The sequence below is a fragment of the Pseudomonadales bacterium genome (genome assembly GCA_024234435.1).
GTDB lineage: Bacteria > Pseudomonadota > Gammaproteobacteria > Pseudomonadales > Porticoccaceae > JACKOF01.
The window spans coordinates 1,037,788-1,095,458 of sequence record JACKOF010000001.1 but is presented as its reverse complement, the minus strand read 5'-3'; the positions used below and the strand labels follow the sequence as shown (position 1 = coordinate 1,095,458).

General features: G+C 47.5%; 59 protein-coding genes and 1 tRNA gene. 13 read left to right on the top strand and 47 right to left on the bottom strand.

Going from position 1 to position 57,671, the window contains the following annotated elements; genetic code table 11:
• Positions 1–274: 274 nt before the first annotated feature.
• Positions 275–631: a gamma-glutamylcyclotransferase gene (locus H7A02_05065; GenBank protein MCP5171621.1), complete on the top strand. Its 357-nt coding sequence runs from the start codon at positions 275–277 to the stop codon at positions 629–631.
• Positions 632–638: 7 nt separating this feature from the next.
• Here the strand turns inward: H7A02_05065 and ggt are convergent, their stop codons facing one another.
• Entirely contained in the window at positions 639–2,357 is a 1,719-nt protein-coding gene (gene ggt, locus H7A02_05060; protein MCP5171620.1) for a gamma-glutamyltransferase, read from the bottom strand.
• A 104-nt stretch (positions 2,358–2,461) separates the two neighbouring features.
• On the opposite strand from ggt, the gene H7A02_05055 reads away from it, so the two are divergent.
• Complete coding sequence (locus tag H7A02_05055) at positions 2,462–3,436, top strand: GNAT family N-acetyltransferase (GenBank protein MCP5171619.1); 975 nt, start codon at positions 2,462–2,464, stop codon at positions 3,434–3,436.
• Positions 3,437–3,501: 65 nt separating this feature from the next.
• On the opposite strand, the gene H7A02_05050 is transcribed toward H7A02_05055, so the two are convergent.
• From H7A02_05050 to H7A02_05040, 3 genes are all read right to left on the bottom strand, one after another.
• A complete protein-coding gene (locus H7A02_05050; protein MCP5171618.1) occupies positions 3,502–3,972 on the bottom strand; it encodes an N-acetyltransferase in 471 nt (156 codons plus the stop codon).
• A 142-nt stretch (positions 3,973–4,114) separates the two neighbouring features.
• The gene (locus H7A02_05045) at positions 4,115–4,537 is read right to left on the bottom strand and encodes a GFA family protein (protein MCP5171617.1); all 423 of its coding nucleotides are present in this window, start codon (positions 4,535–4,537) and stop codon (positions 4,115–4,117) included.
• Positions 4,538–4,556: 19 nt separating this feature from the next.
• Positions 4,557–4,994: an HIT family protein gene (locus tag H7A02_05040; protein MCP5171616.1), complete on the bottom strand. Its 438-nt coding sequence runs from the start codon at positions 4,992–4,994 to the stop codon at positions 4,557–4,559.
• A gap of 211 nt (positions 4,995–5,205) precedes the next feature.
• Between H7A02_05040 and H7A02_05035 the strand changes: the two genes are divergently transcribed.
• Entirely contained in the window at positions 5,206–6,147 is a 942-nt protein-coding gene (locus H7A02_05035) for a sodium-dependent bicarbonate transport family permease (GenBank protein MCP5171615.1), read from the top strand.
• Positions 6,148–6,152: 5 nt separating this feature from the next.
• Complete coding sequence (locus H7A02_05030; protein MCP5171614.1) at positions 6,153–6,470, top strand: transcriptional regulator; 318 nt, start codon at positions 6,153–6,155, stop codon at positions 6,468–6,470.
• A gap of 159 nt (positions 6,471–6,629) precedes the next feature.
• Here H7A02_05030 and H7A02_05025 read toward each other — a convergent pair whose 3' ends face one another.
• On the bottom strand, positions 6,630–6,935 hold the full coding sequence (locus tag H7A02_05025; GenBank protein ID MCP5171613.1) for a hypothetical protein: 306 nt from the start codon (positions 6,933–6,935) through the stop codon (positions 6,630–6,632).
• A 45-nt stretch (positions 6,936–6,980) separates the two neighbouring features.
• Positions 6,981–7,469: a hypothetical protein gene (locus tag H7A02_05020; protein ID MCP5171612.1), complete on the bottom strand. Its 489-nt coding sequence runs from the start codon at positions 7,467–7,469 to the stop codon at positions 6,981–6,983.
• Positions 7,470–7,567: 98 nt separating this feature from the next.
• Between H7A02_05020 and H7A02_05015 the strand changes: the two genes are divergently transcribed.
• Entirely contained in the window at positions 7,568–8,722 is a 1,155-nt protein-coding gene (locus tag H7A02_05015; protein MCP5171611.1) for an IS110 family transposase, read from the top strand.
• A gap of 390 nt (positions 8,723–9,112) precedes the next feature.
• Here H7A02_05015 and H7A02_05010 read toward each other — a convergent pair whose 3' ends face one another.
• The 5 genes from H7A02_05010 to H7A02_04990 form a co-directional block, all read right to left on the bottom strand.
• On the bottom strand, positions 9,113–9,799 hold the full coding sequence (locus H7A02_05010; GenBank protein ID MCP5171610.1) for a hypothetical protein: 687 nt from the start codon (positions 9,797–9,799) through the stop codon (positions 9,113–9,115).
• Positions 9,800–9,889: 90 nt separating this feature from the next.
• Positions 9,890–10,288, bottom strand: coding sequence for a hypothetical protein (locus H7A02_05005; GenBank protein ID MCP5171609.1), 399 nt, complete (start codon positions 10,286–10,288; stop codon positions 9,890–9,892).
• A 79-nt stretch (positions 10,289–10,367) separates the two neighbouring features.
• Positions 10,368–10,673 carry a hypothetical protein gene (locus tag H7A02_05000; protein MCP5171608.1) on the bottom strand — a complete coding sequence of 102 codons (306 nt, stop codon included), beginning with the start codon at positions 10,671–10,673 and terminating at the stop codon, positions 10,368–10,370.
• An 858-nt stretch (positions 10,674–11,531) separates the two neighbouring features.
• Entirely contained in the window at positions 11,532–13,703 is a 2,172-nt protein-coding gene (locus H7A02_04995; protein MCP5171607.1) for a malate synthase G, read from the bottom strand.
• 159 nt (positions 13,704–13,862) lie between these two features.
• Positions 13,863–14,801: a LysR family transcriptional regulator gene (locus H7A02_04990; protein ID MCP5171606.1), complete on the bottom strand. Its 939-nt coding sequence runs from the start codon at positions 14,799–14,801 to the stop codon at positions 13,863–13,865.
• Positions 14,802–14,944: 143 nt separating this feature from the next.
• On the opposite strand from H7A02_04990, the gene H7A02_04985 reads away from it, so the two are divergent.
• On the top strand, positions 14,945–16,543 hold the full coding sequence (locus H7A02_04985; GenBank protein ID MCP5171605.1) for an isocitrate lyase: 1,599 nt from the start codon (positions 14,945–14,947) through the stop codon (positions 16,541–16,543).
• A gap of 168 nt (positions 16,544–16,711) precedes the next feature.
• Here H7A02_04985 and H7A02_04980 read toward each other — a convergent pair whose 3' ends face one another.
• The 3 genes from H7A02_04980 to H7A02_04970 form a co-directional block, all read right to left on the bottom strand.
• Positions 16,712–16,918 (bottom strand): cold-shock protein, encoded by a 207-nt coding sequence (locus H7A02_04980; GenBank protein ID MCP5171604.1) that lies wholly within the window; start codon positions 16,916–16,918, stop codon positions 16,712–16,714.
• Between the two features lie 162 nt (positions 16,919–17,080).
• Positions 17,081–17,575, bottom strand: a complete 495-nt coding sequence (gene rraA, locus H7A02_04975) for a ribonuclease E activity regulator RraA (protein MCP5171603.1) — start codon at positions 17,573–17,575, stop codon at positions 17,081–17,083.
• A 25-nt stretch (positions 17,576–17,600) separates the two neighbouring features.
• Complete coding sequence (locus H7A02_04970) at positions 17,601–17,948, bottom strand: Rieske 2Fe-2S domain-containing protein (GenBank protein ID MCP5171602.1); 348 nt, start codon at positions 17,946–17,948, stop codon at positions 17,601–17,603.
• A 78-nt stretch (positions 17,949–18,026) separates the two neighbouring features.
• Between H7A02_04970 and pabB the strand changes: the two genes are divergently transcribed.
• Complete coding sequence (gene pabB / locus H7A02_04965) at positions 18,027–19,394, top strand: aminodeoxychorismate synthase component I (GenBank protein ID MCP5171601.1); 1,368 nt, start codon at positions 18,027–18,029, stop codon at positions 19,392–19,394.
• A gap of 71 nt (positions 19,395–19,465) precedes the next feature.
• On the opposite strand, the gene thrH is transcribed toward pabB, so the two are convergent.
• The 3 genes from thrH to H7A02_04950 form a co-directional block, all read right to left on the bottom strand.
• A complete protein-coding gene (gene thrH / locus H7A02_04960; protein ID MCP5171600.1) occupies positions 19,466–20,083 on the bottom strand; it encodes a bifunctional phosphoserine phosphatase/homoserine phosphotransferase ThrH in 618 nt (205 codons plus the stop codon).
• A gap of 146 nt (positions 20,084–20,229) precedes the next feature.
• A complete protein-coding gene (cysB, locus tag H7A02_04955) occupies positions 20,230–21,204 on the bottom strand; it encodes an HTH-type transcriptional regulator CysB (protein MCP5171599.1) in 975 nt (324 codons plus the stop codon).
• 169 nt (positions 21,205–21,373) lie between these two features.
• Positions 21,374–22,288 (bottom strand): 5'-nucleotidase, encoded by a 915-nt coding sequence (locus H7A02_04950; protein ID MCP5171598.1) that lies wholly within the window; start codon positions 22,286–22,288, stop codon positions 21,374–21,376.
• A 108-nt stretch (positions 22,289–22,396) separates the two neighbouring features.
• Between H7A02_04950 and H7A02_04945 the strand changes: the two genes are divergently transcribed.
• Positions 22,397–23,251, top strand: coding sequence for a fructosamine kinase family protein (locus tag H7A02_04945; protein MCP5171597.1), 855 nt, complete (start codon positions 22,397–22,399; stop codon positions 23,249–23,251).
• A gap of 3 nt (positions 23,252–23,254) precedes the next feature.
• A complete protein-coding gene (locus tag H7A02_04940) occupies positions 23,255–24,448 on the top strand; it encodes a PQQ-dependent sugar dehydrogenase (GenBank protein MCP5171596.1) in 1,194 nt (397 codons plus the stop codon).
• A gap of 52 nt (positions 24,449–24,500) precedes the next feature.
• Here the strand turns inward: H7A02_04940 and H7A02_04935 are convergent, their stop codons facing one another.
• From H7A02_04935 to H7A02_04890, 10 genes are all read right to left on the bottom strand, one after another.
• Entirely contained in the window at positions 24,501–25,577 is a 1,077-nt protein-coding gene (locus H7A02_04935; GenBank protein ID MCP5171595.1) for a hypothetical protein, read from the bottom strand.
• On the bottom strand, positions 25,577–26,335 hold the full coding sequence (locus tag H7A02_04930; GenBank protein ID MCP5171594.1) for a class I SAM-dependent methyltransferase: 759 nt from the start codon (positions 26,333–26,335) through the stop codon (positions 25,577–25,579). The genes H7A02_04935 and H7A02_04930 overlap by 1 nt, the downstream gene beginning before the upstream one ends.
• Positions 26,336–26,380: 45 nt before the next feature.
• On the bottom strand, positions 26,381–27,721 hold the full coding sequence (locus H7A02_04925) for a sodium:alanine symporter family protein (protein MCP5171593.1): 1,341 nt from the start codon (positions 27,719–27,721) through the stop codon (positions 26,381–26,383).
• A 110-nt stretch (positions 27,722–27,831) separates the two neighbouring features.
• On the bottom strand, positions 27,832–28,179 hold the full coding sequence (gene yajC, locus H7A02_04920; protein MCP5171592.1) for a preprotein translocase subunit YajC: 348 nt from the start codon (positions 28,177–28,179) through the stop codon (positions 27,832–27,834).
• Positions 28,180–28,298: 119 nt separating this feature from the next.
• Positions 28,299–28,775 carry a thioredoxin-dependent thiol peroxidase gene (gene bcp / locus H7A02_04915; GenBank protein MCP5171591.1) on the bottom strand — a complete coding sequence of 159 codons (477 nt, stop codon included), beginning with the start codon at positions 28,773–28,775 and terminating at the stop codon, positions 28,299–28,301.
• Between the two features lie 807 nt (positions 28,776–29,582).
• Entirely contained in the window at positions 29,583–30,734 is a 1,152-nt protein-coding gene (locus H7A02_04910) for an aminoglycoside phosphotransferase family protein (protein MCP5171590.1), read from the bottom strand.
• 179 nt (positions 30,735–30,913) lie between these two features.
• Positions 30,914–31,894, bottom strand: a complete 981-nt coding sequence (locus H7A02_04905; protein MCP5171589.1) for a malate dehydrogenase — start codon at positions 31,892–31,894, stop codon at positions 30,914–30,916.
• Between the two features lie 139 nt (positions 31,895–32,033).
• The gene (locus H7A02_04900; protein ID MCP5171588.1) at positions 32,034–32,663 is read right to left on the bottom strand and encodes a dUTP diphosphatase; all 630 of its coding nucleotides are present in this window, start codon (positions 32,661–32,663) and stop codon (positions 32,034–32,036) included.
• 39 nt (positions 32,664–32,702) lie between these two features.
• Positions 32,703–33,359 carry an MBL fold metallo-hydrolase gene (locus H7A02_04895; GenBank protein ID MCP5171587.1) on the bottom strand — a complete coding sequence of 219 codons (657 nt, stop codon included), beginning with the start codon at positions 33,357–33,359 and terminating at the stop codon, positions 32,703–32,705.
• Between the two features lie 377 nt (positions 33,360–33,736).
• The gene (locus tag H7A02_04890) at positions 33,737–35,185 is read right to left on the bottom strand and encodes a catalase (protein MCP5171586.1); all 1,449 of its coding nucleotides are present in this window, start codon (positions 35,183–35,185) and stop codon (positions 33,737–33,739) included.
• Between the two features lie 117 nt (positions 35,186–35,302).
• On the opposite strand from H7A02_04890, the gene H7A02_04885 reads away from it, so the two are divergent.
• The gene (locus tag H7A02_04885; protein ID MCP5171585.1) at positions 35,303–36,058 is read left to right on the top strand and encodes a glucose 1-dehydrogenase; all 756 of its coding nucleotides are present in this window, start codon (positions 35,303–35,305) and stop codon (positions 36,056–36,058) included.
• A gap of 6 nt (positions 36,059–36,064) precedes the next feature.
• Here H7A02_04885 and H7A02_04880 read toward each other — a convergent pair whose 3' ends face one another.
• From H7A02_04880 to H7A02_04825, 12 genes are all read right to left on the bottom strand, one after another.
• Positions 36,065–36,838 (bottom strand): TatD family hydrolase, encoded by a 774-nt coding sequence (locus H7A02_04880; protein ID MCP5171584.1) that lies wholly within the window; start codon positions 36,836–36,838, stop codon positions 36,065–36,067.
• Positions 36,839–36,880: 42 nt separating this feature from the next.
• On the bottom strand, positions 36,881–37,234 hold the full coding sequence (locus tag H7A02_04875; GenBank protein MCP5171583.1) for a PilZ domain-containing protein: 354 nt from the start codon (positions 37,232–37,234) through the stop codon (positions 36,881–36,883).
• Positions 37,235–37,332: 98 nt separating this feature from the next.
• Positions 37,333–38,283 (bottom strand): DNA polymerase III subunit delta', encoded by a 951-nt coding sequence (locus tag H7A02_04870; GenBank protein MCP5171582.1) that lies wholly within the window; start codon positions 38,281–38,283, stop codon positions 37,333–37,335.
• Entirely contained in the window at positions 38,280–38,957 is a 678-nt protein-coding gene (locus H7A02_04865) for a dTMP kinase (GenBank protein ID MCP5171581.1), read from the bottom strand. The genes H7A02_04870 and H7A02_04865 overlap by 4 nt, the downstream gene beginning before the upstream one ends.
• Positions 38,958–38,971: 14 nt before the next feature.
• Positions 38,972–40,030 (bottom strand): endolytic transglycosylase MltG, encoded by a 1,059-nt coding sequence (gene mltG, locus H7A02_04860; protein ID MCP5171580.1) that lies wholly within the window; start codon positions 40,028–40,030, stop codon positions 38,972–38,974.
• Positions 40,015–40,857: an aminodeoxychorismate lyase gene (pabC, locus tag H7A02_04855; protein ID MCP5171579.1), complete on the bottom strand. Its 843-nt coding sequence runs from the start codon at positions 40,855–40,857 to the stop codon at positions 40,015–40,017. The genes mltG and pabC overlap by 16 nt, the downstream gene beginning before the upstream one ends.
• Before the next feature lie 132 nt (positions 40,858–40,989).
• Positions 40,990–41,226, bottom strand: coding sequence for an acyl carrier protein (gene acpP, locus H7A02_04850; protein MCP5171578.1), 237 nt, complete (start codon positions 41,224–41,226; stop codon positions 40,990–40,992).
• Positions 41,227–41,402: 176 nt separating this feature from the next.
• The gene (gene fabG / locus H7A02_04845) at positions 41,403–42,146 is read right to left on the bottom strand and encodes a 3-oxoacyl-ACP reductase FabG (protein MCP5171577.1); all 744 of its coding nucleotides are present in this window, start codon (positions 42,144–42,146) and stop codon (positions 41,403–41,405) included.
• A 32-nt stretch (positions 42,147–42,178) separates the two neighbouring features.
• Positions 42,179–43,120: an ACP S-malonyltransferase gene (fabD, locus tag H7A02_04840; protein ID MCP5171576.1), complete on the bottom strand. Its 942-nt coding sequence runs from the start codon at positions 43,118–43,120 to the stop codon at positions 42,179–42,181.
• Between the two features lie 102 nt (positions 43,121–43,222).
• Positions 43,223–44,233, bottom strand: a complete 1,011-nt coding sequence (gene plsX, locus H7A02_04835) for a phosphate acyltransferase PlsX (protein MCP5171575.1) — start codon at positions 44,231–44,233, stop codon at positions 43,223–43,225.
• Positions 44,234–44,246: 13 nt separating this feature from the next.
• Positions 44,247–44,426 carry a 50S ribosomal protein L32 gene (gene rpmF, locus H7A02_04830; protein MCP5171574.1) on the bottom strand — a complete coding sequence of 60 codons (180 nt, stop codon included), beginning with the start codon at positions 44,424–44,426 and terminating at the stop codon, positions 44,247–44,249.
• Between the two features lie 55 nt (positions 44,427–44,481).
• Positions 44,482–45,012, bottom strand: coding sequence for a DUF177 domain-containing protein (locus H7A02_04825; protein ID MCP5171573.1), 531 nt, complete (start codon positions 45,010–45,012; stop codon positions 44,482–44,484).
• A gap of 98 nt (positions 45,013–45,110) precedes the next feature.
• Here H7A02_04825 and maf point away from each other — a divergent pair, with 98 nt between their 5' ends.
• Positions 45,111–45,686 carry a septum formation inhibitor Maf gene (gene maf, locus H7A02_04820; GenBank protein ID MCP5171572.1) on the top strand — a complete coding sequence of 192 codons (576 nt, stop codon included), beginning with the start codon at positions 45,111–45,113 and terminating at the stop codon, positions 45,684–45,686.
• Between the two features lie 22 nt (positions 45,687–45,708).
• Here the strand turns inward: maf and H7A02_04815 are convergent, their stop codons facing one another.
• Positions 45,709–46,374: an HAD-IIIA family hydrolase gene (locus H7A02_04815; GenBank protein MCP5171571.1), complete on the bottom strand. Its 666-nt coding sequence runs from the start codon at positions 46,372–46,374 to the stop codon at positions 45,709–45,711.
• A gap of 6 nt (positions 46,375–46,380) precedes the next feature.
• Entirely contained in the window at positions 46,381–47,328 is a 948-nt protein-coding gene (gene rluC, locus H7A02_04810) for a 23S rRNA pseudouridine(955/2504/2580) synthase RluC (GenBank protein MCP5171570.1), read from the bottom strand.
• A 705-nt stretch (positions 47,329–48,033) separates the two neighbouring features.
• Here rluC and rne point away from each other — a divergent pair.
• Positions 48,034–51,033, top strand: coding sequence for a ribonuclease E (gene rne / locus H7A02_04805; GenBank protein ID MCP5171569.1), 3,000 nt, complete (start codon positions 48,034–48,036; stop codon positions 51,031–51,033).
• Between the two features lie 54 nt (positions 51,034–51,087).
• A tRNA-Ser gene (locus tag H7A02_04800) sits at positions 51,088–51,175 on the top strand.
• A 192-nt stretch (positions 51,176–51,367) separates the two neighbouring features.
• Here the strand turns inward: H7A02_04800 and H7A02_04795 are convergent.
• From H7A02_04795 to H7A02_04770, 6 genes are all read right to left on the bottom strand, one after another.
• A complete protein-coding gene (locus tag H7A02_04795) occupies positions 51,368–52,378 on the bottom strand; it encodes a 2Fe-2S iron-sulfur cluster binding domain-containing protein (protein ID MCP5171568.1) in 1,011 nt (336 codons plus the stop codon).
• Positions 52,379–52,391: 13 nt separating this feature from the next.
• Positions 52,392–52,745: a group 1 truncated hemoglobin gene (locus tag H7A02_04790; GenBank protein MCP5171567.1), complete on the bottom strand. Its 354-nt coding sequence runs from the start codon at positions 52,743–52,745 to the stop codon at positions 52,392–52,394.
• A gap of 69 nt (positions 52,746–52,814) precedes the next feature.
• Positions 52,815–53,171, bottom strand: coding sequence for a cytochrome c5 family protein (locus H7A02_04785; GenBank protein ID MCP5171566.1), 357 nt, complete (start codon positions 53,169–53,171; stop codon positions 52,815–52,817).
• Between the two features lie 25 nt (positions 53,172–53,196).
• A complete protein-coding gene (locus H7A02_04780; protein ID MCP5171565.1) occupies positions 53,197–53,766 on the bottom strand; it encodes a DUF3365 domain-containing protein in 570 nt (189 codons plus the stop codon).
• A 54-nt stretch (positions 53,767–53,820) separates the two neighbouring features.
• Positions 53,821–55,149, bottom strand: coding sequence for a cytochrome c3 family protein (locus tag H7A02_04775; GenBank protein MCP5171564.1), 1,329 nt, complete (start codon positions 55,147–55,149; stop codon positions 53,821–53,823).
• Between the two features lie 110 nt (positions 55,150–55,259).
• Positions 55,260–57,272 (bottom strand): FAD-dependent oxidoreductase, encoded by a 2,013-nt coding sequence (locus H7A02_04770; protein MCP5171563.1) that lies wholly within the window; start codon positions 57,270–57,272, stop codon positions 55,260–55,262.
• Positions 57,273–57,671 lie beyond the last annotated feature (399 nt).

The following is a 57,671-nucleotide window of genomic DNA, read 5'->3' as shown; positions in this document are numbered from 1 at the left end:
CCGGAATTGTTATTGGTGCTATTATCAGCACCCTTTTTCGATGTATAGCGTGCAAACTAAACATACCGAAAACATGTTAACAGCCCCCTACTGACACCTTTTGTCAGTAGTCTTCGTGAAGTAGAGGATTGAAGAGCTTTTCGTAAAGGGAAGAATTGCCAGTAACAATTTGAAGGGTTAGTTTCGTTGCGTTAGTTAACAGCAAGCATTGTTAATACCTGGCTGAGTTTATAGAATCACTCCTCTAAAGATTCAATTTTATTAGAGAGCCACCATGGAATTACTGTTTTCTTACGGCACCTTGCAACAAAAAGAAGTTCAGCTAGCAAACTTCGGTCGTGAGTTAAATGGCACCAAAGATGCCCTGCCCGGCTATATCGTGGGTGAGGTTGAGATTACTGATGAACGAGTACTTCGCGAGAGCGGTAAAAGATTTCACCCCATTCTACGGTTTACCGGTGATAGTGAAGATGAAGTCACTGGCACTGTTTTTGAAATAACCCCAGAAGAATTGGCGCGAGCAGATGATTACGAAGTCGATGCCTACCAGCGAATTTCTGCGCAGTTGACGTCGGGCATTACCTGCTGGATATATGCAGCCGCCGACGAAATAACGCTTCAAATTGATTAATGTGCGTTTATTTTTCGCTAATGGCAGCTCCACCCGGCCAACGATTATCGCTAGCACCTAATAACACATCTCCACTTTTCATAATGGATTGCGCGCGCCCTAACACTCGTTGTCGTTCTGTTATATGACCTTTTTGCTTTAGCAGCAGCTCTGTATCAGGGCTGATTCCCTCTTCTAACCAAACTCTGTCGGGCAACCATTGGTGATGAATACGTGGTGCGGCAGTGGCTTCAGCCAGATTCATATTAAAGTCCAGCACATTAAGCAACTGTTGCAGCACCACAGTGATAATGGTGCTGCCGCCGGGGCTGCCGGTAGCAATTACGGGTTTGCCATCTTTGAAAACCAGAGTGGGAGTCATTGACGATAACGGTCGTTTACCACCGGCTATTGCGTTCGCCTCGCCGCCCACTAAGCCGAAAGCGTTGGGTACGCCTGGCTTGGAGGAAAAGTCATCCATCTCATTGTTGAGTAAAAATCCTGCACCCTCGACCGAGATGCCACTGCCAAATGAAAAGTTAAGTGTGTAGGTGTTAGTCACTACATTGCCCTGCTTGTCCCATACCGAAAAGTGCGTGGTTTGCGGGCTTTCTTCGGCCAAGTTAAGACCCGGGCGGATATCGCTGGACACGCTGGCTTTGTTGACATTAATACTGTCAACTAGTGTCTGCGCGTAGGCTTTATCCGTCAAACGATCAAGCGGCACTGCGTAGAAATCCGGGTCACCGAGGTATTCACTGCGATCAGCATAAGCCCTGCGCATAACTTCAATCAGTCGGTGGAGGTACTCAGCGCTGTTATGCCCCAAGCTCTTCAAATCCCAGTTTTCCAGAATATTAAGCATTTGTATCAAATGAATACCGCCGGAGGACGGTGGGGGCATGGAAGCGACTTGGTAGCCTCGATAAGTGCCCATTACAGGCTCACGCTCTGCTACTCGATAGTTGGACAAGTCTTGCAGCGTTATCAGCCCTCCACCCTGCTCCATTTCCGCGACAATCTGTTTGGCAACATCGCCTTGATAAAAAGTCTCAGTGCCTTTCAGTGCAATACGCTTAAGTGTTCTAGCCAGATCTTTCTGGCGCCAGTGATCGCCTGGTGACAGAGCGGTGCCATCCTCGTTAAAGAAATAGCGGGAAGATGCCGGGTTTTTGCGCAGTTGCTTTTCGCCATACTGAAAAGAAAATGCCAATGGATAGCTGACTTGAATACCGTCCTCTGCCAATTTTATGGCTGGAGCCATTACCTGTTTTAATGAAAGCGAGCCATACTTTTCAAGCACATGGTTTAACCCCGCTACCGTGCCGGGAACACCCGCAGAACGGTGGCTAAAACGGGACAGCTGCTCATCCACTTCGCCTTGTTTATTCAGAAACAGATCGCGATGAGCCGCCACAGGGGCCATTTCACGGTAGTCTATGGCGACTGTGCGGTTTTCTTCTGCCAGATAAATCAGCATAAAACCGCCGCCGCCAAGGTTGCCCGCCTGAGGTAACGTCACTGCCAGCGCATAGCCTGTAGCTACCGCTGCATCAATGGCATTGCCACCTTTGCGGAGAATCTCTGCACCCACGCTGCTGGCGATTTTCTCTTGCGAAACCACCATACCTTTTTCACTGACCTCCGGGTGAAAACGGTCTCCGTATTGCACAAAAACGTTCGCGCTTGATAACACGGGTTGCGTTAACGTCAGCAACAGAAATATTGATCTAATCCAGAAATTCATTAAAAGGCCTTTTATTTTTTGGCAAAAATACCGCATCCTTAAACTGTGTATTTATCGTAATCGCCTACAACAGGCGAATCATTAAACCAGTAGACAGGTGGCTCGTGAAGGGTATTGATTACTTTCCCATTGACATAGATAGAACCAGTTGGAGCGCCTCCGAAGAGGCTATCACAAAAATTCGACATCAGGTGTTTGTAGAAGAGCAAAAAGTCCCTGTTGAACTTGAGATTGACGAATTTGATAAAAGTGCCGTTCACTGGCTGGCGTTTTCCCAGGGTGATAACGCTGTTGCTACAGCCCGACTGTTACCCGATGGTCGGGTTGGCCGCATGGCTGTGTTAAAACCGTTTCGAAATAAAGGCGTTGGCTCGGCTGTCATTCGACAAATTATTAAATACGCCATTCGTGAGAACGTTCCCGAACTTACTCTAAGTGCCCAGCGTAAAGCGATTCCCTTTTATGAGGGCTTTGGTTTTCAAAGCGAGGGCGATTTCTACGAAGATGCAGGCATTCCCCATAAGGAAATGCGTCTGCCGTTACATGTGCATAATCAGCGCTATCAGCAACAGAATAGATCCCGATTGCCTGAAGATGAAACCCGATTAAGACAACCGCTGAATGATAGTGAAGGCTTCTTTAATGCCGCCCAACAATTTATTCCGCAAGCCCATAAACAGATTCGTATATTCAGCGACCACCTGCTGCCTGAACTGTACGACGACCAACAACTGTGCGATGCCTTCATGGCCTTTGTTACCAGCAAGCCGTCAGCGCAAATTCAGATACTCGTTAGAGATATTGAGTGGCTGAGCCATCACACCCACAGATTGCACGAGCTGGGGTTGCGTCTTTCAAGCCATATTGAATTTCGCAAGTTAGACGACGAAGCCTCTCCCCTGCATACCGAGTTTATGTTGGTTGATAAAACCGGTATTTTGTACCAGCAAGAGCCGAACAGGTTTGTTGGGTACTGCATTCAATATGCCCCGCTGGAAGCCTCCGAACTAGCGGATGAATTTGATGCGCTATGGAATATCAGTTGGCCGGATCCGGCGCTAAGAAGGCTTCATATCTAGCTTATTTGTCTGATTTTCTATGTGCCAAGAAATCACCAATTTTTATTGGAGAGAATTCAAGGTGTTTATACCTTCTCTACTTCCAACTCATAAGTGGTGAACTGGCTGCCTAAAAACTCACTAACAAATACATTCCTGGCAATTTTTCGTAAGAACTTATACTCAGGTCGGGAATAAAGAAAATGAATGAAAACAGTTTTGTGGCCAAGCTCTTCTGCCCATGCCATAACATCTCGAAATATTTTTACCCCTACTCCCCAATAACGATCGTCAATAACGATCGCTATTTCATATTTGCCGTCTTCGGATTGAATGCCACACCAACCAGCCAATTGAGAATCAATTAACACTGCTCTGATTTTGCAGCCCTCGGATGAATCAAGCTCAACTTTGCCTGCAATCCAATCCTTAACCATTTCAGCGTTAAATAAATCATGCCTAACCAAGTGTCTTCTGAGATTTTCCTTGTTTAACAGAGGAATAAAGTCTTCAGAAACCACCTCATCAAGTTTGACGTATTCAATATGAAAATCCATTTTTAAGTGCCGTACAGCACGCTCAAAACGCCCTGCCACAGGGTTGTTCCTACCGAAGGGCTACCGGCCATTAGCTGGAGAAAGGCCTTACGGACTGAGCGCTTTAGTCTCGTGCAAAAATTAATGACGTGTTTTTATGTACTTACTCTGCAGAAAACTGTGCAAAAACTTCTTCGCCAGTCATATTTTTTGTTTCATTGGCAAAAGAGTAATACTCAGGCTTTTCTTCAATGAATATTTGATGGTCAAAGTTCAACTTGGAAGTCACATCAAATAGTCCGACAGGAATAATATACTGCCCCGTTTGTTTTAATTTATAGAATAAATGTGTACCACATTTTGAGCAAAAACCACGTTCAGCCCATTCTGACGATGCATAAGCGGTAATATTGTCTTCGCCAGAAATTTGCACTTCCGTATTACAGTCAACGGCCAACAACGGTCCGCCTGACCATTTTCTACACATACCACAGTGGCAAGCCCCCACATTTGACGACATAGACAATGCTTGTATTACCACTGCGCCACACAAGCAGCTACCCTTTGCTTCGATGGTTTTATTCATAACTATCTCCCTGTTGGTATTAAGACGCTGGACTTTCAATTTTTGATCGTATTTTTGATGCTATAACCTCCAAATCATTGGGGTCAGCTAACTCAGACGCATGCCCTTTTAAAAGGTTCGTTTTAAAAATAGAGCCAGGGAAAATATGAAAATGGAAATGAGGGACAGACTGCCCTGCTTTCTCTCCATTGTGTTGAAACACCGTTGAACCATTAAAGTTCATTGCCTTTTCAACAGCTCTACCCACAATTTGGACTGTGCGCATACAGGCCAAAGCCGCTTGATCCGATAAATCGTAAATTGTTACCGCAGGCTCCTTTGGTATTACCAGCGTATGCCCCTCTAATTGGGGCATAATGTCTAAAAATGCCAGCGTATGGTCATCTTCATAAACCTTAAAGCAAGGTAGTTCATTTCTGAGAATTTTTGCGAATATATTATTTTTGTCGTAGTTCAAACTTAACTCCCTCTCTGAATAGAATAATTACTTACAATATTCGATACTTATACTATCTATTTTTCGATAATATCAAATCGACATTGAGACGACACAGCCACATACTTGACAGTACAACCCTATTAATAGGGACTATTATGAGTACCCAAAGATACCAGATCACCATTTCCTCATCTCTGCACAAGATAACGGTCATAGGAACAGCGTAAAAATGGATCCAATCATTCTATTCTTTATACTTGGTATTCTTGCCGGGCTACTGCGCTCAGAATTACAACTCCCCCCTGCGATCTATGATTTTGTTACCATTCTGCTTCTTCTGGCCATCGGCCTAAAAGGGGGGGTTGAATTAGGCAAACAGCCATTTATGGCGCTACTACCCCAAATCATTGCCATTTTGGGGGTAGGTTTTCTTCTGCCCTTAATCGCATTTCCTGTTCTTCGGCATATCGGCGGATTTAAACGAGCAGATGCGGCATCCATTGCAGCCCATTATGGGTCAGTTAGCGTGGGGACTTTCGCTGTAGCAGTTGCCTATCTGAACTCACGACAGATCTTTTTCGAAGAACAGATGCCTTTATTTGTCGTGTTGTTAGAGATTCCCGCTATTCTAGTGGGTATTGTCCTCGCTCGCGGTTTCACGCGACAAACACAATGGGGCACTGTCATTCATGAAGTGCTGCTGGGGAAAAGCATTGTACTGCTCGTAGGAGGCCTCTTAATTGGTTGGATTGCTGGCGCAGAGAAGCTCGGGGCAATCAAACCAGTATTCTTTGATCTTTTCAGCGGTATATTGGCGTTATTCTTGCTGGAAATGGGGTTAATTACCGCGAAGCATGTAAGTAGCTTAAAAATATACGGTCTGTTTCTGCTAGGTTTTGGGATCGTGATGCCATTATTTTCCGCCTGTATCGGCGCAAGCATCGGCTGGTTATTGGGGTTATCCATAGGAGGTACAGCCATGTTAGCGACACTCATCGCTAGCGCTTCTTACATAGCCGTACCAGCAGCCATGCGTATCTCAGTACCAGAAGCCAACCCGGCCTTATCCCTTACAGCCTCTCTCGGTGTCACTTTTCCGTTTAATGTCGTAATAGGTATTCCTGTTTACTACGCCTTGGCAAAATGGATGCACGTATTCTTTGGAGCATGAGACTCATGAGCAATCAAGTACTAAAACTTTTAACCATTGTTACTGAAGCCGCGCTTGAAAATACCTTGGCGAAGACCATAGAGCGCTTAGGTGCACACGGATATACTATAACCGATGCCAGAGGAAAAGGCGGCCGTGGTGTACGGAATGCGGCGTGGGAAGCCAGTCGGAATATTCGTATAGAAATCATCAGTGATGAAGAAACTATCGAAGCAATATCCGGCCATTTAAAAAATAATTTTTATGATAATTACGCGATGGTTTTGTTTAAAACGGATGTTGAAGTCACCCGTCCTGAAAAATTTAAAGGGTACTGCAAGTAAACCTGGAATAATCTGTAGTGAGGCTGCCATCCTCCAAGGCAGCACTTCAAGCAGCCTAACTCCTTCTAAAACATGCCGTTATTAATGGGGGGTGCACAGGAGCACGCAGTGCGGAGGTCCAGCCCCGTAGGGGCGAATGTGCCTGGCCTTGTTATAACTTTACTTGCTTTCATAGTAACTAAGCGCCTCTTCACACTTTGCGAGGCTGCAATTATTTTTAAGGATATATTTTAATGTATTTATAGATTCAGAGACCTTTTCACTGGCCTGTTCAATATTACCTGCGCTAATTTGAGACTGAACTTCAGACAGGACCATAAGCTGATTAATAGTGTTATCCGAAAGTGTTTGCTCAACGATAGCGCCAGATTCACGATCAATATGTTCGTTTACTACGGAAAAGCCAAAATATCCAAGGAGCGAGAAAATTAGAATACCTGCTAATAGTACCGTGATTCCTTTCATTGTGATCTGCGATCTCTCATGAGTTATAACGCCCAAAGCAGCGGTTTATCCGCTGCCTTTTCTTGTTATGCGTCGATTGTAGATCCACCATGATGAAACCAATGGGCAAATAATAATAGGTATGACATCTGGCAGATAGCTACTAAGAGAAATACCATTTAGGACGACTTCTTTAATGCCGTTCTCATCCTGAATAAGATCAAACGAACTATAGTAATGAATTAAATACGAGGCATAAACAGCTGGAATTACGACCAAACTTGACCATGCGAAATGCACAAATTTTCCCAAAATATAACCAATAATTAGGAAGCATATTCCAATAAAAGTCGTTCTAGTTAGCAGTCCAAATAAATATTCTAAAGATTTACTGTCTAGGTATCCTGCACGTACCAGCTTAATAGCAAACTCTGGGTAGGATAGACTAGCCCACAGACTGATCGATTCAAGATACAAGAAATACCCTATCGCTGAAAGAAAGGCGACATAAACTATTTGACCGAAGCATGTGAAGATTTTAATACGCATAGACATAATGATTCCTTCCAAGGGTGCTAGCCCCGCTATCGTGGGTTAGCCGAAACCAGAGCCATACTCTATGTGTTAAACCATAGACCTTGGAGGCTAGCACCATGCAAAACAATACCATTATTTACATCGGATTAGATACCCACAAAGAACACACTGAAGTGGTCCACACAGGCAGTGAGCGAGGAGCTGAGCTTGTGCATTCAGGCAAAATAAAAACCAGCAAACAAGGGTTCATCAAGCACGCGAGGCAATTGCAGTCCCGCTACCCACAAGCAACGCTGCATTTTGTTTACGAAGCCGGTCCCTGCGGTTATTGGGTTTATCGATTGCTGACCAGCCTGGGGCACCCGTGTTATGTGGTCGCGCCTTCACTCATTCCCAAAAAGCCTGGTCACAAGGTCAAAACCGATAAACGTGATGCACAAGCGTTGGCGCGTCTACTCAAAAGTGGTGACATTGACCCCATCTACGTGCCCGAACCGGAGGATGAAGCCGTCCGTGATTTATCCCGCGCACGCGAGCGAGCCATGCACGACCTGAACGATGCCAAATATCAACTCAAAGCCCTCTTGCTGCGCAATCACATACAGTATGCCGGAACCGCCAACTGGTCACTCAAACACCTACGCTGGTTAACCGAGATTATCCTGCCGCACCCCGCCCAACAGATAGTGCTTCAGGAAATGATACACACCATCACCGAACGAACAGCACGCGTTGAGCGGTTAGACAACGAGCTGACGCACCAAATCCAGCACTGGCGTTACTACCCCGTGGTAAAAGCCATACAGTCACTGCGTGGCGTTCGCTTATTGGTGGCCGCTGGTGTCATCGCTGAACTGGGTGATCTCACTCGCTTCGATCAACCCCGCCAGTTAATGAGCTATGTAGGGCTGACACCGAGTGAGCACTCCAGTGGCGGGAAAAGGCGGCTGGGGTCCATCACCAAATGCGGCAATGGTCGAGCGAGACGGTTGCTGATCGAAGCGGCGCACAGCTATCGTTATCCCGCCAACCTCTCCACCGCGATGCAAAAGCGCCAAGAAGGATTACCCAAAGACATCATTGATCATGCCTGGCAAGCACAGCAACGCCTATGCCGACGCTATCAACGGCTGTTACACAAAGGCAAGCATTACAACCTGGTCACCACCGCGATTGCCAGAGAGATCATCGCCTACATCTGGTCGATATCACGAGAAGTGGTGTTGTCCCGAGTAGACGAAAGCAAACGATTAGCGAGAGTACCCGCATGACATGTTTAGAGTTAGCGCATTGGATCAAGCAGCGGCAGTGGTGCAATCACCGACGGCGTTAGGTAGGTGACAGGTTTAAGAACCTGTTGATCCACGAGCATAGACTGAAGACAGGCACCACGACGGAACAAGTAAGGTTGGATAGGTCATTGGCAACGATGGCAACCCACGGATACCAGCAGGATAACCGACGAACTTACTGGCTTCATTCGATGCGTTAACTCGCCTATATAGTGATAGAGAAAAGCTCTGAAACAATGGGCCTAAAAAACAATGTGCCTATTGACAGAAGGAATCATACCAACGCTCCGCTAAACGGCGAGCGTCAGCGAGTCCGGTGGAGGCCACGTTTTTTGTGGCCGGAACGAATTTGAGCGGCTTGTTAAATCTCTATTTGTATTTTCTTTCATTGTTTACTAGCCGAAAGCGATTTTTTACCCATGTAAATTCAATAAATTCAGATGCAGATACTTCAGGAGTTTCGCAAAATGTTAGCTCTTGATTAAACTTGATAGCAAGGCCAGAGTCGTTGTTAATTATTTCGTAATACGGTTGTACGGGATTAACCGCGATAGAATTACCCATATTGCTACATATTTTTCCTGCATCTGAGTATGATCCGTTACTGACACCAACCCCATTTAATGGATAAAGTGCATATCCTGAAGCCGAGTCTGTTTTGGGAACCAGATGAAAAAGATGATAGCCTTCGCCATATGAGCCATGCCTTAATTGACTGGCTTTAAAAAGGACAAATTGCTTGCCTTCTTTGCTGTAAAACCTTTTTTCTATACTCAGATTTGGGTAGTGTGAATAACTATCTTCTTTACATGAAAGAGAGCCTGATTCTGCTTTGCAGTAATAAAACTTAGTAAAATAGCCTTCTCCGGCGGTGTATAGAAATTCTGTATTATTTAGTCTTTGACATAGCTGAGGTGTGACAGTGTTTTGTTCTGTGTATTCTTTAAGAATCTTGTAATCAGTTTTTTCTAAAAGATCGCCACATTTTTGAAAATACTCACCCGCATAACTTGTGTGCACAAATAGTGCAAATAATGCGGATATGTAGTATTTCACTCGATGGTTCTCCTAGAGATTTAACGCCAGCAGCAGGGGGCGACAAACCAGAGCGAAGCGGCGGTTTGGCGTTCCCGTTGCCTGCCTTTGTTATAAGCCTTTGTAATGACGCTTAAGTTGTTCATAATTTCTCTTAAGGTATAACTCTAGTGCAGTTCGTGCTTGGTTCAATGAAAACCAGTCTACGTGTAAATGCACAACACCTTGTTTTTTGGAAAGCCCAAACCACGAAGAAACCTCTCCGGGAAAGCTACACTCGGAAACAAATTGAATAGTACCCCCATCAGCTACGGAAGACAGCCAAATAAGATGTTTATTATCTTCAGTTACAGAAAGAGTTGGGGCGCATTTTTGAATTTTCAAAGCTTTCTCAGATTCACCTTGCCAATCAAAATCATCAAAGGCTTGTAGAGCTTGCTCACTACGCACATTAGCTTTTGTTTCTGATTCGTCATGTGAATTGTGCGCATACTGAAAGTTTAGATCCACAACATTCTCCTTGGCTTATAACGCTTGCTTGTGGGGCGAAATGCGCAGCATTTTGTCCCGCACCAAGCACTTGTTATGTTCATAGTAACTCGCGCCCCATATCGCTGAGTGAAGGCAAGGCTTTTGTGTAATGAGTAATTTGTTTTTTAAGTTTTTGAAGCTGCTGGTTGTATTCTTTAAGTTCATCTTCATGAGCTTTATTTATTCCATCGAGGGCCTGCTGATGTTTGTGTTGAAGAGAGGATATTTCACTACGGAGGGCATCCAAATCATGCTCGGCATTCTTGAGTCTCGTAGAGACATTTGCCAAGCGAATGGACAGGCCAAAAGCAGTAAGAAGGACGGCACTAAGAATTCCGAGGAATTGACTGGTGTGTATTTCCATGGTTCAGATTCCGTTCATTGAACATAACGCCCACATAAAAGGCGGAGCGTCAGCGACGTCCAGCGCAACGAAGTGGAGCGGTTTTTGATGTGCTTGTTAGTGTGCGCCAGGCACTGCCCAACCTTCACGGCTTCTGCGATAGTGCAGGCAATTAAAATAGAGGCTTTGAAGATTGAGATTGGCAACAACCAAGCCGGTGAACTCTGCGACTGAGTGGTAATTGATTGTTGGATATTTGCACTCATTTCCATGTGTCTCTGATTGCCTAACCTTGGCACTTAATATCGTTTTGTATGGCCCAAAGCATACTGCACGTTGCAGTATGAGCCAACCGGAAAACACCTGAATTTACCATGTTGCACGTTTAGCTCTGAACCCAAATACTTTGAAAAAGACAAAAACCCCTGAAAGCACACTAACAGTATGTTAATGAGGCCTTCGGCCTCATAATAATTATTAGAAGGCGGCCTTTTAATTCCTGCAGAGGTTTTTGGTTTGTCTTTAATTTATTGAAAATACTGGAAAAATAATTTTGGGTTTTGCTGGGGAATAATAAAAAGGCCGTAGGCCTGATAACAATTGAGTTGACAGGTAATCCGACTATTCTGTTTACCCATGATTTCAAGGATGAGGCTAATCTCATGGGTGAATCTCCTTTTCTACAGTCTATCGAGTCATTTATGCTCGCTCGACGTTACAGTAAGTTGACTGTAAATTTATATCTGTGTTGGATCAAGTTCTATATCACCTTTCAAAATACGCATCGTCCCGTTGATAGGGCAACAAAAAAGGCGCGGCTCTTTCGAGTCAGCGCCTTTCTGTTAATTACACAAAGTTAAGGTAAATTAAGTTGAGCCATTAACACCCGTATTTAGCCTTGGCTTTTTGGCGATACGCATGCAGCAGTGGCTCGGTGTAACCATTTGGTTGCTCGTAACCTTTAAAAATCAGGTCGCAAGCCGCGGCGAAGGCCACACTGTTGTCAAAGTTGTCTGACATGTTACGGTAAGCGGGGTCTCCGGCGTTTTGGCCATCAACCACTTTGGCCATGCGCTTGAGGGTTTCCATTACTTGGGCTTCTGTGCAAATACCGTGTTTGAGCCAGTTGGCTATGTGCTGGCTTGAAATACGCAATGTGGCGCGGTCTTCCATTAGGCCGACATTGTTGATGTCTGGCACTTTGGAGCAACCAACGCCCTGCTCTACCCAGCGAACCACGTAACCCAGCAGGCCTTGTGCGTTGTTGTCGAGTTCGTGCTGAACCTGATCGGCTGTAGGTTTGCTGTCGCCCATCAGTGGAATAGTGAGAATATCGTCAACATTGGCATTGGTGCGCGAAGCCAGTTCATCCTGGCGACTGGATACATCTACTTTGTGGTAGTGCAGCGCATGTAATGTTGCGGCTGTTGGCGAAGGTACCCAGGCGGTGTTGGCGCCAGACATTGGGTGGCCAATTTTGGCTTCCATCATGTCGGCCATGTTGTCCGGAATTGGCCACATGCCCTTGCCTATTTGGGCTTTGCCTTTTAATCCGCATTCCAGGCCGAGGTCTACGTTTTGATCTTCATAGGCTGAAATCCACGGCAGTGTTTTGAGAATAGCTTTTGGTGCCACTGGGCCGGCATTCATGCTGGTGTGAATTTCGTCGCCAGTGCGGTCCAAAAAGCCGGTATTGATAAACACCACGCGGTTTTTAGCGGCGCGAATACATTCTTTGAGGTTTACAGATGTGCGACGCTCTTCGTCCATAATACCGACTTTGAGTGTAAATCTGGGCAGCTTTAGTTCATCTTCAATGGCGGCAAATAAGTCATTGGTGAATGCGACCTCTTCAGGGCCGTGCATTTTGGGTTTAACAATGTAAACACTGCCGGTTTTTGAGTTGCCGCCGTCACGTTGCAAGTCGTGCATGGCGATCAGACTGGTGATGATGCCGTCCATAATACCTTCCGGCACTTCGTTGCCTTCGGCGTCCAGAACAGCTGGGTTGGTCATCAAGTGGCCAACGTTGCGCACAAACAGCAGGCTCCTGCCTGGCAGGAGTAACGTGCTGCCATTGGGGGTTGTGTACTCACGGTCCGGGTTGAGTTTGCGAACGATGGTTTTGCCACCTTTCTCAAGGGATTCCTCCAGATCGCCCTTCATCAAGCCCAGCCAGTTACGATAAACGAGTGCTTTGTCTTCGGCGTCGACTGCGGCAACGGAATCTTCACAGTCCATAATGGTAGTAAGCGCGGATTCGACAACAATATCTTTTACGCCAGCGGCGTCATCTTTGCCGATATAATTATCATAATCAACTTGAATTTCAAAATGTAATCTATTGTTTTTTAACAAAATTGATTCGGGTGTTTTGATGTTTCCGCAATAGCCAACCAATTGCTTGGGCGAAGCGAGGGCGGTGACTGAGCCATCGGCGAGTGTCACCTGCAACTCGCCGTTTACAATGCTGTAACAGGTTGAATTGACATGAGAACCTGTGGCCAAAGGTGCAGCTTCATCGAGAAAGGCCCGCGCATAAGCCACTACTTTGGCTCCACGAACGGGGTTATAACCTGGCCCTTTGGTTGCGCCGTCGGCTTCGGAGATTACATCGGTGCCGTAAAGTGCGTCGTAAAGGCTACCCCAGCGCGCATTAGCAGCATTAAGGGCAAAGCGTGCGTTCATTACGGGTACCACAAGCTGCGGGCCAGCTTGTAACGCTATTTCTGGATCAACGTTTTCTGTTTCAATCTTAAAATCTGGCCCGGCATCAACCAGGTAGTCGATACTTTTCAGAAAGGATTTGTACTCTGCAAAATCAATAGGTTGACCTTGGTGTGCATTATGCCAATCGTCAATACTCGCCTGTATTTCGTCACGTTTCTGTAACAGGCTGCGATTTCTCGGAGCAAAATCGTTAATCAGATTTTCGAAAGACTGCCAGAACAGATCAACATCAATACCTGTCCCGGGTGCCACTTCGTTAGTGATCAGATCATCTATTTCTCTGGCAACCTGCAGACTACCCCGTTGAATACGCTCACTCATGTGTTTTCTCGTCCAGTTCAGTTATTTGGGTCAAACCGGTTAAATCCCACCGGCAAGGCTGCTATTTTAAATGCCTCCGAGCTAATTGATCTACTTTATGGAAATGATTTCCAATATTTAGCTGGTGAATAAGAGGTGATCGAAAGCAGCAGACAACAATCAGAGCATTTCCCGGGTAACATCCGCAATCAGTCGCCGAATCCATTGATGCGCCGAGTTGTGCTGTAACAAAGGGCTCCAGGCCATGGTCAGTTCAATTTCGGGGATTTCGAATGGCGGCGGCAAAATAATCACCGTAGGGTCATCCTTCAACAAATTCGCAGCCTTGGTGGGTAACGTAATAATTAGATCGCGCAGTACAGCCAACCGCATGGCTGCCTGGTAGTGACGGGTAAATACGCGTATACGGCGCTCTTTACCTATTTTTGCCAGAGCTTCATCTACCCAGCCAAGTCGTTGATAGGCGCCGGGCTCCATACCAACCCCAACCCCCATACCGGTTTTGTTCACCCAGACATGGCCTGCTTCCAGATAACTGTCGAGATTAAAGTGATTGCGGATCGGATTATGGTGGCTGATAAGGCAGGAAAAACTGTCTTTCCACAGTGTTACCTGATGAAACGATTGAGGTAGCTCGTCGAAGCGGTTTATCACCAGGTCAACGCTGCCCCTTTCCACATCCTGATAGCTGACGTCACTTGGGGTTAGCACATCCAGTGTGATATTCGGCGCTTCCGAACGCATCCGCCTCAGCAAATGAGGCAACAATGTGGACTCTGTGTAATCACTGACGGAAATCCGGAAAACCCGGTCTGCACTGGCTGCATCAAACCTTTGCCCTGGTTCGATCGCCTTCTCAATTGACGAAACTACCTCTCTGATAACCGGCTGCAGCACTTCTGCCCGCTCAGTGGGTGTCATGCCATTGCTGGTTCGCACCAGTAATGGGTCGTTAAACAGTGTGCGAAGGCGGCGTAACCCATTGCTCATGGCTGGTTGACTAATACCCAATGTTTCCGCTGCGCGAGTGACATTGCGCTCCTGAAGTAAAACATCCAGATAAACCAGAAGGTTAAGGTCGATATTTTTAATATTCATGGGTGCTATCTTACAGACTATTATTCATAAAAAAAATACCCGGTATAACATCGATAGATTAGCTAAATCTTAGTCGAATGGCTAGAATGCACGCAATTCAAGAACGGACTGTTCTTGTTTGTTTGAATAACAGAGGATTAACCATGTCAAACTATCAATCCGCCATCGAAGCCGTCGCTGCGATCAAAGCGAAAGCCGGTAGCTCCTGGGATTCTATCGATCCTGAATCAGTAGCTCGTATGCGCGCGCAGAATAAATTCAAAACCGGCCTGGATATCGCCAAATACACAGCGGATATCATGCGTGCTGATATGGAGCGTTACGATAACGACAGCTCTCAGTACACTCAGTCTCTGGGTTGCTGGCACGGTTTTATTGGTCAGCAGAAGATGATTTCGATTAAGAAGCACTTCAACGGCCAAACTGATCGCCGTTACCTGTACCTGTCTGGCTGGATGGTTGCTGCATTGCGTTCAGCATTTGGTCCTCTTCCCGATCAGTCTATGCATGAGAAGACTTCCGTTGCGGCTCTGATTGAAGAGTTGTACACCTTCCTGCGTCAGGCAGACGCTCGTGAATTGGGTGGTTTGTTCCGCGCACTGGACGACGCTCGCGAGGCGGGTGACGAAGTTAAGGCCCGCGATATTCAGAATCAGATCGACAATCACGTAACCCATGTGGTGCCAATCATTGCGGATATCGATGCCGGATTTGGTAATGCAGAAGCCACTTACCTGCTGGCTAAAAGAATGATTGAAGCGGGTGCTTGCTGTATTCAGATTGAAAACCAGGTTTCTGACGAGAAGCAATGTGGTCACCAGGACGGCAAGGTAACCGTACCTCACGAAGACTTCCTGGCCAAAATCCGCGCCGTTCGCTACGCGTTCCTGGAGCTGGGCGTGGATAACGGTGTTATTGTTGCCCGTACGGACTCCCTGGGTGCTGGCCTGACCAAGCAAATCGCCGTGACGAAAGAGCCGGGTGATTTGGGTGATCAGTACAACAGCTTCCTGGACTGCGAAGAAGTTTCTCCGGAAGATATGAAGAACGGCGACGTTGTTTTGAACCGCGAAGGTAAATTACTGCGCCCTAAGCGCTTGCCTTCTAACCTGTTCCAGTTCCGCGCAGGTACAGGTGAAGACCGCTGTGTGCTGGATTGCATCACTTCTTTGCAAAACGGCGCAGACCTGTTGTGGATTGAAACCGAAAAGCCTCACGTTGGTCAGATCGGCGGCATGGTTAACCGTATTCGCGAAGTGATTCCGAATGCGAAGCTGGTTTATAACAACAGCCCATCCTTCAACTGGACACTGAATTTCCGTCAGCAGGTGTTTGATGCCTGGGCTGAAGAAGGTAAAGACGTTTCTGCTTACGATCGCGAGGCGTTGATGAGTGCTGATTACGACACTAGTGAGCTGGCTGCTGCGGCTGATGACAAGATTCGCACCTTCCAGGCTGATGCAGCCCGTGAAGCCGGTATCTTCCATCACCTGATTACGTTGCCGACTTACCACACCGCTGCATTGTCTACCGACAATCTGGCGAAGGAATACTTCGGAGAGCAGGGTATGCTGGGCTACGTTGCCGGTGTACAGCGTAAAGAAATCCGCCAGGGTATTGCTTGTGTTAAGCATCAGAACATGGCCGGTTCGGACATTGGTGATGATCACAAAGAATACTTTGCCGGTGAAGCAGCACTGAAAGCCTCAGGTAAAGACAACACCATGAACCAGTTCGGCTAAACGGTTCCTGATGTTAAACAAAAACCCGCTTCGGCGGGTTTTTTTGTGGGCTAACTGTTTGTACAGAATTATATTTTTAAGAGCTTTCATTTACACAGAGCTATAAATAAAAGACATTAAAAAAGGCGAAGCCGTTAAGCTTCGCCTTTTTGTCAGAACACTAAGTAATTAGAGTCCAACGATGTTTTCAGCTTGAGGTCCTTTCTGTCCTTGAGTTACGGTGAACTCAACTTTTTGACCTTCTTTCAACGTTTTGAAGCCATCGCCTTGAATAGCGCTGAAGTGAGCGAAAACGTCTGGGCCAGACTCTTGCTCAATAAAACCAAAGCCTTTTGCTTCGTTGAACCACTTAACGGTGCCAGTAACTGTAGCCATAACTATATCCTGTGTAACATGAGTAATTGTTGCCTTTACAGGCGGTTGTAGCTGGAAGTGTTGCTATTACTTATGGAAACAGGCCGAAATACTACAAATATTATCGAAATGGTGCATAAATCATAGGTCGTACTTTCTAGCTCTCTCCGATTATATACGCCTTCAACCATTGGTCAATGGCTGTTTTGTGACAATTACGCCGTTATTGTCCGCATAAATGAACTCACCAGGACAAAAAGTAATGCCACCAAAAGTAACCGGAACGTTCAAATCACCTATACCTCGCTTGTCAGTTTTTAGTGGGATGGAAGCGAGAGCCTGCACACCAAGATCAAGTTCTGCGATAGCATCCACGTCGCGAATGCAGCCAAAAATAACAAAACCTTCCCAGCCGTTAGCCACTGCATTTTCTGCAATCATATCACCGAGTAATGCCCTGCGCAGTGAACCACCGCCATCCACAACCATAACCTTACCGCTCCCCGGCCTGGCTGCATTTTCTTTAACCAGCGAATTATCTTCATGACACTTGATCGTCACTATCTCTCCACCGAAAGACTCCCTGCCGCCAAAATTGACCATCATTGGCTCCAGAACCCGAACCAAATCGGGATGATCGTCGCATAAATCAGGCGTAGAAATATTATTTGCAGACATAAAGATTCCTTTTATTTTAAATGTGTTAATCCGTCAGAACGCCGAGATAACCGTTCTGCTCGATCAGTGTTATTGGCTGTAAACCGGGAACTGAAGCAACAACTTCGCCACCAACGGCTTGACCGGTATCCAGACAAAAAGCAATGCCGTGTTTACGGCACCGGATTTTACCGTTGTCGAGCGTTGCCTTTTTTAGAGAATAGTTCTCATGAGGACATTGGGCAGGTATCAGTTTTGTTACACCACCACTATGTACCAACAGCAGCTGCTGCCTGGCAACTTTAAAACATCGCGAATATCCTTCGTTGATATTGGCGACAGACTCCAAGGCTAAAAATGACATTGCGCGCTTCTCATCAGGATAGATTGCCATGCCGATTCTTCCCTCGCAACAATGATTTTGGTTAATGCTGATTGCCTTTCCCTTAAAGAGGCCATAACCTAGCACACCATGCAGAATAACGCCTTTGAAGTTGTCGATTTCCCTTATACCACCGATGCAGAACCGCTTTTTGAACGTGTTCGCTCGCTCGAGAACCCTGTCTGGCTGGACAGCGGAAAACCGCGCAGTTTGCAAGGCCGTTTTGATATTATTTCTGCCGCACCGCTTAAAGTCCTGGAAACTTGCGGCAGCATAACTTCCATCATTGAGGACAACGCTACCTCCGTTAGCCACGAAGACCCCTTTACCCTCTCGGAAGCCCTTTGGCAGGAGCTTGAAGCAGCACCGGATGAATTCAATAACCAGCCCTTTACTGGAGGCATCATCGGTTTCTGGGGTTATGATCTGGGCCGACGGATTGAAAATATTCCCGATAAAAACCCAAGCGTTTGCTCTATCCCCGATATGCGAATGGGCCAATATGTCTGGGCCTTGGTGCTGAATCATTCCGCACAGAAAGCCTGGCTGTTCTTTCACCCGGCCTGCCCGCCATCACTAAAAAAATCGGTCTCTCAATGTCTCAATAGCACCGCACCCGAACCAGACCATAACTTCGAACTTTGTTCCCCTTTCAGAGAATCTTCATCGAAACAGCAACATGCTGAAGCCGTCACCAAAATACAGCATTACATCCATGCGGGCGATTGTTATCAGGTCAATCTGGCCACTCACTTCTCTGCCACATTCAAAGGAGACAGTTGGCAAGCCTATAAACAGTTGCGCCGTGCCCTGCCGTCACCTTATAGCGCCTATATCGAGTGGAATGACAAGGCCGTACTTAGCCTTTCACCGGAACGCTTTTTGAAATCCTCTATGAATCAGGTGGAAACAAAACCCATTAAAGGCACCGTGAAACGTGGCACCACACTCGAAATAGATAATCAGAACGCCATTGAATTGATGAACTGCAAAAAAAACCGGGCTGAGAATCTGATGATTGTCGATCTGCTGAGAAACGATTTGGGGAAAAGTTGTGATCCCGGTTCTATTCGCGTACCAAAGTTATTTGCGCTGGAAAGTTTTGCCAACGTTCACCATCTGGTTAGCACCGTGACCGCGAAACTGAGCGATGGCGAGACGCCACTGTCATTGCTGAGGGGCTGCTTCCCTGGCGGTTCTATTACCGGAGCCCCAAAGAAACGGGCCATGGAAATTATCGATGAACTGGAAAATTGCCGAAGAAACCTCTATTGCGGCAGTATTGGTTATGTCAGCACCACTGGACGCATGGACACCAATATCGCTATTCGAACCATGTTGGCTGATGGTCATACTCTCAACTGTTGGGGGGGGGGCGGCATAGTGGCAGACTCCAGCCCCGATGATGAATATCAGGAGCTGCTAGCCAAGATTCACGTGTTGATGAAGGCGCTCTAGAAAGAAAGTACGCCGACTGCTCCGTGCCCTATCAGGCTATCCGCCTCATACCCACTATCGGTAAACCAAACTTAGAGTGATAAATCTCTGTTGCTGGCTTTGAGGAATTCTTTTTTGAGGTCATCAAAATTCTGTACGGCTGGAAACTGGGGGAATTCGTCAATGACGTTTTGTGGCGCATGGAAAAGAATGCCTCGGTCAGCTTCTGCCAGCATAGTCGTGTCATTATAAGAATCACCCGCCGCAATAGTGCGGTAATACATACTTTTAAAGCCAACGATTGCCTGGCGCTTCGGGTTTGCCTGGCGCAGTTTGTAGTCGGTAACCTTGCCTGTCTCATCAACTTCCAGCTTGTGGCATAACAAGGTTGGGAAACCCAATTGCCGCATTAAAGGTTGTGCAAATTCGTAGAAAGTATCCGACAAAATAACAACCTGAAAACGCTCTCTCAGCCAGTCGATAAAGTCGCGGGCACCTGGTAACGGTTCCAATGTGGAAATTACTTCTTGAATTTCATTCAAGCCGAGATTGTTTTGTTCCAATATATCGAGCCGATACTTCATAAGAACATCGTAATCAGGTTCATCGCGAGTCGTTCTTTTCAGTGCCTCGATACCGGTTTTTTCGGCAAAGGCGATCCAGATTTCTGGAACCAACACCCCTTCAAGATCCAGGCAAGCGATTTCCACAGCAGCTATCCTCGGGCAGATTATTGAGAAATTGAAAGCGCCGCACTTTAGCAGAGGCCATCGGTATAAGCCATAGTCATGCAGCTATCTATAGCACGGAGGTTTGTCGTTTTAAAGGGGTGAGTAAGTATTTCCGGGTTGAAGAGTTAGTACTCGGGGAGAACAATATCAGCGAAAAACGCGTCGAGTTCATCCTTGCAGGTCAGCGTACAGGCCTCGTCAACCACATCGCGTGTCAGATGAGGCGCAAACAGCTCCATAAAGTCATACATATAAGAGCGAAGATAAGTACCGCGACGAAAGCCGATCTTGGTTGTGCTGGTTTTAAACAGGTGTTTAGCATCAAGAGCGACCAGGTCCTGATCAGTAACGGGATCATGTGCCATTTTTGCCACAATACCGATCCCGAGCCCAAGGCGAACATAGGTTTTAATCACATCGGCATCGGTAGCTGTAAACACGACATTCGCATTTAATCCTTTATCGGTAAAAGCTTCGTCAAGTTTTGAGCGACCAGTAAAACCAAACACATAGGTCACAATAGGGTGTGACGCCACATCTTCCAGTGTCAACCCGGAAACCTGCGTCAGGGGGTGATTTCTTGGTACCAGGATACAGCGGTTCCAGTCATAACAGGGCATCATCAGGAGATCGCTGAAAAGATCGAGCGCTTCCGTCGCAATCGCAAAATCCACACCGCCTTCAGCCGCTTTCTCAGAAATCTGTATCGGGGTACCCTGATGCATATGAAGTTTTACGTCGGGGTATTTTTCAATGAATGCCGCTATCACTGGAGGCAGCGCATAGCGCGCCTGAGTATGGGTGGTTGCTACGGAGAGGCTGCCCTGCTTGGGATCCTTGTGTTCCTGTGCCAGACGTTTAACATTCTCGACTTTGCCCATAATTTCACCGGCAATTTTCAGAATATCTTCACCGGCAGGCGTGATTCGAGTGAGATGTTTGCCGCTGCGGGAAAAAATTTCCACACCCAGTTCATCTTCCAGTAATCGAATCTGCTTGCTGATGCCTGGCTGCGATGTATAAAGGCTTTGAGCGGTAGCCGATACGTTCAAGTCGTGATGGGCGACTTCCCAAATATAGCGAAGCTGCTGGAGTTTCATGGCTATACCCTTACAGATGTCAACGTTTAATCTTCAACAAAATCTAGAACACAATGGTATAAGAAGAAAGTATTGTATTCCTCTTTAGAATAGATAGCAGCATAGATCAATTCTGGTCAGATGCAAACCAGCCCCGATAAAGAAATCCGTCTGATTATCAGAAATGAGATCAGGGTTCGTTAGCAACACCGTGAGGGACATGACCTGTCGCTACGTGACTGCTGGCAGACTGGCAATGGACCTGTTGATCGTCAAAAAACACATCAGCCCCATAGGCTTTCAAAAAATTGCCTTTACTCCAGCCGCCCAGAAATAATGACTCATCAATTCGAACCCCCCATTCCCTCAAGGTTCGGACCACCCGTTCATGTGCTGGTGCAGAGCGCGCAGTTACCAGTGCAGTGCGAATAGGACATTCGTTGGGCGGGAACTCGGATTGCAGGCGGTGCAAGGATTCGAGAAAACGCTTAAAGGGGCCAGCCTGTAATGGACGTCCCGCCTCTGCCCTTTCATTCTCGGTGAACGCCGCCAGCCCCTGCTGCTTGTAAATTCGCTCGGATTCATCCGAGAACAGCACCGCATCACCATCAAAAGCTACCCGAAGCTCTTCATTTTCGTGCTGGTGCTTACCGCCAGTTGCGATTAATGTTGCCGCCGCAACGCCGCTATCGAGAGCGCTTCTGACATCCTCTGCATGAGTAGAAAGAAACAACTGGCAGCCGAAAGCGGAAACATAGCGGTAAGGACTTTCTCCTCCACAAAAAGCAGCCCGGGTGATATTCAACTTATGGTGAGCAATGGAGTTAAACACCCGCAGGCCGGTATCAGCCGAGTTTCGGGAAAGCAGGATCACTTCCACCCGGTCACTACCGAGTTTTTCATTGATTCTCAGGAGCTTTTTGACCAGAGGAAACGCTTCACCCGGCAACAGCGGTTCGTCTTCATGCTCAATCTGATAGCGGGCGTAGGCACCAAGCCCTTCGGATTCAAACACTCGGTGACTCTCGTCCAGATCAAACAACGCTCTGGAGGAAATCGCAATCACCAGCTTTTCGGGTGTATCCTGTTGAACACTGTTATTCAATGAATTATCTGGCCTGTCGTAATCCAAAGTGAAAGGCTAATGTAACACAACACTTGAGAAAATAGACTGATGCAGTTGACGAAAAACCAGCAGGAACGGTCGTTTAATATGCCACGTCCTAACAATATGAGAGCTGAAATAGAACACCTCCTTGATGACCAGATAACAAAACTGATACCGGTTAATGGTGGTGATATAACCCGCAGTTTTATTTTGAAAACAGTCGCCAAGGGTACATTTTTTGTTAAATCACTGCCTGATGCACCTCAGAATATGTTCTCTACCGAAGCAATAGGTCTGGCGGCCCTCGGAGACACCGGAGAAATTGCCACCCCGGCAGTAATTGCTGCAGGGACAGAGTGGCTGATATTGGAATATATCGAAACATCACCGCCTACCACTGCTTTCTGGGAACTGTTTGCCCGACAGCTTGGGCGGTTACACCGGATACCGCAGCCCGATTTTGGTTTTGAAGTGAATAACTATTGTGGCAAAACACCTCAGATCAATACTATTACCAGCTCTGGTCATGAGTTCTTCGCCAAGCAACGGATAGGGTTTCAGGCCGACCTGTCGTTGCGTAAAGGCTTGTTAAGCACTGATGACCGGAGGCTCATCGATAATCTGGCCAGCAGGCTCCGAAACCTGATTCCAGAGCAAGCCCCGTCATTGATTCATGGCGATTTATGGCCAGGAAATCACCTCTGCAGCAACAAAGGCACGCCTGTATTAATTGACCCCTCCACGCACCGGGGCTGGGCCGAAGCCGAAATTGCCATGACAACACTGTTTGGCGGTTTCCCCGAATCATTTTATCAGGCCTACCTTGAAGCCAATCCGTTAAATCCAGGCTGGCAGGAACGGTTACCACTCTACAATCTTTATCATTTACTTAACCATCTGAACCTGTTTGGCAGCAGCTATCATTCCCGTGTAATGGACATTGTTAAGCGTTATTCTTGAACGATGATAAACAGAAAAAGCACAACATCAATATTCTCATTATGGCAAAAGCCACTTTTGTTGCTGTTCTCCGGTTTGTTGTCAGTCACTTCAAATGAAGCTATCGCCAACCCGAATACACAAAAAGCGATACCAGGAACGTTCAGGGTGGAAACAATAGCGACCGGATTCCTGGCTCCCTGGGGCATGGCTTTTGTCAACAGCCACGAACTTGTGATTACCGAACGTATTGGCACAGTAAAAATACTGAATCCGGACACCGGAACAATCATCAGCCTGACAGGGGTTCCGGCAGTTCTCGCTGATGGCCAGGGTGGGTTAATGGATGTAGCCGTTTCTCCAGACTACCCGGATACCCGAAAGCTATATTTCACCTATACCAAAATGGTTAATGGTCAAGGTGTCACAACGCTGGCCATTGCAACACGGGAGGGAAACCGCCTGAGCCATTGGCACGACCTGATAGTAACGGATTCCGGTACCAATACAGGGCGTCACTTTGGCAGCCGTATCGCTTTTGATCAGCAGGGGCATATCTTCTTCTCGGTAGGCGATCGTGGTGAGCGACCTCATGCCCAGAATACCAGTAATCACGCAGGATCTATTCTGCGCCTCAACCTTGACGGATCTATTCCTAAAGATAATCCCTTCCTGAACCGGAAAGGCTATCGCGCCGAGATCTGGAGTTACGGCCACCGCAATCCGCAAGGCCTGGTTTTTGATGTCAAAACAGGACGACTCTGGGCCATTGAACACGGGCCCCGCGGAGGCGACGAATTAAACCTGATTGAAAAAGGTCGCAACTATGGGTGGCCCATCATTTCTTATGGCAAGGAGTACTGGGGGCCCATAGCGGTTGGCGAAGGCACAGCCAAAGTGGGCATGGAGCAACCCCGTAAGGTTTATATTCCCTCAATCGCCCCTTCTGGCCTGATGGTTTATCAGGGCGACGCTTTCCCTGACTGGAAAGGAAACCTCTTTACCGGTGCGCTGAAACTGACACACCTGAATCGTATTGTTCTCAGTGATGAAGGCATTCCTGTAGCAGAGGAACGACTGTTGGACGACATGAATGAACGGATACGTGCAATCGCACAAGGGCCGGACGGACTGATCTATTTTTCAACAGACAGCGGTAAAATCGCTCGTTTAAAACCGACCGGAATTCACGTATGGGAAAAAAACATTTCTAACTAAGAACTGCAGCTGATATTCAGAGTACGTATTCAGATAGATAGCCAGAAGCAGCTCAACCCAGCATTTCCTTGTGGGACTTACCAAACACGCGAGCACTGACTCTGTCCGGCCATAGGTTCAGCTCAATAATCTGCGGGCCATCTTTTCCAATTGCCATATCCAGCCCAGCAAAGCCGGCCATGGGGAAATTCAGTAATGCGCGTTTTGCGAGTGCCAGGCAAGCCGACCAATGCGGCAATTTTCGGCCTTTGATGGGGGCACCGCTATCCGGGTGCTCATTGTAATAGACAGGAAATACATCGGTTGTTCGGCATCGTTCCAACATGCCTGATTCCAGATCAACGTTTGCTATCAGTCCCCCCTGTCCGGAGTTATCAACCATTGCTCCAGCTCTGCCTATGCGCAGCAGAACTCCCAAAACAACCACGTCCCCTTTAATTTGCCTGACCCATATCCTGAGCGTATTCACACTGGAGGCATTAATCTCCAACATGTCTTTGTGTTGTTCCAGATAACGTTCGATAACAAAGCCGTCCGGATGCTTAAGATGGTTATCCGTAAATTTTTCAATACTTTCAGGTTCACTACAATCCAGCCGATGGAGCCCTACTCCTTCACTATCGGCAACAACTCGCGCCGCAACAAAGCCAGTACCACCATATCCCTCCACCGGTTTAAAACAGACTGTTTCACCAACCAGATTCATTAAAAACCGTTGTAACGAATCTGCATCAATCAGACTTTCACCGATATCACATGCCCCTTTCTCTGAATGAAAAAAGCCGAGGTATTCAGGTGTGGGAATGGCAAGCAGCTGCAAAATCGCTTTTTCTGCCAGCTTATGCTGGGATAACTTTTGGTACTGCACAGGATTTAATTGGGCAACCCGCTTTTTATAGCGAGAGTGGTTCATAAAACCAAATTGTCGGGAAAGCGTCCACTCCGGACGCCAAAACCCTACTTCGTAATAAAGTGTTGGCCCCAATTGCCTGCAAATATAAATAATCACCAGGTTGGAAAACTGTTTCAATCGGGAAACGTTATGCTCATTTTTCACGCGACAGGATGCCTGCCAGACAAATGCCAGTTTTGACAGCCCTCTCCTACGGTCTGAAGTTTTTCCTGACATCAGCGCTCCGATTTCGCCGGTTCAGCAACAATATATCTAAGCTGCCAGCGGCAAGACCCGCCATCCTCACCAAAAGTGGGCGCCAAATACTGATTGATACCACTGTACAAGGTATCATCATCCGCTAAATCGAGACCAAACAACCCACGACTAAAATCCAGCATCTGCTGCTTGCTCTCGAAATGCCAGTGAAATTCTTCCGGTACGCTGTTGATAATATTGAATCCCTCTCGCTCTAAAACCTGTTCGTCTTGAGAGGTCAAAAATAGCCCCTCGTGCCCCATGCTATTGTACTGGTCGACAAATACATTCAGGAAGTTTGCAGTATCTGAACCCTCTTCAACATCGGCAATGACAAGACGGCCATTCGGGGATAGCACTCGCAGACTTTCTCGAAAGAAATGTTCTCTTTCATTCACATGATGCAGTGCCGCCAAAGATAAAATTCGATCCATGGAGGCTGTCGCCAACGGCAGTACTGCGAAGTCTCCGATCACACAACTCTCCTCTTTTTTAGGGCAGTATTCTGCGAATGCAGTGCTGGTCTCCATGAACACAACGGAGCTAACCGCACTGCCGAGATAGTTTTTTAGGTAGCCACCTCCGGCAGGCATATCCAGCAACTTCTCACGGCCACTAAGAGCCAGATATTTCACCGCCAATTCGAACTCAAGACTTCTGGCCAGTGGCGCAAGCCCCATTGCTGTGTGGTACAGATTAGCGCGTTGATTAAAGATATCTTTATATGATTTGTGCACGTAAATTCCGTGGTAGATTACTCTTCGATTGTTCAAAAATTTATATTAGCGCTCATTGGACGGATGATTAAAATAGGCTTTGGACAACCTGAAAACAACAGGACTTAGCAACAGCAGCCCCAACAGGTTAGGAATGGCCATCATGCCATTCAGCGTATCAGCAACACCCCAGATAAGATCCAGCTTCTGTCCGGCGCCCACAAATACTGCCCCGACCCAGAGAACTCTGAATGGTATAATTGCGCGGACCCCGAACAGAAATTCGGTGCAGCGCTCACCGTAATAACTCCACCCAAGAATGGTGGTAAAAGCAAACAGGCTGAGGCAAATGGATACCAGCTTATCACCGTAGGGCAAGGTGCTATTAAACGCCAGCGAAGTCAGCGCTGCGCCCTGCTCGCCACTGCTCCAGGCTCCACTGATAATGAGTACCAAACCTGTCAGGGTGCAGATTATCAAGGTGTCGATAAAGGTACCGAGCATGGCAATGGTTCCCTGCCGTACCGGATTATTGGTTTCTGCTGCCGCATGAGCAATAGGTGCGCTGCCCAGCCCTGCTTCATTGGAAAATATACCGCGAGCCACTCCCATACGAACAGCCAGCATAATGGTTGCTCCGGCGAAGCCGCCACCAGCAGCAACAGGGCTAAAAGCACTTTTCAGAATCAAAGCCAGCGCTGAGGGAATAGAAACAGCATTGAGAAGCAGAATAATGAGTGTGAGCAAAATGTACAGGGCAGCCATAAAAGGCACCAGTTTTCCTGCTACGCTGCCGATTCTCTTGATTCCGCCTAACAGAACCAAGCCAACGAGAACCGCCATAATAGTGCCGGTAATGACTTCGGGGATATCAAATGCACTGCCCAAAGCATCAGCGACTGAATTTGCCTGAACAGTGTTGCCAATGCCGAAACCGGCCAGCATCCCGAATATTGCAAACAAAATGCCCAACCACGCCCAGTTTTTGCCAAGGCCATTGCGAATGTAATACATGGGGCCGCCTACTTTATTTCCGCGCTCATCCGTTTCACGGTATTCAACTGCCAGTACGGCTTCGCTGTACTTTGTTGCCATCCCCAGCAATGCCGTACACCACATCCAGAATAATGCACCTGGGCCACCAATGCCTACAGCTGTGGCTACGCCAACAATATTGCCGGTGCCTACGGTAGCCGATAACGAAGTCATCAAGGCGTTAAAAGGGGTTATATCACCATCACCTGACCCCTGCCTGCCATGAAGTAATTGTTTAAAACCATAACCGATTTTCCGAATCGGCATGGCAGCAAGCCCTATAGTGAGGTAAAACCCGGTGCCGAGAATCATCACCAGCATCACCGGTCCCCAGACAAAGCTGTTAATAGCAGTTATGATTTCTTCAAACATTATTCACCCTTGTCAGAAACAGCGGTTTTTAACAATTTAATCAGCGCCATCATGCACATAAAAAAGGCCGCAACAGCGGCCAATTTTAAATAATTTCAAACTGCTGCTGATTAAATCGACTTGATTGTACCTTTTGGCAGAACTGCGTGCACGGAGCTGCGCTGATACTTTAGCTCAACGTTGTTGGCAGCTTGAACCGTAATGTAGTCTTCCTCAACCTTGGTAATTTTACCCAGCAAACCACTGGTCATGACAATTTCATCACCTTTGCTCAATCCGCTAACCAGCGACTGATGCTCTTTCTGGCGTTTGCGCTGTGGGCGGATAATCAGCAAGTACATAAACACAAACAGGCCGCCAAACATGGCCAGAGTAATTAATGGATTGGCTTCCGGAGCCGGTGCTGCAGTTGCAGAAACAATCATTGACGGGTCGATGGATGAAATATCGAAAGACATAAGTACCTCAAGGGTTAACTGTAATTTAATGTATAGGTGCCAAAATCAGCCCGCGACTTTAGCGGTTTCGCCCTCTTTTCTCAAGAAAAGCTTGCCGGGAAACACTAATTCAGCGGCGGTCAGGCGAGATTGTCCTTAATCCATGCCTGTACATCATCGTGGTGGCTTTTGGTTTTCACCTTGTTCATAACGAGCGCCAATTTGCCATTCTTGTCCACGATAAAAGTGGTTCGTAGCACCCCCATAAACTCCCTCCCCATAAATTTCTTCAAGCCCCAACAACCATAGCTATCGATCACTCCATGGCTTTCATCAGAGAGTAAATCGAAGTTGAGCTGCTGCTTTTCTTCAAAGCGTGCCAGGCGCGGGTAAGGGTCAGGGCTGATGCCAAGCACAACAGTATCCAGCGCCTCCAACGCCTCCTTTGTGTCGCGAATACCACAGGCCTGGACAGTGCAACCTGGCGTCATAGCCTTGGGGTAAAAATAGACTACAACATTTTTCTTGCCACGAAAGTCTGACAAAGTAATGGTCTCTCCGCGCTGGTTTTGTAATGAAAAATCAGGTGCTGTCTGCCCGACTTCAGGAAACGCCATAATACTTCTCTCCAGTCTGTTCAAAAAAGCACAGTCTACTGAACCCATGCTTGCCTGAACAGGGTGGATACTGAGGAACGACCACTAAATCAGACATTTTAATTTTACAGTGCCTTTTTTATGGCGATATCCAATGAAAGACATAAAACGCCCTGTGTTTGCAGATTAAATGGCCCCTGGCTAGCCTGAACGTTTATCGCCACAGACTCCCTACTGGCAGATCTCAAACAAGGCATTTGCCTTTGCCGATACAATCGTGTTCTTTATTATGTTCGGCGCATTTATATGCTGACAGGCAAACTAATCCCCAGCTTTTTGAAAAATCCCGACAGTTACTCAGCCTAAACTCTGGTGGCATCAATACCTTGGTTCTTTTGAGCAGCTCTCTGTATCCCGTACTGGCGATTGGTACTTCAAAGCGAGCTCGGTCGCTCTTTTTGCACTCGCTCTGGTATGTGGTTTTGCATTTATCATATCGAAAAATTTCGAATACCGAACAAAGTTCAAACCCAGTATATCCATACTAACTAATGATTTTTTTATGTACGCCTTTGGTGACCGGCATGCATCTGGATATATGTTGTTGGCAATGTGGTACTCGCCGTGTTGTGGTACAAGGTTTATTCAGAGACTAGCAATACGAATTTCACAACTCATGAAAACAGGGAAACTGAGTGGCATATGGTTAGTTAGTATTAAGACATGCTCTGGCCCCGGACAACTGGCAGAGGTCACCTGAATAACAGTAGCTACAGGCATCCCCATCAATCTTCATTAGTTGCGAGCACAGTCACATAAAAATGAAACTTAAAAAGCATCAAGCGAATCCCAGTCATCAACCGCAGCAGCCAGGCGACCAGTAAAAGTCATGGCGGTATCTTCAGGTTGCATATCGGGCATTTCAGCAACTGGCGCTACGGTCATGGTCCAAAAAGCCAGCGCTGTCATAATCGCTTGCCTGCAAGCCTGTTGAACTTCATCCAGAGAGATTTCATAACCACCTGCCGCTGTAAATTCACTGATGTAGTGCTGAAACAGTGTATTTTCGTGGCTGCGCCGCTGCTCAATCGTTAAGCCCGCGGCAAGGCAATAGCCCAGATCACGACCCCAATGCCCGCGGTGAACAACGCCCCAGTCACCCAGCCCCAATGTGCCGTTATTAAGCCGGTACCAATTGTGTAAATGCACATCGCCATGGCCTAACCCGCGAGGCAGTTTTGCCTGAGTATCCAGAGAAGCGAGTGTCGCAGGCCAGATATCCTCCCGCCGCTGCCAAAGCCGATCAGGAATCACTTCCCGCGCGCGTTCAAGTCCGGCGCTACAGGCTTGCTCCAAATTGACGATCATCAAACCACGAAATCGCTCTTCCCACGTGGGCAGCGCCGCAAAATGTGTGTCCAGCTCGGGGGCTGCTGCCCACTTACCGTGCAACCGAGCTAATAAAGACAGTTGCTCTCGCATAAGCTCGGGAGAACCATCTTGCTTGGAATCCAGGAAATGCCCCTCGCCATCCAGATCCTCCAGTACGATGATGGAGTTGAAACTCTCCGGATCGTAATTGGCATGAAAGGCAAAAGGCACTTCAAAATCGAGTTCACTTCTGACATGCCGATAGAACCCGACCTCGCAGCGAATTGCGCCGGAATGCGCCAACATCAGGCGGTTACGCAAACCGCAGGTTGCCTTGCAAAACACCGATGAAGGAAGCCCGGCAGACTGACCGTCCGCGTTATAACTTAAAAATACACGGCGACGATTATTGGTACCTTCATCAGGGGCATCCAGCTTATGAGCCACAACCTGTGCACCGGGTACATCCCGACACATCACCGCCGTAAGCCACTGATCAGTAATACATTCATAGTTGGCCGGAATATCATCCAGCGACAAAGCAGGGGCCGCGGATTCTTGCTCTCTGGCGAACAACTCCCGTATCTGTGGCTCTAGTGGTAGCGTCATGTTTCCCTCTGTTTCAATGATGCGATTATATTTTCACCGGTGCGCAGCGTTATTGTTATTTCTGGCGGCGACCAGACATTAACCACCGAAGTATAATTGACCAAATGGTAATACAAAAACAAACCCGCCAAAAACAAAAAAGGCACCCCAAGGTGCCTTTTTGATGGAAGTCGCTGAACTTACGGCAGCAAATGCTGAACAGCATCGCGCTCTTCGCACAGCTCCTGCTCAGTCGCAGACATTTTTCCACGGGAGAAGTCGTTGATTTCCAGCCCCTGAACAATTTCCCAGTCACCGTTTTTGCAAACACAGGGGAAAGAGTAAATCAGACCTTCGGTGATGCCATAGCTGCCATCGCTATAGACGCCCATGCTTACCCAGTCGCCTGCTTCCGTACCCAGTGCCCAGCTTTTCATGTGATCGATAGCTGCATTGGCCGCTGAAGCCGCGGAAGAAGCACCACGGGCTTTAATGATCGCCGCGCCGCGTTGCTGAACGGTGGGTATGAAATCGTCTTCGTACCAGCCTTGATCAACCAGGTCGATAGCTGTCTGTCCATCTACTTTTGCGTGATGTAGATCCGGGAACTGAGTTGCTGAGTGATTACCCCAAACCAGCATGTTGGTGACATCATTCACGGTCTTACCGGTTTTTTGAGCAATCTGGCTCTTGGCGCGATTGTGATCAAGGCGCATCATGGCGGTAAATTGACGAGGGTTAATGTCTGGAGCATTGCGTTGAGCAATCAGTGCGTTGGTATTTGCAGGGTTACCAACAACAAGCACCTTAATGTCTTTGGAAGCGTTGTCGTTAATGGCTTTACCTTGCACTGAGAAAATAGCGGCGTTAGCTTCAAGCAGATCTTTACGCTCCATACCAGGCCCGCGAGGGCGCGCACCTACCAGTAAGGCGTAGTCAGCATCTTTGAATGCAACATTTGGGTCATCCGTGCAAACCATACCGGCCAGCAAAGGGAAAGCACAATCATCCAGCTCCATGGCAACACCATTAAGCGCTTCCAGCGCCGGTGTAATTTCCAGCATTTGCAGAATAACAGGCTGATCTTCGCCCAGCATTTGCCCAGCGGCAATACGAAACAACAGGGAATAGCTGATTTGACCAGCAGCGCCAGTAACGGCTACACGAACAGGTGCTTTCACAATAAATCTCCGAATCTAGATAATTTAGGTAAAACTACAGTAAAACGTAAAATACAAATGGGGTTGGGACGGCCTGACATTATAAGGAAATTTCATCAAATTTCACGAATTTCGATGCCCCCTCTTGCTGGGTAGTAAATCAGGCCGATACGTTGTTCAGCTCCTGGTAGCGTTGTTGTAAAGCGGAGTAAACATCGTCTTTAAAGCTGCGGCTGCTATGGTCCAGGCTATCTATTACTTCTACCAAGTGTTCGTTGTCTTCCTTGCCGCCCCACTGCTTGTGATAACTGCCATCCTGATAGCCATAGTCCTGACGAAAAAAGTTGAGAACGTTTTTACCCACGTAGCGCGTGTATAGCTCGTCAAATGACAATCCGATATCCGCCATAAGCGTAGCAAACCCGGCGACATCAAACCCCTTGGTGTGCAGTGTTATCAGCGCAAAAGACTCAAGGTCGGCAGGGAAGTTGCTGCCTGGCTCATTCACTTTAAGCTGGCTTTCAGCGTAGGACACAATGGTTTCTCTGCTCTCCCCTGTTAATAGCAGGATACTCAAGCCAAAGTGCCAGATGTCAACTAATTCCAGCACCACCTGCTCTTGGTCAGGTGTTTGTTTTTTCCACCATTTCCAGCCGTAATGATCGAGTAATTCAGCACATTCAATCCAGATTGCCCGGTACCACTCGTAGTTTTGTTCAACCCAATTCGGGTTTACTTTGCTGTTCATACCGTCTTGCAGTTCAAGCATGGTGAGAAGCTGTTGTTTCATTAAGCATTCCTTTAAATAACATTGATCAGTGGTGATTTATCAACCTTTCACGAACATATTGCCGACTTTTTCGTCACCAATTGTGGTGCTTGGCCCGTGTCCGGTAATGACTTCGGCTTCTTCATCCAGTGAATATATTCTTTCTTTTATCGATTTGGCGATGGTATCAAAATCACCACCCCAAAGGTCTGTGCGGCCAATACTGCCTTTAAACAGAGTATCACCGGCAATCAGGGTTTTACTTTCCTCAAACCAGAAACTGGTAGAACCTGGAGTATGGCCGGGGGTATGAATGGCCACTCCACCACAGCAACCCAGATCCTGATCGTCGGCCAGATAATGATCCGGATCGGGTATAGGGCTGTAAGGAATACCAAACATGGCACATTGTTGGTCCAGCATATCCCACAGAAAACGATCTTCTTCGTGTAGATAGATTGGTGCACCCGTGGCTTTTTTTATTTCCCCCGCAGCGAGTATGTGATCAAGATGCGCGTGGGTGTGGATGATAGCGACCACTTTTAAATCAAGTTCCTTGAGCAAGGCGATAATTTTGTCGGCGTCACCACCTGGATCTACTACCAGCGCTTTCTTGGTGACAGGGTCGCCAATAATGGAACAATTACACTGTATCGGACCTACGGGAAAGGTTTTGACGATGTAGGATCTATTTTCTGAAGAGCTGGTTTTTGACATGGCGAAATCGACTTAAAAGAGTTTTAACAGCTGAGGTTCTGCGCTGTACTTTAGCGGCATGAATAGTAGCACAGCGATGGCGTATTTCTAAACAAGGGCGCAGTTTGAAGTATTAACTGAACACACCTAAAAAGCAGATTCGCTGATCTAAGATCCAGAGTTATTTCCCGATTTACAGTTGTAATTTTTATTAGCTGCTTGAATCATCAGGGCGCAAAAATGCCACTTTAGGTACACAAATTAGTCTATGATTGCGAAAACAACCTGTATTTAGCGTGATGCGGGTAAATAATAAATAAAGTGTATTGTTGATGGCATCCTGGCAGAGATCCGGTTTCTGCCAGGAGGTTTTCGGCTGCTGAATCATTCTTTCTCGATTACTGGTTAAGCGTAGTAAGCTTTATGCCGAGAGCGTTTGCCACACCGGCACCGTAATCGGTGTCAGCTTTTAAACAGTTGGCGATATGCCGTTTCTGAACATCAACACTCGCCCCACTTATAGACGCAGCCGTGTTATCAAACAGCGCCTGCTTTTGCTTGTCTGACATCAACCTGAATAACTGCCCGGGTTGAGAATAGTAATCCTCGTCTTCGCGATGATCCCAATGTGCCGCCGCTCCGGATAGCGATAACGGTGGCTCTGAGAAATCAGGCTGTTCAGCCCACACTCCCTGGCTATTAGGTTCGTAGCCAATGGTACTACCGTAGTTACCGTCAACTCGCATTGAGCCATCGCGGTGGTAGCTGTTAACCGGACATCGTGGCGCATTTACCGGTATTTGATGATGATTAACACCCAAGCGGTAGCGCTGTGCATCACCATACGAAAACAAGCGGCCCTGAAGCATTTTGTCGGGAGAGAAACTGATTCCCGGTACGATACTGGCTGGGTTAAATGCGGATTGCTCTACTTCTGCAAAGAAGTTTTCAGGGTTTCGATTGAGCTCCATAGTGCCGACTTCAATTAAAGGGTAATCGCTGTGTGGCCAAACTTTGGTTAAGTCAAAAGGATTGAACGGAGAGTTCTCAGCTTGCTCTTCAGTCATAACCTGAATACTCAGTACCCAGGAAGGATATTCTCCCGTCTCAATGGCATTGTATAAGTCAGCCTGGTGGCTTTCGCGGTCTTTCCCTATAACGGCTTCTGCTTCCTGGTCTGTCAGGTTTTTAATGCCCTGGTTGGATTTGAAGTGAAATTTTACCCATACACGTTCATTGTTGGCATTGATCATACTGAATGTATGACTACCGAATCCATGCATATGACGATACGTGGCCGGTATTCCCCTATCGCTCATCACGATGGTAACCTGATGTAGCGCTTCAGGAAGCGATGTCCAGAAATCCCAGTTATTCTGCGCACTGCGCATATTTGTTCTCGGATCCCGTTTCACAGCGTGATTAAGATCAGGGAATTTTAATGGGTCGCGGAGAAAGAACACGGGGGTATTGTTTCCTACCAGATCCCAGTTGCCCTCTTCGGTATAAAACTTAATAGCAAATCCGCGAATATCTCGCTCGGCGTCAGCCGCACCGCGTTCGCCCGCGACAGTGGTAAAACGTGCAAAGAGTTCGGTTTCTTTGCCCAGCTGAGAAAATATTTTTGCTCGCGTGTACTGGGTAATATCGCCTGTTACCGTGAACGTACCATAGGCAGCTGAGCCTTTTGCATGCATTCGACGTTCGGGGACAACTTCGCGATCAAAGTGTGCCAGCTTTTCAAGAAACCAGACATCTTCAAGCAATTGAGGTCCTCTAGGGCCCGCCGTTTTGACATTTTGGTTGTTGGCGACAGGGCAACCTGCTGCTGTTGTTAACTTTTTCATATCCTTCTCCGGGTATCCTTGGTTAGTTATACCAGAGTAGTTAACATAACCTGCTTCGTGAAGTAGATCGTTACAATTGCTTTGATTAGTTTTCACAATATATGGAGATGTACCTGCATGAAAAGAGTAGAAGGAAAAGTCGCTATTGTTACTGGCGCAGCCCAGGGAATGGGGGCAGCGTTTGCCTCCCGCTTTATCGAAGAAGGGGCGAAAGTTGTTCTGACCGATATTGCTGAACAAAAAGGTCAAAATTTAGCCGACAGCCTTGGCGCTAACGCTGTTTTTATAAAGCACGATGTTAGTAGTGAAAAAGATTGGAACAAGGTTGTTGAGCATGCCCGGTCAACCTTCGGCGACATTGATGTGCTCGTCAATTGTGCCGGGATACTGTCCCTGGGTTCGCTGGAAACCGTTGACGAAGCTGAATTTCGCCGTGTGATGGATATTAACTTGGTCTCTGTATTTCTGGGTATGAAAGCTGTGTTCGCCTCCATGCGTGCAGCAGGTGGTGGTTCAATCATTAATATTTCTTCGATTTCAGGTCTGGTTGCTGTGCCCAGCTCTTCCAGTTATACCGCTTCGAAATTTGCTGTTCGTGGGCTTACCAAAGCTGCGGCGGTAGATTATGGCCAATACGGCATTCGCGTGAACTCTGTCCACCCCGGTTATATTGATACGGCTATGCTTGAAGGTATACTTTCCGAGCAAGAGGCAAGTGAAAACTCATTGCTACATCGCATGGGTAAGCCGGACGATATTGCCAATATGGTTCTTTTCCTGGCATCTGATGAATCAAGCTTTGCGACGGGTTCAGAGTTCGTTGTGGATGGCGGCTTTAGCTCAAGCAGAGGCGCAGGAACGGGTACTGACTAGCAAGACTCAGGCTGAGAATAACTGATTGAAGTTGTGAGAGGTAGCTTCGGCAACTTCTTGCAGGCTCAGACCTTTAATATCTGCCACACATTGCGCGACTTCCAACACATATTGCGGTTCATTTTGTTTGCCACGAAAAGGAACCGGCGCGAGCCAGGGCGAATCTGTTTCTACAAGAATCCGGTCTATAGGTATGTGTTTAACAACATCGCGTAATTCGCTGGCATTATTGAAAGTAATAATCCCTGAAAAGGAAATATAAAAATTCAACTCCATGGCGGCTTGGGCCATCTCTAATGTTTCGGTGAAGCAGTGCAGAACGCCAGCAGAGTTGGTATTCACATGATCACGAAGAATATCAAGTGTTTCCTTTCTGGCTTCGCGAGTATGAACAATAACCGGCTTGTTGAGCTGATCGGCAACTTTCAGATGACGAATAAAGCTTTCACGCTGCCAATCCAGGGTGTCAGCACTGTAGAAATTGTCTAGCCCGGTTTCACCAATAGCCATGACTTGCTGATGGCCTCCCAAAGCCAACAATTCTTCAATTTCAGGCAATGGTGGCAAATTTTGCTGGAGAGGATGAACCCCAATGGAAACGCTAACATCAGGATACTGCTCGGCCAAGTCTATTAACTTACGGGATTTTTCGAGGTTCACACCAACACTCAAAAACTGGGTAATTCCCCTATTCCTGGCGGCCTCCAGAAGTAAATCAAGGGAACCGTTGTAGTTTTCGAGTTTCAGGTGATCCAGATGGCAGTGGGAATCCACTAACATAAAAAAGCTCTTTTAGTTTCGAAAGTGGACAAAAATAGGTACTTACATTGTTGCTGTAGGCTTATCCGAGTCAAGCATGCCTGCCAAATGGGCTTCAATTTTCTTCATCAGATCATCGTGTTTACTGTCGAGCTTTAACCCAACACCCTGATTGCGATTGCCCCCCATACCTTTTGGCGTTACCCAGATCACTTTACCAGTCACCGGAATGCGTTCACTTTCATCGATTAAATCCAGCAGTACAAATACCTCGTCACCCAACATGTATTCTTTCTTGGTTGGAATAAAAAGCCCGCCATGTTCGACAAAAGGCATATAGGCCCGGTAGAGATCCTGTTGCTCTTTCAGCTTGAGATTAAGAATACCGTTTCTAACCCCGGCACCGTAATTATCCATAATGGCAATAACCTGCTGTGAAATGTGATGACATGAGCATAAGTCTACAGTGTGCAGTTAATATTGAAAATAATGAAATGGTCTGTTCCAACCTGATTTCAGCGACTGGCGGCAAACAACGCCTGCCAGTCCAGCAGCAACTCCTCCCACAACAACTGGGGATTCGGGTTTGCAGAGCTCTGCAAACGCTGCTTGGCCACGTTCAGTTTGTCCAGAAACCGAAAAAGCAGACGCCCTTCCCGGGTAGCTGGCTTCTGCCGAACACGTTCAGCAACATTGAATTGCAACCATTCAACTGTCTCAATCGAATCTTCCGCCCGGCACCAATCAGCGGCTTTGATCGGTGACAGTGTACCACTGGCAACATCATTCAGCAGTGATTCAAACTCCTTGCGCTTAGTCAGAGCATCACTTTCAACCAACCTCAACGCTTTCAGGGGTCTACCCCCTGATACCTGAAGCAACTGGCTTATATCTTCCGCATCTCCTACTACCTGACGCAACCAGGAAGTAACAAAATCCTGCGACGGCAGTGGAAACTTCAGTATGCGACAACGGCTGCGAACCGTTGCCGGAATTCTTCCCAACTGGTGAGAGACCAGAATTAACAATGTTTTGTCTCCCGGCTCTTCAAGGTTTTTCAGCAGGGCATTTGCCGAACTGACGTTCATAGCCTCAGCAGGCTCAATTAAAACCACTTTCCAGCCTCCCTGCTGGGCGGTTTTTGCCATAAAGTTGCCCACAGTACGTATTTGAGCGATTTTTATGGCGTTGCCCGCACCTTCGGGTTCCAGGCGGATCAAATCCGGATGGCTGCCGGCCATCACCAGCGCGCACTGTTTACAGCGGCCACATGCCCCGGCGTGAATGGGAGCTTCACACAAAAGTTGTTGCGCTAGAGCTCTGGCGAATCGCAATTTGCCGATATCGCTGCAGCCTGACAATAGCAAGGCGTGAGGCAATCTTTCATTCTCGATCAGTTTCTGCAGCTGCTGCCATTGCGATTGCTGCCAGCTGTAGGGTAAAACCGGTAACACCTTGCCTGTCATGGTGAGAAGCCCGTGTCGGTTGCCTGCCTTTCCTCAGACAGTTGTACCGCTAAAAAATCATTCAACACTCTGGCAATGGCGTCTGAAACTTCCGCCAGCGATTGTGATGCGTCAATGACGCGATACCGTTCCGGGGTCTGCAGCGCCAGCGACAGGTACATATCCCGAACATTCTCAAAGAACATCTGCTGTTCCTGTTCAAATCTGTCTGGTTCACTGCGAGCACTGGCTCTGGCCAGCCCCTGCACGACAGGGATATCCAGAATCAGCGTCAGGTCGGGCCTTAGATCACCCTGTACCAGGTTCTCAAGTTGTGCAATTTTGTTCAATTCGATCCCTCTGCCCCCGCCTTGATATGCATAGGTAGCATCGGTAAATCGATCACATAACACCCACTTGCCAGATGCCAATGCAGGCTCGATCAGTCGGGCAATATGTTGCGCTCTGGCAGCGAACATTAATAACAGCTCGCTGTTTTCATCAACCTCTTCATCCCTGTTCGACAATAACAGCTCGCGAATAGATTCGGCAAAAGGTGTTCCGCCAGGTTCTCTCGTAGCAACAAAATCGATATTGTTTTGCTCCAGCCACTGACAGATAAAAGCGACATTAGTCGTCTTGCCAACGCCTTCAGTACCCTCAATAGTAATAAATTTGCCGCGTTCTGGTGTCATTGTTTTTCTACTGCCTATTCGTTAGGTGAGGAGCGATAATCTGACCGTCGTTGTAACTGGTATTGCCTGACGGCCTGAACATGGTCTTCCAGGCTTGTCGAAAACTCGTGGCTGCCATCACCTTTTGCCACAAAAAAGAGGGTATCGCTGTCATCAGGATTAAGTGCTGCGTGAATCGCGGCACGCCCAGGCATGGCAATCGGCGTTGGGGGTAATCCTTTGATCATATAGGTATTGTATGCAGTTTTTGATCGCAGGTCTCTCCGAGTAAGGTTGCCATTGTAGCTGCTGCCCAACCCATAAATAACTGTCGGATCTGTTTGCAGCTTCATGCCCTTTTCCATGCGTCTGACGAAGACACCTGCTATTTGTTGACGTTCACTAGCTTTACCCGTTTCCTTTTCCACGATAGAAGCCATAATCAATGCTTCATACGGATTCTCGTAAGGTAAACCAACAGGTCGCTGCTCCCACTCATTTTCAAGTACCTCACGCATATTTTCATGCGCTCTGGAAAGTATCCCGAAAACGGTATCCGCCCCGCTAAAGCGGTAAGTTTCTGGCAACAGCCAACCCTCGACACTGGTCAATGAATAAGTGGCTTTCAATTGCTCTACTTGCTGATTCAGATACCGGCTGCTGTCTGCGGACTGCATATCAGGGTGACCCGAGAACTGCGGGTGCTGCTCAATAATTTTCAACCATTGCTTCAGTGTTAATCCTTCAGGAAAGGTAATCTGGTAGTAAATTACGTCACCACCAGCCAGCTTTTCTATTAACTGAGCCAGCGTTTCCCCCGGTTCCAACCGATACTCACCCGCATGAATAGTATTCAGTTCATTAATGCGGGCATGCAGGAGTAATAAACGTCGCCCATATATAATGCCTTGCTGTTCCAGACTGGCCGACAGGCGGCTTAAATTGCTGCCTTCATCAATATGCAGAACCATCCCTGCTTCGGGTATTTGCAACACCTGATTGAGGCATTTTTGTACCAGCACAAAATACCCGGAAAATACAACAAGCCCAACCAGTAAAACACTGGCCAAACTCCGCTTCAATGCCCGAAGCATGGTATCTCCCTAGCCAACTGCCTTTGCCATAAAAGGGTTTGAGGACCAACACCCCAACGGGCAATATTTTCAACGGCCACTACTGGCTGAATCCCCTTTACTGAATTACAGATAAAAACTTCTTCCATTGAAGGTAAATCAGACAGACAGATCCTGGCCTCCTCTACCGGATTCGTACTAATAAGGTATTCCCTCATGACACCCGCTACACCACAATCTCCCAATCCAGGAGTTAGCCATTTCCCATTGTTCAGGCAAAAAATATTGCTTGATATCGCCTCCACAACGTTATTCCCCTGATCGAGCATTAAACCCTCCGGGTATCGATCAACCGGCTGTTCTGAGCGAGCCAATATCTGTTCAAGACGATTCAGGTGCTTCATGCCAGCCAAGACCGGGGCATGTGCCAAGCGCTGCTGACAAACCCAGAGCGTGATACCCGTCTGCCCACTCGATGAACTACCCGGTAACTCAAAGCTCTGGAAGAGATGATCCGTTGACAGCTCTGGTGGAGCCGCATACCCGCGCCCGCCGGACCCAGCCATAACAACTATTTTCAGAACACAATGCGCTGGTGATAGAGACAAACACTGATCACGGTATTGTTCAAGCAACTTCCTATCGGCAACAGCGAGTCCCAGTCTTTCAGACCCTTTTATCAGGCGCTTGATGTGCAAGTCCCAAAGAGGAGCCTCGCCATTTGCAATTCGCACGGTCTCAAACACGCCATGACCATAATAAAGCCCCCGACTAAAAGCACTGACTTCAGCGCTAGACTTTCCATTTAAAAAGCTGGTACTACACTGCCCTTCGGGGAAATTTTTCATGGATGCAGGTTTCATTGCTGAGAATTAAATCAGATATCACTGTATCAAAAAAGGGAACCAACAGTCGTTGCTGAATTTGTGGCAAAAAAAAGCCGCCCAGCTCGGGGCGGCTTTTTTACAAACTACAAAAAATCAGCTGCAGTTGGCGTTTATGTAGTTAACCGCATCCTGAACAGTTGCGATTTTTTCAGCTTCTTCATCAGGAATTTCGGTGTCGAATTCCTCTTCCAAAGCCATAATCAATTCAACGGTATCAAGTGAGTCTGCACCCAGATCTTCTACAAAAGAAGACTCAGACTTAACCTCTTCCTCTTTAACACCCAATTGTTCCGCAACCATTTTAGCTACACGTTCTTCAATGCTGCTCATGATGCAATATATCTCCTAATGTTTGTCAGGTTTGTTAATGCTGCCTGGTACTCACAATTTCTCCAGACATCATGAATTCTGTTTTACCAGTGCTTCGGGGGCGCATTTTACCTCGAAAACCCGAAATGCGTAACCGCTTTCTTGAAAAACTGGTATTTATTTGATTTTTCAATGCGTTAAGCCATATACATGCCACCATTCACATGAATAGTTTCTCCCGTAATATAGCCTCCTGTGTCACCCGCCAGAAAATTCACTACCGCCGCAATTTCCTCTGGCTGGCCCAATCTATCAAGTGGTACCTGTGTCAACATCTGTGCAACCGTTGCTTCCGGCAACACTTTTGTCATATCGGTTTCAATAAAGCCTGGCGCTACAGCATTAACTGTAATTCCCCGAGATCCCACTTCCTTCGCCAGAGAGCGGGTAAACCCACCAACACCCGCTTTTGTGGCGCAATAGTTGGTTTGCCCCGGGTTCCCCATTGCCCCAACCACAGAACCAATATTGATAATACGTCCCCAGCGAGCTTTGCTCATTCCCCGCAGACAGGCCTTGCTGAGTCGATAAATTGCATTCAGGTTGGTATCAATCACATCAAACCATTCGTCATCTTTCATGCGCATCAACAGATTATCTTTAGTGATACCGGCATTATTTACCAGAATGGCTGGCGCACCATATTCTTCATTAATGGCGGCTACCACTGAGGCAATCGACTCAGGGTCGGCAACATTAAGTGCCATACCTTTCCCTTTTATCCCTTTCTCCTTAAGGCGGGCAGTAATTTTTGCCGCACCCTCTTCAGATGTCGCGGTACCTATTACAGTAGCACCCTCAGTACCCAGCAAATCTGCAATAGCAGCACCGATACCCCGGCTCGCGCCAGTCACCAGCGCGACTTTATCCGTTAATGCCATAGTGTCTTACTCCAATAATTATCAGGTTCTTGTTAGTTTATTTCAGCCAGAGCTTTATTCAGGCTAGCAATATCACCCGTTGCATAAGTATTTAATGATTTGTCTACACGTTTACACAAGCCGCCCAAAACCTTGCCTGCACCGCATTCGACAACAGTATCGACCCCTTCAGCCGTTAATGTATTCACGCAATCCACCCACAACACGGGGCTGCATATCTGGTCAATCATCAACTGCTTGATTTTTTCTGGGTCCGACTCTGTTTTGGCATGGACATTGTGCACGATCAGAGTTTTGGGCGGACTGAATGGCGTCGCCATGATTTCTGCAGCTAACCGATCTGCAGCGGGCTGCATCAAACTGGTGTGGAATGGTGCGCTTACAGGCAACGGCAGAGCACGCTTTGCACCCGCTTCCTGACAGGCTGCAATAGCACGTTCAACGGCGGCCGCATTACCAGCAATAACCACTTGTCCGGGGGAGTTGAAATTCACTGCCGAGACCACTTCTCCAGCAGCAGAAGCTTTACAGGCAGATCGAATAAGATCATCGTCAAGGCCAATGATCGCGGCCATGGCCCCCTCTCCCCGTGGCACGGCTTCCTGCATATAGGCACCTCGGTTACGCACTAGGCCAACGGCGTCGGCAAAGCTGACAACTTCCGCACAAACCAGCGCTGACCACTCCCCAAGACTGTGACCTGCCAACAAAGCAGGAGCAAGACCACTGCGACTTTGCCAGATCCTCCAGGCCGCAACACTGGCGGTCAGCAGCAGCGGCTGGGTACGTTCAGTAAGAGTAATGTCTTCCTGGGTGCCGTTTTGTACCAGGTTCCAAAGGTCATAGCCCAACACCTCCGAAGCTTCGGCAAAAGTTTCCATAATCAATACATACTCTTCAGACAGGTCGGCCAACATGCCAATTTGTTGAGAACCCTGACCTGGAAAAACAAAGGCGAGATTATTTTTTCGCATAATGACAATCCGGTAAAAAATTAAAATACTGTGTTCAGTTAAATAAGCATATTATTCAGTTTTGTGTATCAACGAGTGGCCTGTCATCAACCTGCTGCACCTCTAGGCATTAACCAACGTTGTTCCAATTAAACTAGGGATATTCAATGATGCCCCTTGCCGCGCAGCCTCGATAGCATAACCGAAGCTGGAGCGATCTGCGCCACCATGACTCTTCACAACAACCCCCTGCAGACCCAATAGGCTTGCACCGTTATAGATCGACGGTGAAAGCTTCCTGCGCAATTCCCTGAGTGAAGATCTGGCAAGAAATCCGGCTATACGACCGGAAATCGACTTTCCAAGCACTTTTTTCAGATCATTGGAAAACAATGTTACGGCGCCTTCTGCCGTTTTCAACAGGATATTCCCACTAAAACCGTCGCAAACCACAATATCGGCGTTTCCACTAAACAATCTGTCGCCCTCAACATAGCCAATGTAATTGATCAGAGGATTCTCTTCGAGCAGATCGGCAGCCTGATGGATTTCGGAATGCCCCTTACCAACCTCGACACCTATATTCAAAAGGCCAATTCTGGGGCAGGCAATGCCGCCAGCAGATTGTGCTACCTGATTCGCCATCAAAGCGAACTGATAAAGCTGCAAGGGTGTACATGTGAGGTTGGCGCCCATATCCAGCAAATAGGTATAACCGTTAGACGTTGGAATCTTCGTACATATGGCTGGGCGATCAATGCCAGGCAGCGTACCTAATTGCAGCAATGAGAGAGCCATTAATGCGCCTGTATTGCCTGCGCTGATAGCTGCCGTTGCTTCCCCTTTGGACACCAGAGCAATAGCCTGCCACATTGAAGAATTGCGTTTATGTCGTACAGCTTTGGAGGGTTGTTCATCCATTGTCACAATTTGGTCGCAGTGCCGGATAAAAGCCCGTTGACGGAAGCTATCATAATCTGTGGGCAGCTGGTGAAAAATCTGCTTTTCATCACCCAGCAGCACAACCTTCAGTTGAGGTTGTGCACGAAGAACATCAAAAGTTGCGGGTACCGTAACGCGGGGACCGAAATCCCCGCCCATGGCATCTATGGCAAGACAGTGAGTGTCAGCCAAGCGGGGGATCTATTCAGTCGTTGCTTGTTTCTACAACTTTCTTGCCACGGTAAAAGCCGTCGGCAGAAACATGGTGGCGGTGATGCTTTTCACCACTGACAGAATCCACTGAAAGCGTAGGTCCGCTCAGGGCATCATGAGAGCGACGCATACCACGTCTTGAACGGGTTTTCTTATCCTTTTGTACAGCCATTTTCTACTCCTAAAACAATAAATGGGTGCCTGATATCCGAAAAACAACTCAAAGGTTATTGTTTCAGCCGGGCAAGCACATCAAACGGGTTTTTACGGCCAGATTGCTCTGGCTCATCTATCGCTCCGGTACTGTAACCTGCAGCCCCGGAACATTTATCCTCCGGATGATAGTTTACTATTGGCAGAGCCAGTAGTAATTCCTCTTCAACCAGAGCAATAATATCTGCGCTGTCTGACTCCACTACCCAAGGATCAAACTCTTTCGGAACGCTGGCAGCCTCATCATCAGACCAAACCATCATTGCTGAAAGCCTTGTCGACAGCGGGACCGCCATGGGTTCAAGACAGCGATGGCATTCGATACTCACTTGTGTCGAAACTTCGCCTGTCACCACCCGGTGGCGCTGTTCATCCAGATCAAACTGCAATGAAGCCGTTATTGGCGCTATAATTTGCAACACAGCGCCAGCCAATCGATTGCATTGCTCCGCAGCAATCTCCCCTGTAAGGGTGACTCCCTGATTTGCCAATCGCCTGGGTTCTATACAGCGTGGCAATATTTTCCGCTGGGGGGCTGTCGACATAGGCGCGCATAATAGTGATATGGCTTTGATCTGTCAAAGAATTCTGTTAAATAAGCTGACCGCTAAAAAGTCTTTAATCGCATATCAACAGGTATTGTATGAACACGCTGATTCTGGCTTCATCCTCCGTCTTTAGAAAGCAGCTGTTGAAGCGGTTACAGATTCCATTTACCTGTACTAACCCAGACATTGACGAAACACCAAAGCAGAAGGAATCAGCTCCTGTTCTGGTAGAGCGCCTAGCCATTGAAAAAGCAATTGCCGTTGCCGGGCAATACGACAATCACCTGATAATAGGCGCCGATCAAGTGGCTCTTCTGGGAGACAACGTTCTCACCAAACCAGGCAACATCCAAAACGCCTCGCAACAACTTCGCCTGCAAGCAGGTCAGACTTTGGTGTTTTATAGCGGCATTGCACTTTATAACAGCACAACAAAACAGTGTGCATCGGATGTTGTTGCCACGGAAGTTACCTTCCGGCAGCTGTCAGATGACGAGATAACCCGTTACCTTGAGATTGAGAAACCGTTCAACTGTGCCGGCAGCTTTAAATCCGAAGGTCTTGGGATCAGTCTGTTTAAAAATATAAAAGGACCAGACCCTACCGCTCTGGTCGGGTTGCCGCTAATTCGTCTTTGTGAAATGTTAAGAGCCGAAGGCATCAAAATATAGCTTATAATAAGGGTTATAAAAACTACATAACAATATGATTTTTATAATTATTAACCTCTTTTTCAAGTTCTGAAAACTGACTGACACAAGCCAGGGGCTGGTATGCCAGCAAGCGCTCTGCGGTATGAGCACCATAACTGACCGCAATACAGCGCATGCCCGCGTTGACCGACATAGCCATATCAAACTCGGTATCGCCAATCATCAATGCCTCTTCGGGCGCCAGTTTAAACTGATCCAGTAATTCATATAACATCGTCGGGTCGGGCTTGGAAGCTGTCTCATCAGCACAACGGCTGGCGTGAAAAAATTCTGTCAGCCCTTGAGCACCCAGGACCCGATCCAACCCGCGACGACTCTTGCCTGTTGCGACAGCCAACAGATAACCCTGATTCCGAAGATTTTCCAGGGTTTCGCCAACACCAGGATAAAATGGCGACGGCGTAGCGTCCTGCTCTACAAAATGTCGGGAATAACTGCCACGCAGCATTGCCACCTGCCCCTCATCAATACTTGGAAAAAGGTGCGTTAACGCCTCTACCAGCCCTAATCCCACAATCTCCCGGGCATCTTCCGGTGCAGGCTCGGAGAGGCCACAATCTCTGGCAGCCGCACGAATACAATAGACAATCCTATCCAGCGAATCGCAAAGGGTACCATCCCAGTCAAAAATTAGTAGTTTTGCCACAGTAACTCAGTCTCCATCCAGAATCGCCAGAAAACCGGAGAGTTCGTTTGGCAGTGGTGCCTTAACGGTCAGCCTGTATCCATCCGGGTGCTCGAACGAGAGTTCCACCGCATGGAGAAACATTCTTTTCAATCCCTTATTCTGCATACTCAAATTAAAGGCTTCATCGCCATATTTCTCATCGCCCACCAGTGGATGGCCTGCGGCTTTTGCATGTAAGCGAATTTGATGTGTTCGCCCTGTTTCCAGCGTTGCCTGCAACAAACTCACCTCTTTATATTTGCGAATCACACTAAAGTGCGTTACAGACCGCTTTCCCGCAGCATCAACCCTGACCATCCACTCTCCAGATTTCAAGGTTGTTTTCAGCAAGGGGGCATCTATGCGAGTAACCCCCCGATCCCATGCACCTATAACAAGGGCTTGGTAAAGCTTTCTGGTCTGGTTGTTCCTCATTTGACTTTGCAAGGAGCGCAATGCACTGCGCTTTCGCGCCAAAAGCAGGCAGCCAGAGGTGTCTCTGTCAAGGCGGTGCACAAGCTCAAGAAATCGTTCATCAGGACGCATTGCCCTCAGCGCCTCAATCAACCCCAGATTAATACCTGTTCCACCGTGAACAGCCAGCCCCGCAGGTTTGTTCACAACCAACAGCTTGTCATCTTCATAGAGAATCGAACTGGCCAGCAGTTTTTGCAGTCCCTGTCCAGGCCCTGGTGACACCTCTCGCTCAGCAATACGAACTGGGGGCACACGAATACAATCACCTGACTCAAGGCGGTACTCAGGCTTGACTCTGGACTTGTTTACACGAACCTCGCCTTTTCTCAAAATTCGGTAAACACGGGACTTTGGCACGCCTTTTAGTCTGGCCAGCAAAAAATTATCAATCCGTTGCCCGGCCTGATCAGAGTCGATTTCCAGTAATTGCACTTTTGAAAAATCAAGCGAAGACATAGCGAATACCCATTTTTGCAGGGCGCGATTCTACCAGAATTACAGCGATGCACCCGAATCCTGTAAACCGAACACTGGCGAGCATCCCGCAACGACTTTCTTATTACGATAATAATGGCGGGGTAAGGTATTGAATAAGTGGTAAAAACCCCCATCTGGATTGATACAGGCCCTTAATGCTGTTATATTCCGCCCTGCTGACTAATCTATTGGTTATAAGGGAAGAAAGTTTCCTTCAGCAACACACGAAAAGGCAAACAGCCTGATTGAATTTGACGTTATCTGCTCGTGAAATACCCCAGCAGATACATTGGAAAAATGCGCAACGAGCGCGAAGAACCGCAAAAGCGACGAAAACAGAATAGAAGTGAATGTTACCCCGGGGGTAACACGTGCAAAGAACAGCAAGATTGATCAGAGCAGATTTTAGTAATCAAACAAATGAGTAAACTCTATCCGCTATTTACTAATACAAACCGTTAGAAAGCTGACCATCTCACTGTTACCCAGCCTTTACCCCAGCGTAAGTGATTGAATAAAAAGATTAATATTGAATCTTAAACAATGAATCAGGATTACTACACAGTACTGTAACATTACAGCCGAACCTCAAATCCGGTTTCACTGTGCTGCCATTCACTCACAATCTGTTTTCATGCCATTGCCCTTCCACCCTCGTCGTGCCAGACAAGAAAGGAAATGTTAATGAAACGCATGTTAATCAACGCCACGCAATCCGAAGAGTTGCGTGTTGCACTGGTAGACGGCCAACGCCTCTACGATCTTGATATCGAAAATCGCACTCGCGAACAAATCAAAGCCAACATCTACAAAGGCAAAATCACCCGAGTAGAACCTAGCCTGGAAGCAGCTTTTGTTGATTACGGTGCAGAGCGCCACGGTTTTTTACCCCTTAAGGAAATATCCAGAGATTATTTTACGAAAAAATCCGGCGACACTTCCGGCCGAGTCAAAATTCAGGATGTTCTCTCTGAAGGCCAGGAAGTCATTGTGCAAGTGGAAAAAGAAGAACGCGGCAATAAGGGCGCTGCGCTGACAACCTTCATCAGCCTGGCGGGACGCTATCTGGTACTTATGCCGAACAACCCCCGAGCTGGCGGCATCTCCCGTCGAATTGAGGGAGACGAACGTACCGAATTACGTGAAGCCATGCGTGGATTACAAACACCACAGGGTATGGGTGCCATTGTTCGAACTGCCGGTATTGGTCGCTCCACAGAAGAACTGCAATGGGATCTGGATAATCTGCTCAACCTCTGGACCCGCATCAAAGAAGATGCCGATAATGCCCAGGCACCACGGTTTTTGTTTCAGGAAAGCAATGTCATTATTCGCGCAATTCGCGACTACCTTCGCGAAGATGTTGGCGAGGTCATTATTGACACTCGTGAAGCCTACAACTTATCGGCGCTGTTCATTCAGCAATTCATGCCGAACTTCCACAGCAGAATCAAACACTACCAGGACCCTATTCCTCTCTTCAATCGCTACCAGGTAGAGAACCAGATCGAAACGGCCTTTCAACGCGAAGTAAAACTGCCCTCTGGCGGCTCTATTGTGATTGATATCACGGAGGCACTGGTATCCATCGACATCAACTCCGCTCGCGCAACCAAAGGTGGTGATATCGAAGAAACCGCCACTAAAACCAATCTGGAAGCTGCAGACGAAATCGCCCGTCAGTTAAGGCTTCGGGATGTTGGCGGCCTGATTGTTATCGATTTTATCGACATGAACTCAAACAAAAATCAACGCGATGTGGAAAACCGCATGCGGGACGCACTGGAAATTGACCGAGCTCGTGTTCAGGTGGGCCGCATCTCCCGCTTTGGGCTTCTGGAAATGTCCCGGCAGAGACTGCGTCCGTCGCTGGAAGAAACCACCGCCAAGGTCTGCCCACGATGCAGTGGTCAGGGCACAATACGCAGCACGCGTTCACTCGCCCTATCCATACTGCGTTTAATTGAAGACGAGGCTCAAAAAGAATTCAGTGCCGAAATTCGCGCCATTACGCCACTTTCCGTTGGCACGTTTCTGCTCAATGAAAAACGTCGGGAAATTAATGCTATCGAGCAGCGCAATAACATTCGCGTTGTGATTTTGCCAAACAGCAATCTGGAAACACCGCATTTTGAAGTACAACGCATTCGCCAGCAGGATGCTGTTGAATCCGAATACAGCTATAAACTGACAAATTCTCTGTCAGAAGAGATTGTTGACGAAGACAGCTATCACGTAAAGCCCGTTCCTCCAGCTGCAAAACCATCCGTAGAAAGCATGGTGCCAAGCACACCGCTGCCGACACCGAAGCCTGCTGCCGAAGAAAAGCTGAAACCGAAAAAGGCAGAGACGCCAAAAAGCACCCCAAAAATCGGATTTTTTAAGCGTTTGCTTAACAAACTGTTGGGGCGTGAAGAAAAACCAACCAAGGATAGCCGTGATAAGCAAGGGCAGCGCGGTAACCAGAAAAACCAGAATCGCGGTCAGCGCAGCGACTCTCGCCCCAACAACAACCGCAACAGAAATCGCAATCGCAATCGTAACGACAATCGAAACCGTAACGATAACAGGTCCCGCAACGACAACCGTTCGCGCAATTCTCAGGAAAAGGAAACTCTTGAGAATCAGGACCAGAATACCGAACAAAAAGTAGCCGATAAACAAACTGGTCGTCAGCGAAAGTCAGAACGGCAAGAGCAGAGCGCTGAAAAGCGTGAACAGCCCGCGCGTAGAACCGGTGAACAGCGCCGTGAACCACGTCGGAAAAGAGAACGCAAGGAGGTTCCAGCACATATTCTGGAAAATACCGCAGCCCCGGCAGTTATAGATGCAACAAAAACCGAAACCGCAAACAGCCCGATAACTGCTGAAAAACCGGCAATTGAAAAAACCGCCGATGACAACATGCCCGTAAAAAAGCCGGCTAAACGCTCTGCAACAGAGCAAGCTCCTGCAGCAGAAAAATCCACACCCAATGATGGAATGCCTGTACCCGAAGAAATCACGTCGAATGCAGCTCCTCAAGGCACCATGACATCGGGAACAAAGCCTCAAGCAGAAAACGATGTTGAGCAAGAAAGATCGCCCGACAACGATTCAAATGTTGAGACAGAGGAAAAGCCAACAGATATAAGTTTTGACGATAAAACCCTCACCGGAGATAGCACACCCGAAAATAAAGAAGCAGAATCTTATGCAGATAAAATAGAGCCCACCGAAGAATCTGTCGCTGAAAAAGCACTGGAAACAGTATCGCCATCAAAGCCAGCCAGCGATATTACAGAGGCACAGCAAACTGCTGAAAGCATTCCTGAAACCAAGGCGCTAACAACGGTCTCTGAAAGTGAACAAGATCTGGATACTTCGTCAGATAACAAAGCACTTGACGTTGTGCAACCCTCTTCTGAAACCGGAGAAATCTCTCGGCCAAACAACGACCCAAGAGCCAACCCAAAGCCGGTAACCACAGTGGAAATCACCTCTATCGTTAATGACAGGCCCCCTTCGAAACCACTCGATACGTCGCAACCAGCACAGGTCAGCCTTGAACCCTCTGAGCACGTTCGCCCAGGCAACGATCCGCGTTTAAAGCGGGTATCTAAACCCGTTCCAACCGAAAACCTGGCTGAAAGGCAATTGGACCTCGAAATGTCGGAACCTGAAGTAAAAGAAGATAACAGCTGAAGTTACAGAGGTGCTTGTACCGACTAAAAGAGTCGGTATAATCACCGCCTGTTCGGAGGGGTGGCTGAGTGGTCGAAAGCACCGGTCTTGAAAACCGGCGATGTGAGAGCATCCCAGGGTTCGAATCCCTGCCCCTCCGCCATTAAACAGAAAGGCCCGGTTTTTACCGGGCTTTTCTGTTTATCGAGGGTAAAAATTTAACAATGCCACCGTTTGATAACGTGGCTTTCTGTTGGTTTGAGCGTCATCAACCGATGCTGACACTACCTTCAATTTTCCTTGACCAAACTCGTTATCATGGCGGCAGCCCGGCTTTGTCCACGGGGTGAGGTTTTCACCTAAAAGCCAAAAATGCGTCGGAATGTATATCCATCATCGCGGCCCCTTGCAGAAAACATTGTTTCTTCATTTTTCTGACAAAAGTTTCGGCACCACACAGGTATATTTTGTGATGATTCAGATCTGCAAAAGACGTTTTTACAGCCTGATATATGTCGCCGTGAATCAACAGACAATTACTGATTTGCTCAGGAACGCCTTCAGACTCCCGGGGAACAAATATTACGGTTAAATTCGGATGGCCTGAGGCGAGTATTGACAACTCGGGTTTCAGGTAGAAATTCTCGTAAAAGTTGGTGCCAACAACCAGCGCTATGGATCCCTTATGGCCATTAGCTATAGCATTTTTAACGATGCCGTAGAGCGGCGCAAGCCCGGTACCCATACCGCAAAGCAACAATGGTACATCCTTGTTTTCCGGCGCATAGAAGCAATCGCCAAGTGGGCCCTGCAAAGATATTCTGTCACTCTCTTTTAACTCACTGGCGGCCCAGTGACTAAAGGCACCACCTGGAATATGCTTGATATGAAATTCGAGATAGCCATCGCGGTCCGGATCGCTGGCAATCGAATAACAACGCGCTGTTGTATCATCTTTCCAGAGAGTCATATATTGCCCTGCCCTGAAAGGGCCAGAATCAGGGTTGTCCATACGGATTCTGAGCCGTATCACCTGATTGCTCAACCAGGACTTCTCCGAAACAGACGCAGATTGCTTCTCTAACGGAATCTCCGGATGTGTTACCGGGAACACTTCTTCGGGAAAGCAACTACAGCTCAAGAAGTAACCTGCCTTGCGCTGACTGTCCTTCAAGCCCGCTTGCGCCTTTAAGGGAACATCTGCTGCGTCTGTCTTCATCAAACAGCTTTGGCAGGCACCGGCACGACACCCATTAGGGATATCAAATCCCGAGCGTAGCAGTGCCTCAAGAACGCTCTCTTGCTGGCCCAGCTCAATCTCGATAGTGGAGGCACTATCGAGAGGCGTATAGAGCAATACAGACATCGCTGGTGTAGCGCTAATTATTCAGCACATCGTCTTTTACCGACCCCGCTATGGTCATAACTTCGTCAATATATGCTTGAGGAACATCCAGGTCAGCCAGCGTGCCTGCAAGGTTCTCTGCCACTGCGTTGAAGTGTTCTTCGGTCAGGTTCATATGTTTGTGTGCTTCTCGCATGTCCTTACCGGTATATTCGTTAGGGCCACCAAAAGCCATTGTCAAAAATGCTTTTTGTTTTTGATGCTGGGCTTCCATGTCAACAGTGTCAAAAAAGTCACTGATACGATCATCAGCCAGCACTTTCCGATAAAAAATATCAACCGCTGCATCAACTGCTGCAGCACCGCCAAGTTTTTCATAAACAGACATGGATAAGTCTCCTTCTTCATTGATAATATTCAGCCATCAACTGTTGATTGATAACGCAGGCTCCTACCCCTACTCGACGGGGATACGGGAAACCATGTACGTCACAACACTTTCAATTTGTGATTCAGCAAGGGAATCGTTGCCACCTTTCGCAGGCATCAACCCAAAACCGTTACTGGCGTTAGCGACTAGTTGGGGAATACCCTTCCCGGCACGACCAGCCCACATTTTGGCGTTACCCACAATAGGGGCACCATTGATTCCCTGAGCATGGCAAACCTTGCAGTTGGACTTGTATAGCTGTTCACCTTCAACTAATACCGGGTCTATTTGTACAACCGGAGTTGAATGTTCGGAGCTACTATCAGAGCAGCCTGATAACAACCCTGCCACTATCATTAACATACCGGGAAAGCAGGTATTCATAATATTCACCACCATTTGGTGATACTTAAAGTGGAACCCTGATCACGACACCACCCATGACATCACCCACTTTAAAGTCAGTTTTTGGCGTATCCTTGTGGTTGTTATGGCAATTAGTGCACGCATCGCTCACGCCAACATCCGGATAAACCGCAGTAAAATAGGTAACCTCACCTAACGTTTCTTTACCGTAAAAATTTTCTCCTGGATTGGCTGCGATGAACTCAAGACCTTCCTTCTCCATATCAGTTTTAGGCGCGTTCTGTGAATTAATGGGCCATATTGACTGGAGCGAATAGGTAAATGAATCTGTCATGTCGGCAACAGCCTCAGACCCTGCCCTGAACATTTGAGCAGGCAGCGGTGCACCATTTTCAACATCCTTCCAATGCTCAACCGGTGTTACAGCACCAGCGCCAGCTGGCCCTAGCCGCTTCACAATCAGTTTGGTGTAGTTAGTGCGGTCTGCTTTCATGACAGCGAAAAGGGAATCGGTATACAGTTTGGGTTCAATTCCGCCAGCCTTTTCTTCACCACAACCGGCAAGAGCAAGGACGCCTGAAGCCAGCACGGCGGGTAACAACAGCTTTTTCATTCCACTCTCCTATACATTTGAATAATGTCGTAATTAAAAACAATCGTTAAACATTTAATCTTTCAGTCTTTCAATTGACCACTCGATACTTTCAATATGTGTGCCAGGTTTTCCGGAAAAGTTATTTTTTATTAACTCCCGATCCGCCAGAGCGTCGATGGTAAAGCCCAACCCGTGGCAGTTCATGCATACGGGTCGAATCATTTTCTCATTGGGTCGAAAATTATCATTTTGATTGTGTTCGACGAAAATAGCTTCTTTTCCATTGATTTTTCTCGACATTCTCGGCATATGACAGGTTGCGCAACTGACTGCTTCGGAATTATCAAGATCTCCAGCAATATGTTTTTGCCATAACTGACCATGAGGTGAAGACAGAAAAGACAAGGTGTGTTCGTCGTTATGACAACCAACGCAGCTGTCTACTGACGCTGTTTTGGTATCAAAAGAGTGCGCACTGTGGCAGCTGTTGCACCCGTGCTGAACATCCAGGGATTCCTTTTTGAACAGCAATGGTGATTCAGAGGGGGAAATTGCCCCGTCATAGCCCATGACTGCTGTCGAGAGACGCATGCCGTGCTTACCTGCGGAAAAGCCTTCCACTTCATGGATATGACAGGTTTTGCACTGACCCACTTCAGGCTTGTCGATCCACATATCACGCTGCTCACCAGTGGCGTGACAGCCACCACAGTCCACACCGGCGTTTGCATGACTGCTCCCTTGCCAATGTGTGGTTTCATCGACAAAACGTGCTTTCTGCTCCATAAAATTGACTTCTGTATCGCTGATATGTGCGCGGGCAAAGGTTGCCGCTGCGGAGGGTGCACTGATACGTGCAATCTCCAGCAACCAAGGCTGTCCGGCATTGCTCACCAGGAAATTTTCGTATAACGCACGGTTATCGTGAAAATTATGACAGCCTGCGCTGGCACAACTGTCGAAGGTAAGCCCCTTATGGCTTTCCCTTTCCTTAACTGTCTCTTGGTGGCAGTAAAAACAGTAATCGTCGGGCAATGTAACGCCCATTGAGTGGGTTCTGTCTTGATGATGCTCTTTATGGCAACTGATGCAATATCGAGCATCAATCGTTTCCAGACGAAAAGCCTCACGGGGGTCGGTAAATTTTTTTCGAGGATGGGAGTCATGGGCTCGCTCCAACTCTTCGGCATGGCAGTTGGTACAGGCATTCTGCAATACCTCTGTGCCGCCAAACGGATCGGTGTGGCAAGTCTCGCAGGACATTTCAATCTGATAATGCCCGTAGCTCGTCTCTCCTATTAAAAATTCAGACTTGTCGTCACTGAGAGTAATCTGGTAGGCGTAGTAACCTGCTCCAGATAAGGTAATCATCAACCATAAAAGCCAAAGGGTCTTCTTCATATCATTACCGCCCCCCACAGACAGAAGTACCTGTTCTGGAAATTATTCGTATGACTTCTGACACAGGGGCGATCTTCTTTGAAATGCGATAATCCACCAAAACGGATTCCCTAAAAGTAATAAACCGTGACAATATGAACAGCTAACAACAATGGCAGTGGCCAGGTAACCAGCAAGTGTGCCCACTGCCAGAACTTCCTCAGCTTCCGGGATGTCTCACTACTGAGGACATGGCTAATGGAGACCACAACACCTGCCAGAGCACCAAGTACAAGCACAGAAAGAAAGTTAACCATTAACCATCGATTAAAGTTCTCTCCAAGATGCAAGCCGGTATGCAATATCAACGTGGCCGCACAAAGCGCGCCAAGAGCGATGTGGAATAATCGCCAATAAGTGTATTTCCCTAGGCGTTTGCTTTTTAATTTTTTCCGCAAGGACATCAGTAATCCAAGTACCGACATTCCCAGTAAACTGAAGCCGGTTACCTGTTTCCAGAATTTGTCATTCCATAATTGCTCAACCCCTGATATAGATTGCACCGAGTCTGATACGCTCATCGCTGGCAGCGATAACACAGCCGCCACTATTGCCGCCGCGGCAATACTCAAAATCCCGGTAGGCAACCAGGCCGAATCCTTTTCTCTGATTCCTGCTGTAGATAGCTGTTCGAGTAACGGTATGCACGAACCACAGACTGTTCCGGCCCCGGTTTTTTGCTGTAACGATTTAATAGATTCGCAACCGGCTTCAACAGCGTCTATCAGCATGCCCTGAGCAATATTGTTGCACTGACAGACCACCGTTGATGCAGGCCACTGCTTGACACTGCCTGCGCTGCCTCCAAAGAACAACTTTCCAGTGAACAAAAACCACAGTAGCTGCCACGGCCATACGCGCCGATGATTGTTATAGGCTTCTTGAATCCGGCGTGACTCATCCCAGCTTCCATACCCCAGAGCTCCAACCAGGAGACCTTTGTAGATGACTATTTTGCGATAAATTCCCTGCTTTTTCCGGCGAAAGCGAGCCATATACAACCGAGGCCTTGGGTGAACTTCAGCCACTTCACCCATACTGCAGATCTTTTCACCTAATACTTTTAACCGGCTCACTTCTATCGAACCAATATACCGAGCCGAACCATTGACAATAACCTCGGCGCAAATCGCGGCCTGTTCAAAGCCCGGATTGACCAATCCGTAGGTGGTACCTCGATGCTCGCAGCATTCACCAATGGCATAGACGTCCGGTACTCTTGTGAGCAGCTGATCATCAACTTTAATCCCCTGGCCAACAGGAATGTGGCTATGAAGAGCTATTTCCTTGTTCGGTTTTATCCCGGCGCATAACAAAACTGTATCGCAGTCAATCTGTTCCTTATCACGGGTCAAGACACCAGTAACACGGCCATCACCGAGAATTTCCCTTACACCTGAATTGATAATCACCCGAATACCCAAGGCTTCTACCTTACTTTGCAACAGATCCGCACCTTCGTCATCAAGCTGGCGATTCATCAACCGGCTACCCTGTTGAACCAGTGTTATTCGGGTATTGGCCTTCAACAGTGCACGAGCGGCCTCAAGACCTAGCAATCCACCACCCACAACCACGATATGGCGTGCCCTACCAATCCTGGAAGAGAGTGATTCAGTATCCTTGATATTGCGGAAAGTGAAGACCCCGTCCTGCTCCAGACCGGGAATATTCGGCTGATGCGCTCTAGCGCCTGTCGCAATTACCAGTTTGGTATAGGTATGGATGCGTCCAAATGTATCTATTACACGATGGTTTTCGTGGTCAATCGACTTGATAGTACAGACCTTAAACTGAAACCCTGAATACCTGGCCGTATCAGGCAGCGGCATGAGAATGTCTTCGTAACTGACATCACCGGCAAGCAGGGATGACAATTGAACACGATTATATGGCTGACTAGGCTCGTTACCGAATAAAGTTATTCTGCAAAGCGGCTGCCGCTTCAATAACTCTTGCGCGAAACGCACACCCACCGGGCCAGCGCCGATGACAATAATATGCTCTTCCGACTCGATGCCCGATTGGTTGTCATCAAGTTGATACCGCACCAACCTGCTGGTCAACTCTGCACTTGAATTCATTGACAACTATTGAAAAACCTTTTCTGCACTTAATTCAGGAAGAACTAAGCAAAGGTCTTGCCAAAAACATCATAGCTTATGTAACACACTGATAAATATATAAATATTAAAATATAGCGAATAATAACAAAGAAGGGATTGCATCTTCTTCTACACATCCACCAAAGCGACGCACCAGATTGAGGCGGTATTGCACGGCATCAACAACCGGGGCGATTTCCTGTGTGTTCTTGGACTTTTTAAGAAGTGAAAGACATCATCTCAATCTTTACAGCCCACGCTCCAATTCGCTATGCTACGTTCGCTGGTAAAGAATACAGTGGTTGATGTCTGTACAAATTCGATGTTTTTCATCTTGTCTGTTCATGGGTAATCTATAGCTAATCTGCATCTTTCCCG

Coding starts and splice junctions, on each gene's coding strand:
- H7A02_05065 (MCP5171621.1), top strand. CDS start 275: ATGGAATTACTGTTTTCTTACGGCACCTTGCAACAAAAAGAAGTTCAG.
- ggt (MCP5171620.1), bottom strand. CDS start 2,357: ATGAATTTCTGGATTAGATCAATATTTCTGTTGCTGACGTTAACGCAA.
- H7A02_05050 (MCP5171618.1), bottom strand. CDS start 3,972: ATGGATTTTCATATTGAATACGTCAAACTTGATGAGGTGGTTTCTGAA.
- H7A02_05045 (MCP5171617.1), bottom strand. CDS start 4,537: ATGAATAAAACCATCGAAGCAAAGGGTAGCTGCTTGTGTGGCGCAGTG.
- H7A02_05035 (MCP5171615.1), top strand. CDS start 5,206: ATGGATCCAATCATTCTATTCTTTATACTTGGTATTCTTGCCGGGCTA.
- H7A02_05030 (MCP5171614.1), top strand. CDS start 6,153: ATGAGCAATCAAGTACTAAAACTTTTAACCATTGTTACTGAAGCCGCG.
- H7A02_05025 (MCP5171613.1), bottom strand. CDS start 6,935: ATGAAAGGAATCACGGTACTATTAGCAGGTATTCTAATTTTCTCGCTC.
- H7A02_05020 (MCP5171612.1), bottom strand. CDS start 7,469: ATGTCTATGCGTATTAAAATCTTCACATGCTTCGGTCAAATAGTTTAT.
- H7A02_05015 (MCP5171611.1), top strand. CDS start 7,568: ATGCAAAACAATACCATTATTTACATCGGATTAGATACCCACAAAGAA.
- H7A02_05000 (MCP5171608.1), bottom strand. CDS start 10,673: ATGGAAATACACACCAGTCAATTCCTCGGAATTCTTAGTGCCGTCCTT.
- H7A02_04995 (MCP5171607.1), bottom strand. CDS start 13,703: ATGAGTGAGCGTATTCAACGGGGTAGTCTGCAGGTTGCCAGAGAAATA.
- H7A02_04990 (MCP5171606.1), bottom strand. CDS start 14,801: ATGAATATTAAAAATATCGACCTTAACCTTCTGGTTTATCTGGATGTT.
- H7A02_04985 (MCP5171605.1), top strand. CDS start 14,945: ATGTCAAACTATCAATCCGCCATCGAAGCCGTCGCTGCGATCAAAGCG.
- H7A02_04980 (MCP5171604.1), bottom strand. CDS start 16,918: ATGGCTACAGTTACTGGCACCGTTAAGTGGTTCAACGAAGCAAAAGGC.
- rraA (MCP5171603.1), bottom strand. CDS start 17,575: ATGTCTGCAAATAATATTTCTACGCCTGATTTATGCGACGATCATCCC.
- H7A02_04970 (MCP5171602.1), bottom strand. CDS start 17,948: ATGGCAATCTATCCTGATGAGAAGCGCGCAATGTCATTTTTAGCCTTG.
- pabB (MCP5171601.1), top strand. CDS start 18,027: ATGCAGAATAACGCCTTTGAAGTTGTCGATTTCCCTTATACCACCGAT.
- cysB (MCP5171599.1), bottom strand. CDS start 21,204: ATGAAACTCCAGCAGCTTCGCTATATTTGGGAAGTCGCCCATCACGAC.
- H7A02_04945 (MCP5171597.1), top strand. CDS start 22,397: ATGCCACGTCCTAACAATATGAGAGCTGAAATAGAACACCTCCTTGAT.
- H7A02_04940 (MCP5171596.1), top strand. CDS start 23,255: ATGATAAACAGAAAAAGCACAACATCAATATTCTCATTATGGCAAAAG.
- H7A02_04935 (MCP5171595.1), bottom strand. CDS start 25,577: ATGTCAGGAAAAACTTCAGACCGTAGGAGAGGGCTGTCAAAACTGGCA.
- H7A02_04925 (MCP5171593.1), bottom strand. CDS start 27,721: ATGTTTGAAGAAATCATAACTGCTATTAACAGCTTTGTCTGGGGACCG.
- yajC (MCP5171592.1), bottom strand. CDS start 28,179: ATGTCTTTCGATATTTCATCCATCGACCCGTCAATGATTGTTTCTGCA.
- bcp (MCP5171591.1), bottom strand. CDS start 28,775: ATGGCGTTTCCTGAAGTCGGGCAGACAGCACCTGATTTTTCATTACAA.
- H7A02_04910 (MCP5171590.1), bottom strand. CDS start 30,734: ATGACGCTACCACTAGAGCCACAGATACGGGAGTTGTTCGCCAGAGAG.
- H7A02_04900 (MCP5171588.1), bottom strand. CDS start 32,663: ATGAAACAACAGCTTCTCACCATGCTTGAACTGCAAGACGGTATGAAC.
- H7A02_04895 (MCP5171587.1), bottom strand. CDS start 33,359: ATGTCAAAAACCAGCTCTTCAGAAAATAGATCCTACATCGTCAAAACC.
- H7A02_04890 (MCP5171586.1), bottom strand. CDS start 35,185: ATGAAAAAGTTAACAACAGCAGCAGGTTGCCCTGTCGCCAACAACCAA.
- H7A02_04885 (MCP5171585.1), top strand. CDS start 35,303: ATGAAAAGAGTAGAAGGAAAAGTCGCTATTGTTACTGGCGCAGCCCAG.
- H7A02_04880 (MCP5171584.1), bottom strand. CDS start 36,838: ATGTTAGTGGATTCCCACTGCCATCTGGATCACCTGAAACTCGAAAAC.
- H7A02_04875 (MCP5171583.1), bottom strand. CDS start 37,234: ATGGATAATTACGGTGCCGGGGTTAGAAACGGTATTCTTAATCTCAAG.
- H7A02_04870 (MCP5171582.1), bottom strand. CDS start 38,283: ATGACAGGCAAGGTGTTACCGGTTTTACCCTACAGCTGGCAGCAATCG.
- H7A02_04865 (MCP5171581.1), bottom strand. CDS start 38,957: ATGACACCAGAACGCGGCAAATTTATTACTATTGAGGGTACTGAAGGC.
- mltG (MCP5171580.1), bottom strand. CDS start 40,030: ATGCTTCGGGCATTGAAGCGGAGTTTGGCCAGTGTTTTACTGGTTGGG.
- pabC (MCP5171579.1), bottom strand. CDS start 40,857: ATGAAAAATTTCCCCGAAGGGCAGTGTAGTACCAGCTTTTTAAATGGA.
- acpP (MCP5171578.1), bottom strand. CDS start 41,226: ATGAGCAGCATTGAAGAACGTGTAGCTAAAATGGTTGCGGAACAATTG.
- fabG (MCP5171577.1), bottom strand. CDS start 42,146: ATGGCATTAACGGATAAAGTCGCGCTGGTGACTGGCGCGAGCCGGGGT.
- fabD (MCP5171576.1), bottom strand. CDS start 43,120: ATGCGAAAAAATAATCTCGCCTTTGTTTTTCCAGGTCAGGGTTCTCAA.
- rpmF (MCP5171574.1), bottom strand. CDS start 44,426: ATGGCTGTACAAAAGGATAAGAAAACCCGTTCAAGACGTGGTATGCGT.
- H7A02_04825 (MCP5171573.1), bottom strand. CDS start 45,012: ATGTCGACAGCCCCCCAGCGGAAAATATTGCCACGCTGTATAGAACCC.
- maf (MCP5171572.1), top strand. CDS start 45,111: ATGAACACGCTGATTCTGGCTTCATCCTCCGTCTTTAGAAAGCAGCTG.
- rluC (MCP5171570.1), bottom strand. CDS start 47,328: ATGTCTTCGCTTGATTTTTCAAAAGTGCAATTACTGGAAATCGACTCT.
- rne (MCP5171569.1), top strand. CDS start 48,034: ATGAAACGCATGTTAATCAACGCCACGCAATCCGAAGAGTTGCGTGTT.
- H7A02_04795 (MCP5171568.1), bottom strand. CDS start 52,378: ATGTCTGTATTGCTCTATACGCCTCTCGATAGTGCCTCCACTATCGAG.
- H7A02_04790 (MCP5171567.1), bottom strand. CDS start 52,745: ATGTCTGTTTATGAAAAACTTGGCGGTGCTGCAGCAGTTGATGCAGCG.
- H7A02_04785 (MCP5171566.1), bottom strand. CDS start 53,171: ATGAATACCTGCTTTCCCGGTATGTTAATGATAGTGGCAGGGTTGTTA.
- H7A02_04780 (MCP5171565.1), bottom strand. CDS start 53,766: ATGAAAAAGCTGTTGTTACCCGCCGTGCTGGCTTCAGGCGTCCTTGCT.
- H7A02_04775 (MCP5171564.1), bottom strand. CDS start 55,149: ATGAAGAAGACCCTTTGGCTTTTATGGTTGATGATTACCTTATCTGGA.
- H7A02_04770 (MCP5171563.1), bottom strand. CDS start 57,272: ATGAATTCAAGTGCAGAGTTGACCAGCAGGTTGGTGCGGTATCAACTT.